This is a genomic window from Janibacter melonis (genome assembly GCF_003721155.3).
GTDB classification, from domain to species: Bacteria; Actinomycetota; Actinomycetes; order Actinomycetales; family Dermatophilaceae; genus Marihabitans; species Marihabitans melonis.
In genome coordinates, this window is sequence record NZ_CP044548.2 from 2,921,925 (window position 1) to 2,977,707 (window position 55,783).

The following is a 55,783-nucleotide window of genomic DNA, read 5'->3' on the forward strand; positions in this document are numbered from 1 at the left end:
GAGACGGCGACCGCCATGGGTGTCCCCGCGGGGGTCCACGTGCACGCGCGCGGCGAGGCGGCCCCCGGCACCGTCGTCCTCGAGGCGATCCGTGGCGAGCACGCCCGCGACACCCTCGACCTCGACTACGCCTGGCTGTGCGGCGAGTCGGGTCTCGTCACCTGCCTGCGTCGCCACCTCGTCAAGGAGCTCGGCGCCGAGCGACGCCGCGTCCTCTTCAGCGGCTACTGGAAGCTCGGAGCCGCCCGCCCCTGACCCCGGGCCGGCTCGGCCCCCCTTCGTGCCTCCTCTACCGCGAGCTACGGCGCAGTAGTGGTCGTGATCGCGACCAGTACTGCGCCGTAGGCGGAGGCGTAGCGGGGTGGGGGCGCGAAGGGGGATCAGCGCGCGGCGAGCGTGACGGCCGTCGCGAGCGCGGCGGTCACCGCCTCGTAGCCCTTGTCCTCGCTCGACCCCGGCAGGCCCGCGCGGTCGAGCGCCTGCTCGTCGGTGTCGCACGTGAGCACGCCGAAGCCGACGGGCACCCCGGTGCGCACGCTCACCTCGGTGAGCCCGACCGTCGCGGCCTGGCACACGTACTCGAAGTGGGGCGTGCCACCGCGCACGACGACCCCGAGCGCCACGACCGCGTCGTGGTCCTGCGCCAGCCGCGCCGTGGCGACCGGCAGCTCGAAGGTCCCCGGCACCCGGACGACCTCGATCTCGGGCAGACCGCAGTCGGCGGCGCCCCGGCGAGCCCCGTCGATCAGCCCGTCCATGACCTCCTCGTGCCAGCTCGCGGCGACGACGACGGCACGCAGGCCGCTCGCGTCGCAGGTGGTGCTGCTCGGTGCTCCGTGGCCGCTCATGCGGGTCTCCTGCTCGTCGTCGTGGGGGTGCTCGGTGCGGTGGGGGTGGTGGGGTCGGCCGACGCAGCCGCGACGGGCGCCGCGCCCGTGGGCGGCCCGGTGTGCCCGAGCCGGTCCCGCTTCGTCGCGAGGTACCCGGCGTTGTCCGGGCCCTCGCCGACGTGGATCGGCACGCGCCGCACGGCGATCTCGCCGCGCTGGAGCGCCTCGACCTTCGCCGGGTTGTTCGTCATGAGCTCGACGTCGGTGAGCCCGAGGTCGTGGAGCACCGCGACGGCGGCGCCGTACTCACGCGCGTCGACGGGCAGCCCGAGCGCGATCTGCGCCTCGACGGTGTCGGCCCCGGCGTCCTGCTCGGCGTAGGCGCGCAGCTTGTCGAGCAGGCCGACGCCGCGTCCCTCGTGCCCGCGCAGGTAGACGACGGCACCGCCGTGCTCGGCGACCTCGGCGAGCGCGGCGTCGAGCTGGGGCCCGCAGTCGCAGCGCCGTGAGCCGAAGGCGTCGCCGGTGAGGCACTCGGAGTGCACCCGGACCCGCGACCCGCCCGGCCGCGTGAGCGCGACGTGCTCGGCGCCGGTGACGAGGTCGCGGTAGCCGTGGGCGACGAGCCGGCCGTGCCGGGTGGGCAGGGTCGTCGTCGTCACCCGCTCGACCCGGTCGTGCAGGCGGCGCCACGCGACGAGGTCGGCGATGGTGACGACCGGCAGGTCGTGTGCCGCCCCGAGCGTGAGCACGTCAGGGGTGCGCAGCATCGTCCCGTCGTCGGCCGTGAGCTCGCCGATGGCGCCGACCGGCTCGAGACCGGCGAGCCGGCACAGGTCGACCGTCGCCTCGGTGTGGCCACGGCGCACGAGGACGCCTCCGTCACGGGCGCGAAGGGGGACGACGTGCCCCGGGCGCACGAGGTCGCCGGGGGTGGCCGTGGGGTCGGCGAGCACGTGGAGGGTGCGGGTGCGGTCGGCGGCGCTGATGCCGGTCGTCACCTGGGCCGCGGCGTCGACGGTGATCGTGTAGGCCGTGCGCAGCGAGTCCTCGTTGCGCGTCACCATGAGCGGCAGCTCGAGCCGGTCGGCGCGCTCCTCGGTCATCGGCGCGCAGATGTAGCCCGACGTGTACCGGATGGTCCACGCGAGCCACTCGGCGGTCGCCGTCTGCGCGGCGAGGACGACGTCGCCCTCGTCCTCGCGGTCGGCGTCGTCGAGCACGAGCACCGGGCGCCCGGCGCGCAGGGCCTCGAGGGCGTCGGGGATCGTCGCGAAGCCGCTCATGACGCGGCCTGGCGGTCGCCGAGCAGCCCGGCGACGTACTTCGCGAGCACGTCGGTCTCGAGGTTGACCCGGTCGCCGACCGCCCGCCGGCCCAGCGTCGTCTCCGCGAGCGTCGTCGGGATGAGCGAGACCTCGAAGCCCGCGTCGGTCAGCCCGCTCACGGTGAGCGAGGTGCCGTCGACGGCGACCGAGCCCTTGCGCACGAGGTGGGGGCGCAGCTCCTCGGGCACGCTCACCTCGAGCACCTCCCAGCGCTCGTGCACGGTGCGCGCGACGACCTCGCCGACGCCGTCGACGTGGCCCTGGACGACGTGCCCGTCGAGCCGGCCGTCGGCGCGCAGCGCGCGCTCGAGGTTGACCGGGTCGCCCGGGGCGAGCCCGCCGAGGGTGGTCCAGCGCAGGGTCTCGCCCATGACGTCGGCGGTGAAGCGCTCGCCGTCGTGCTCGACGACGGTGAGGCACACCCCGCCGACGGCGATGGAGCACCCGGGACGGGCGTCGAGGAGCACGCCCGGGCCCTCGATCGTCATCCGGGCGCTGCCGACGTCGGCCTCGCCCCCGTCACCGGGCTGCTCGTGCTCGACGGCGAGCACGGTCCCGACCTCCTCGATGATGCCGGTGAACATCAGTCCTCCTCGTGGTGCTGGTCCGGGTCGGCGGTGCCGACGCTCAGGTCGATGCGCACGTCGTCGCCGACGAGGCGCACGCCCTCGGTGCGCAGACGACGTGCCTGGGTGATGGTCGTGACGCCGAGATCGCCGAGCGCGGACGGGCCGGCGCCGAGCAGCGCGGGGGCGAGGTAGGCGATGACGTCGTCCACGCAGCCCGCGCGCCAGAAGGCCGCGGCGACGGTCGGCCCGCCCTCGAGCCACACCGAGCGCACGCCCCGGGCGTGCAGCTCGGCCAGGGCCGCCCGCACGTCATGGGTCGGCAGGTGCAGGGTCGGGGCGTCGCCGTCGAGCACCCGCGCGCCGCGGGGGACGAGACGGTGCCCGAGCACGACCCGCAGCGGCTGCCGGGGGAGGAGCTCGCCGTCGGCGTCGCGCGCGGTGAGCTGGGGGTCGTCGGCGAGCACGGTGCCGACGCCGACGAGGACGGCGCCGTGCTGCGCCCGGGCCCGGCCGACGTCGACCCGGGCCTCCCGCCCGGTGATCCACCGGCTCGTGCCGTCGGCGGCGGCCACGCGACCGTCGAGGGTCGACGCGTACTTCCACGTGACGCGGGGGCGGCCGTGCACGATCGCGAAGCGCCAGTCGCGCACGAGCGCGTCGGCCTCGTCGGCGAGCACACCGCCGCGGACCTCGACCCCGGCGTCGCGCAGCACCTGCGCCCCGCCGCCGGACCCGGCCCCCGGGTCGCTGCTCGCGTGGACGACCCGCGCGACCCCGGCCGCCAGCAGCGCCTCGGTGCACGGCCCGGTCCGGCCGGTGTGCGCGCACGGCTCGAGGCTCACGTAGGCGGTCGCGCCCCGTGCCCGCTCGCCGGCGGCGTCGAGCGCGACGACCTCGGCGTGCGCGGTGCCCGCGCCGTGGTGCCAGCCCTCGCCGACCACCTGCGGGCCGTCGGGCCCGTCGGCCACGAGGACCGCGCCGACCTGGGGGTTGGGGTCGACGGCGGGGCCGCGCTGCGCCAGCTCGAGGGCGCGCCGCACCCACCGCTCGTCATCATCAGGCCCGGTCACCCTGGGTCCTCCTGCCGTCGCCGTCTCCAGGCTCCGGGGGGTCGCGCGAGGGTGCGCAGGCCACGGGTGCGCACAGCGCACCCGCCACCACGTGCTGCCTCCCATCCGGACTTTCACCGTCGGTCGAGGAATCTCACCTCGTCAACCGCTCGCTGGCTGCGAGCGGGTCGCGGACTGTCACCGCCGGCTCGGAATTGCACCGACCCCGGAGCACGTACGCCTCCACGGTAGCCCCCGCCGGGCGGGCCGGTCGAGACGTGTCCACGCCCGAGGGCGGTGAGCGGCCTCACGGCGGATAGGTTGCGGGCGTGGACGCGCACATGATCTGCCTCGACCTCGACGGCACGACGATCACGCACGAGGGGGTCCTGCGCCCCGCCGTCCGCGAGGCGGTGCAGGCAGTCCTCGCTGCCGGTCACCACGTCGTCGTCGCCACCGGTCGCGGCATCGTCGCGACGACCCCGATCCTCGACGCGCTCGGCCTGACGAAGGGGTGGACGGTCTGCTCCAACGGCGCGGTGACGGTCCGTCTGGACCCCCGCGCACCGCAGGGCTGGACGCTCGACGAGGACGACGTCGTCACCTTCGACCCCGCCCCGGTCCTCACCCGCCTGCGTCCCGTCCTGCCCGATGCGCTCGTCGCGGTCGAGGACCTCGGCGTCGGCTTCCGGCTCAGCGCCCCCTACCCGGCCGACGAGCTCGTCGGCGAGCAGACGGTCGTGCCGTGGGAGGAGCTCATCGCGCACCCGACCACCCGTGTCACCCTGCGGATGCCGGAGGCGACGAGCGAGGAGTTCGCCGAGGCCGTCGACCGCGCCGGTCTGCACGGCGTCGCCTACTCGGTCGGCTTCTCGGCCTGGCTCGACATCAACCCCGAGGGCGTCTCGAAGGGGTCGGCGCTGGAGATCGTGCGCCGCCGCCTCCACGTCGAGCCGGGTCTGACCGTCGCCGTCGGCGACCAGCGCAACGACGTCGAGATGCTGCGCTGGGCCGCCCGGGGCGTCGCGATGGGCAACGCACCCGCCGAGGTGCAGGATGTGGCCGACGAGGTCACCGGAGTCGTCGACGACGACGGGCTCGTCCCCGTCCTGAGGAGCCTGCTGTGAGCCCGTCCGAGCACCGTCCCCGCCGCGCCTCGAGCCGGGCGGCCGACGCCGCCGACGAGGCCGTCGACGACGCGGTCGACGCCGTCGACGACGCGAGCTCGCACCCCGTCGTCATCGCCCTCGCCCGGGTCGGTCACGCCGTCAACGGCGTGCTCCACCTCGTCATCGCAGGCATCGCCCTCCAGCTCGCCTGGGGCGCGGGCGGCGGGGAGCAGGCCGACCAGTCCGGGGCTCTCGCGGCGCTCGCCGGCCAGCCCCTCGGGGCCCTGCTCCTGTGGGTCTTCGTCGTCGGCGGCACGGCGCTCGGCCTGTGGTACCTCGCCGAGGTCGTCGCGCCCTCGCCGGGCGACGGCGGCGCCTCGGAGCGCGCCAAGTCGGGCGCGAAGGGGGTCGTCTACCTCGCCATCGCGTGGTCGGCCTTCCGCTTCGCCACCGGGTCGGGACAGTCCGGCTCGAGCGAGGACCAGACGCAGAGCCTCACCCAGACCCTCATGCGCCAGCCCGCCGGTCAGTGGCTCGTCGCCGCGGTCGGCCTCGTCGTCGTCGCGGTCGGTGCGTACTACGTCCAGAAGGGCGTACGCCAGCGCTTCATGAAGGACCTCACCCGTCACCCGGGGGTGTGGGCGGTGACCGCCGGCACCATCGGCTACCCGGCGAAGGGGGCCGTCCTCGCCCTCGTCGGCATCTTCTTCGTCGTCGCCGCCTGGCAGCACGACGCCGACGAGGCCCAGGGCCTCGACGGGGCGCTCAAGGCGGTCAAGGGCGCCGAGTACGGCCCCTACCTGCTCACCGCGATGGCGCTGGGCATCATCGCCTTCGGCATCTACTGCATCGCCCGCGCGCGCTACGCCCGGTTGGACTGAGGCGGGGCGGTCGGCCCCGGCCGGGGCCGCAGACCGATCGTCAGCGCGGCGGCGGTCATCGCGCTCCCGACGAGCACCCCGGCGACGACGTCTGTCGGGTAGTGGACCCCGAGGTAGACGCGGTCGAGGCAGGTGAGCACGACGAGGGTCGCCGCGGCCACGACGAGCACCGTGCGCGTCCACGTGCGGCGCGCGAGGGGCCACAGCAGGACGACGAGCAGGATCATCGCGATCGTGCTGCCCGTCGCGTGGCCGGAGGGATAGCTGTAGCCGTCGGCGACGGTGATCGCCTCCGGCGGCACCGGGCGCGGGCGCCCGACGATGTACTTGCACGTGATCGACAGCCCCCAGCCGACAAGCCCCACGGGCACGACCCACAGGGCGCGGCGCCGGACGAGACCGCGCCAGTGCAGCACCCCCGCGAGCAGGGCGAGGACGAGGAAGAGCACCCACGGCTCGGTGAGATGGGCCCACAGCAGCAGGGCGTCGACGAGCCCGGGCCGCTCCAGCGCGTACCCGGTCGTCGCGTCGATGACCGAGGCGTCGCTGCGGCGGACCGAGCTCGACGCGAGGACGACCTGACGTCCGACGAAGGCGGTGACGAGCATCGCCGCCGCCATGACGACCAGCGCGAGGAGCAGCCGCCCGGGCTCGGGCCTCGTGGGCTCGAGGTGCTGCGACGTCGACGTGTCCTCCAGCTGGCCGGGCATCGGCCCAGTGTGCGGCATCCTGGGTGGGCCATGGCTGATCTGCACATCACCTCCCCGTCCAACCCGCGCCTCAAGGAGCTCGTCGCGCTGCGCCGTCGGCGGGCTCGCGACGAGAGCGGCACGACCCTGCTCGAGGGCACCGAGGAGCTCCTCCTCGCGCTCGAGGCGGGGGTGACCCCCTTCGCCGTCTACCACTGCCCCGAGCTCATGCACGAGGCCGGACCGGGTGCCGTCGAGGCGGCCCGTGCCGCCGGCGCGGAGGTCGTCGAGCTCTCGCGGACCGCCTTCGACAAGGTCTCCTACCGCGAGGGGCCGGACGGCGTCCTCGCGAAGGTGCCCGCCCCCGGGCTGTCCTGGGACGACGTCGAGCTGGGGGAGTCCCCCTTCGTCCTGCTCGTCGAAGGGGTGGAGAAGCCGGGCAACCTCGGCGCGATGCTGCGCACGGCCGACGCCGCGGGCGTCGACCTCGTCATCGCCGCCGACTGCGTCACGGACTGGGGCAACCCCAACGTCATCCGGGGGAGCAAGGGCACGGTCTTCTCGGTGCCGGTCGTCTCGACGACCCGCGCCCAGGCCTGGGCCCGTCTGACCGGGCACGGCGTGGCCGTCGTCGCGACGACGCCGGACACCGACGTCGTGCACACCGACGTCGACTACACCGGGGGCGTCGCGGTCGCCGTCGGCTCGGAGAAGTACGGGCTCACCGACGAGGCGCTCGCCGCCTCGACCCACCGCGTGCGGATCCCCATGGTCGGCCGGGCGAACTCGCTCAACGTCTCGACCTCCGCCGCGGTCGTCCTCTACGAGGCGGTGCGGCAGCGTACGCGGTGACCGGTCGGTACGCGACCGCTCGTCGGGGGTCGATTACGTCGTGAGACGCACCCCGTGCCACGATGCCCCTATGCGCGTCGACCACGTCTCTTTCGCCGCAGAGCCTGCAGGGCTGCAGGCCACCGCCAAGCGCCTCGCGGAGGCCATCGGGGTGGAACCGCTCGACGGCGGCATCCATCCTCGCTTCGGCACGCGCAACATGATCCTGCCGCTGGCCCACGAGCGCTACATCGAGGTCGTCGAGGTCCTCGACCACCCGAGCGCCGACAAGGCCCCCTTCGGCCAGGCCGTGCGCGCCCGCTCCGAGCAGGGCGGCGGCTGGATGGGCTGGGTCGTCGCGGTCGACGACCTCGGCGTCGTCGAGCAGCGCCTCGAGCGCGAGTCGGTCCCCGGGTCGCGCCGCATGCCCGACGGGCGCGAGTTCAGCTGGCGCCAGATCGGCGTCAAGGGCCTGATGTCGGACCCGCAGCTGCCCTTCTTCATCAAGTGGGACGAGGGCTCGGACCACCCGAGCGCCGACAACCACAGCGACGTCGTCATCGAGTCGCTCATGGTCGCGGGCGACCCCGAGCGGGTCCACGACTGGCTGGGCCTGCCCGCCACCGAGACCTCGTCGGTCATCACCTTCGAGTTCGTCGCCCCCCACGGCCAGCCGGGTCTGCTCTCGGTCACCCTGAGCACCCCCAAGGGCACCGTCACCATCTGAGGCATCACCCGCGACGACCTGCTGCCAGGTCGCACGACGAAGGGGGAGGGACCGGGTCACCCGGTCCCTCCCCCTTCGTCATGCCCGGGGCGAGCGCTACGCCCGGCGCAGCCGCAGGCTGCTGAGGACGACGCACACCGAGCTGAAGGCCATCGCCGCGCCCGCGATCATCGGGTTGAGCAGGCCGGCCATGGCGAGCGGGATCGCGAGCGTGTTGTAGCCGAAGGCCCACACGAGGTTCTGCTTGATGACCTGCAGCGTGCGTGCCGACAGCGCCATCGCCTCGGGCACGGAGGCGAGGTCGTCACGCACGAGGACGATGTCGGCGGACTCCATGGCGACGTCCGTGCCCGCGCCCATCGCCATGCCGAGGTCGGCCTGCACGAGGGCGGCGGCGTCGTTGACGCCGTCGCCGACCATCGCGACGACCCGGCCGGACTCCTGCAGCTCGGCGATGCGGGCGTGCTTCTCGTGCGGCTTGACGCCGGCGACGACGTGCTCGGGCTCGATGCCGACCTTCGCCGCGACCGCTCGCGCGTTGATCTCGGTGTCGCCGCTGAGCAGCCAGGCCTCGAGCCCGGCGGCCCGCAGGTCGCGCACCGCCTGGGCGGAGGTCTCGCGCACGTCGTCGGCGACGGTGAGCGCACCGCGGGCGCGGCCGTCCCACCCGACGAAGACGGTGGTCCCCGGCCGGTCGAGGGTCGCGAGCTCGGCGGGCACCTCGTCGAAGAGCTCGGGCAGGCCGACGGTCACCTCGGTGCCCCCGACGACGGCGCGGGCACCGGAGCCGGGCAGCGCGACGAAGTCGCGGGCGTCGGGGATCTTCAGCCCCTTCTCCTCGGCGCGCGCGACGACCGCCCGGGCGACCGGGTGCTCGCTGCCGCGCTCGACGGCGGCGGCAGCGACGAGAGCGGCGAAGGGGTGCAGCCCGGGCTCGGCGGCCAGACCGGTGAGCCGGGTCCGGCCGGTCGTGATCGTGCCCGTCTTGTCCATGACGACGGTGTCGATGCTGCGGGTGTCCTCGAGGACCTGCGGGCCCTTGATGAGGATGCCCTTCTGCGCACCGCGCGAGGTGCCGACGAGCAGGGCGGTCGGCGTGGCGAGGCCGAGCGCGCAGGGGCAGGCGATGATGAGCACGGTGATGGCGACGCCGATCGCCGTCGTCGCGCTGCCAGACCCGATCCACCAGCCGACGAAGGTGAGCAGCGCGAGGGCGAGCACGACGGGCACGAAGACCGCGGAGACCCGGTCGGCGAGACGCTGGACGTCGGCCTTGCCGGTCTGGGCCTGCTCGACGAGCCGGGTGATCGCGGCGAGCGTCGTGTGCGCGCCGACTGCCGTCGCCTCGACGACGAGCCGGCCCGAGGTGTTGATCGTCCCCGCGTCGACCGTGCTGCCCGCCTCGACGTCGACGGGCACGGACTCGCCGGTGACGACCGAGGTGTCGATGGCCGAGACGCCGTCGACGACGACGCCGTCGGTCGCGACCTTCTCACCGGGTCGCACGACGAAGTGGTCGCCGACGCGCAGGTCGTCGACGGGGATGACGACCTCGGTCGTCGCGCGGGTGGTCGCCGAGATGCGCTGGACGGCGACCTCCTTGGCCCCGAGGTCCATGAGAGCGGTGAGCGCGGAGCGGCCCTGCGCCTTGGCCCGCGACTCGAGCCACCGGCCGAGGAGGAGGAAGGCGGTGACCACCGCTGCCGTCTCGAAGTAGTAGTGCCCCTCCTCGCGGGGGTGGTGGCCGGGGCCGACGACGAGCGCGACGCTCGACCACACGAAGGCGGCGGTGACGCCGAGGCTGACGAGCGTGTCCATCGTCGAGGTGCGGTGCCGGGCGGCCGCGACCGCCGCACGGTGGAAGGGCCAGGCGCACCACACGACGACGGGGGCGGTGAGGACGAGCTGCAGCCACGGGTTGGCGGCGAAGGTCCACGGGCCCATGGCGAGCAGGACGACGACGAGCGCGAGCGGCCCGGCGACGAGCAGGCGTCGGCGCAGGTCGTCCTCGCGCACGTGGGTGTGCTCCGGCGGCGCGAGCCGAGTGCCGGGGTCGAGGACGGTCGCGCCGTAGCCGCTCGCCTCGACGGCCCCGACGATCTCGTCGTGGGTGACGTGCCCCGGGTAGGTGACGTGCGCACGCTCGGTCGCGAGGTTGACGCTCGCGCTCACGCCGTCGAGACGGCCCAGGCGCTTCTCGACGCGGGCGACGCACGACGCGCACGTCATGCCGGTGATGGCCAGGTCGACCTCGTGGACGTCGGCGGCGTCCGCGGTCGAGGGGTCGGCGTCGGTGGGGTGGGTGGTGCTCATCGCGGGGCGACCGTGTACCCGGCCTCGTCGACCGCGGCGGCGATGTCCTGCGGGCTGACGGGCCCCTCGCTCGTGAGCGTGACCGGCGAGGTGCCGCCGGCGACGAGCTCGACGGCCACGGCCGAGACCCCGGAGATCTCGCCGAGCTCCTCGGACACGTGCCGGACGCAGTTCTCGCAAGTCATGCCGTCGACGTAGATGGTGGTCTGCTCGCTCATGGTGGTGCTCCTTCGTCGATGGTGGGTGGTCTGGGGGAGGGGCGTCAGGAGCGCACGAGGCGCGCGATCGCCGCGCTGGCCTCGCGCACCTTCTCCTGGGCGGCCTCGTCGCTCTCGCGGGCGGCGTCGACGACGCAGTGCCCGACGTGGTCCTCGAGCAGGCCGAGGCTCACGGCCTGCAGCGCCTTCGTCGCGGCGCTCACCTGGGTGAGGATGTCGATGCAGTACTCGTCGTCGTCGACCATGCGGGCGATGCCGCGCACCTGCCCCTCGATCCGCTTGAGACGCTTGAGGTAGGCGTCCTTGTCGGCGGCGTATCCGGCCACGGCGGTCTCCCTTCGTCCCCTCGAAGATACCCCCAAGGGGTATGAAGGACAAGCCCCAGGCAGTTACTGGATGAAGCGGAAGAGCGGGCTCGAGGGGCGGATGCGCTCGATGCGCACCGGCGAGGCCTCCATCCGGCGCAGGAGGGGGTCGAGGTCCTCCGGGGCACCGAGCTCGACGCCGACGAGGGCCGGCCCGGTCTCGCGGTTGCTGCGCTTGACGTACTCGAAGAGCGCGATGTCGTCGTCGGGCCCGAGGACCTCGTCGAGGAAGCGGCGCAGCGCGCCGGGCTCCTGCGGGAAGTCGACGAGGAAGTAGTGCTTGCGCCCCTGGTGCACGAGCGCCTTCTCGACGACCTCGGCGTAGCGCGAGACGTCGTTGTTGCCCCCGGAGACGACGGCGACGACCGTGCTGCCCGGTGCGATCCCGAGCTCGTCGAGGTCGATCGCGGCGAGGGCCGCGGTGGCCAGCGACCCCGCGGGCTCGGTGACGATGCCCTCGGTCTGGTAGAGCGCGAGCATCTCGACGGCGACCGCGCCCTCGGCGATGGAGTGCACCGGCGCGTCCGTGGCCGAGACGGCTGCGTAGGTGAGCGCGCCGACCTCGCGCACCGCGGCGCCGTCGACGAAGGGGTCGACGTCACCGATCGCGACCGGGCGGCCCGCCTCGAGCGCGGCCGACATCGACGCCGCCCCGGAGGGCTCGATGCCGACGACCCTCGTCGCGGGGTGGTGCTCGGCGAACCACGTCGCCATCCCGCCGAGCAGCCCGCCCCCGCCGACGGGGACGAGGACGACGTCGGGGGCCCTGCCGAGCTGCTCGACGACCTCGCGGGCGACCGTGCCCTGACCGGCCATCGTGTCGACGTGGTCGAAGGCGGGCACGACCGTCGCCCCGCTCTCGCGGGCATGACGAAGGGCGGAGGCCGCCGCGTCGTCGTAGACGTCGCCGCCGACGACGACCTCGACGTGCTCGCCACCGAGGGCGGCGACGCGGTCGCGCTTCTGGCGGGGGGTGGTGCGCGGCAGGTAGATCCGGGCCTGCACGCCGAGGCGGGCGCAGGCGTACGCGACGCCCTGGGCATGGTTGCCCGCGGAGGCCGCGACGACCCCCTTCGCCCGTTGCTCGGGGGAGAGGCGCGCGATGAGGGTGTAGGCGCCGCGGAGCTTGTAGCTGCGCACCGGCTGGAGGTCCTCGCGCTTGAGGAGCACGTGCGCGCCGGTGGCGGTGCTGTGCCGGGCGGAGGGCTGGAGCGGGGTGGGGTCGAGGAGGTCGTGCAGCAGGACCGCGGCCGCCTCGACGTCCTCCGCGCGGATCGGAGAGCTCACGCTCGCAGGCTAGACCTCGTCGCCGGCGCCGTGCTGCGAGGTCCGCGCTGCGTCGCGTAGTGTCGGCACCGAGTCAGACGCACACCAGTGCAGAGGGAATCCGGTGAGAGTCCGGAGCTGTCGCGCAGCGGTATGGGTGACTGACGGGGTGAGATCCACTGGGCCACGAGGCCTGGGAAGGGACCCCGTCGGGACGACCCCGAGTCCGAAGACCTGCTGACTCGCTGGACCCCGACAGGGCCTCGCGATCCGGGCCCCCGACGCACCTGGAGACCCCCGTGTCCCACGACCGCCCCGGCGGCCGGCGGCTGCCCGTCATGCCGCTGCTGCTCGTCCTGCTCGTCCTCACCGTCGTCAGCGGCGTCGTCTCGCTCGGTCTGGGCTCCGAGCCGCTGCCGCTGCACGGGGTCGTCGACGTCCTGCGCGCCCGGGTCGTCGGCGCGGCGGGCCCGGACCCCGCCCTCGACACCATCGTGTGGGAGCTGCGCGCACCGCGCGCCGTCATGGCGATGGTCGTCGGTGCCGGCCTGGCGGTCGCCGGAGCGTGCATGCAGACGCTCGTGCGCAACCCGCTCGCCGACCCCTACCTCCTCGGGGTCTCGGCCGGGGCCGGTGTCGGTGCCACCCTCGTCATCCTCCTCGGTGCGCTCGCCGGGCTCGGGGTGTGGGCGCTCTCGCTCGGCGCGCTCGGCGGGGCTCTCGTCGCGACCGCCCTCGTCCTCGGCATCTCCCTGGCCCAGGGCGGGATCACCCCCCTTCGCCTCGTGCTCACCGGTGTCGTCATGTCGGCGGCCTTCTCCTCCGTCTCGAGCCTGCTCGTCTTCCTCAGCGCAGACCCGCGGGCGACGCAGTCCGTGCTCTTCTGGCTGCTCGGCAGCCTCTCCGGGTCGGTGTGGCAGCAGGTGCTCCCGCCCCTGCTCGTCGTCGTCGTGTCCGGCGTCGTCCTCCTCGCGCTGCACCGCTGGCTCGACGCGCTGGCTGCCGGACCCGACGTCGCGGGCGGTCTGGGCGTCCCGGTCCGAGAGCTGCGGCTCGCCCTCTTCGTCCTCGTCTCGGTCCTCGTGGGGGTGCTCGTCGCCGTCTCCGGCGGCATCGGCTTCGTCGGGCTCGTCGTCCCGCACATCGCCCGCATCCTCGTCGGCGCGCGGCACCGCTACGTGCTGCCGGTCGCAGCCGCCGGCGGCGCGCTCTTCCTGCTCTGGGTCGACGTCGCGGCGCGGACCGTCGTGCGCCCGCAGGAGATCCCGCTGAGCGTCGTCACCGGTCTCGTCGGGGCGCCGATCTTCCTCGTCCTGCTCGGCAGACGGCACTACTCGTACTCGGGGGGCGCCGGATGACCCACCTGTCCACGACCGGGCTCGCCGTCGAGATCGGTGGGCGCACGATCGTCTCCGGTGTCGACCTCGACGTGCCGCCCGGGTCGATGCTGGCCCTCGTCGGCCGCAACGGCAGCGGCAAGTCCACCCTCATCAGGTCGCTCGTCGGCCTGCGACCCCCGGCCGCCGGCACGGTGCACGTGGACGGGGTCGACCTCGCGCGCCTGTCGTCGCGACGGCGGGCCACCCGGGTGGCCTACGTCGCGCAGGAGGACGGTCCTCCCGAGGACCTCCTCGTCGGCGAGATGGTCGCGATGGGGCGCACACCGCACCGACCGCCGTGGGCCGTCGACGAGCGCTCCGAGCGCGAGCTCGTGCTCGAGGCGCTGCGTCATGTCGGCATGGCCGCGAAGGTCGACCGCCCGTGCCAGCACCTCTCCGGGGGCGAGCGGCGCCGGGTGATGCTCGCCCGCGGCATCGCCCAGGGGTGCGACCTGCTCGTCCTCGACGAGCCGACCAACCACCTCGACGTGCACCACCAGGACCAGCTGCTCCAGACGGTACGTCGCCTGGGGTGCACGGTCGTCGCCGCGGTCCACGACCTCTCGCTCGCGGCCGCCCACTTCGACGCCGTCGCCGTGCTCCACGACGGCGCCGTCCACGCCCTGGGGCGTCCCCGCGACGTCCTCACCCCCGAGCTCGTGCGCGACGTCTTCGACGTCGGCGCCCGCCATCTCACCGACCCGGTCACCGGCCGGGTCCACCTCGTCCTCGGTGCCGGCGCCCCGCCGGTGCCCGCTCCTCGAGAGGCAGTCCTGTGACCCCCCTTCGCCCCGCCCGAGCCGCCCAGGCCCTGTCCGCCGCCGTCCTGCTCGGCTCTCTCCTCGTCGGGTGCGGATCCGCGACGTCGACGGCCCGCAGCAGCGCGGCCGGCGCCGGCGAGGTGACGGTGTCGACGTGCGGTGAGGACGTGCGCTTCCCCTCGCCCGCGCAGCGGATGTACGTCGCCGGCGACGGCAACCTGCTCGCGATGGTGCTCGCCGTCGGGGCACAGGACCAGGTCGCCGGGGCGAGCGGCACGACGGACACGGCGCAGGCCCTCTCGCGGGTCTACGGGTCCGACGTCGTCGACGGCATCCCCGTCGCCACCCGCGACCAGCCGACGATGGAGAACGTCCTCGCCCAGCGGCCCGACGTCATGCTCGCCGGGTGGAGCTACGGCTACACCGAGGAGCGCCGGCTCACGCCCGAGCTGCTGAGCGGCCGGGGGATCGCGCCGTACGTGCTGTCGGAGAGCTGCCGGCAGGAGGACGGCGCGCGCGGCACGATGCCGCCGTGGGAGGCCCTGTCGGCCGACATCGAGGCGGTCGGGGCGATCACCGGGCACGTCGACGAGGCGGCCGAGGTCGACGCCGACATCACGCGCCGCCGTGAGGCGCTGGAGGCGGCGCCCCAGGCGGCCGAGCGCCCCACGGTCTTCCTCTTCGACTCGGGCACGAAGGAGATCTTCACCTCAGGAGCCTTCGGCGGGCCGCAGGCGATCATCGAGGCAGCGGGGGCGAAGAACGCCACGGCCGACGTCGACGACACGTGGACGACGGTGTCGTGGGAGCGGCTCGTGCGCTCGTCGCCGGACTTCATCGCCTTCGTCGACTACGACGGGCAGACCTTCGAGCAGAAGGTCGAGGTGCTGCGGACCAACCCGGCGACGAAGGACCTCCCCGCGGTGCGCGAGGAGCGCTTCCTCAACCTGCCGATCCCGGCGTGGACGAGCAGCCCGCTCAACATCGACGCGGCGGAGGCGCTGCGCGCCGAGCTCGAGGAGCACGACCTCGTGCCGGCGAGCGGGATCACCCCCGAGCACGACCTCGAGCCGTGACGCGACCGACGCCCCGTGACCACGTGGTCCACGGGGCGTCGGCCGCCTGGGGGGAGGTTCTTACAGCAGCCCGTGCTCGACGAGCTCGTCCTGCGACATCAGCCGGGAGCGGATGAGGAAGCGCACCCCCTCGGGGGCCTCGACGGAGAAGCCGGACCCCCGTCCCGGCACGACGTCGACGGTGAGATGGGTGTGCTTCCAGTACTCGTACTGGCTCACGCTCATCCAGAACTCGACCGGTGTCGCCGACCCCACCTCGAGCGTGCCGAGGAGGATGTCGGCCTCGCTGGTGATGAAGTCACCCACGGGGTAGCACATCGGCGAGGACCCGTCGCAGCAGCCGCCGGACTGGTGGAACATCAGCGGCCCATGAATGCGCTCGAGGCGCTCGATCAGCTCGACCGCGGCGGGCGTGATGTCGACCTTGTCCGAGGGCATGGCTTAGAAGAAACCGAGCTTGTCGGGGCTGTAGCTGACGAGGAGGTTCTTCGTCTGCTGGTAGTGGTCGAGCATCATCTTGTGGTTCTCGCGCCCGATGCCGGACTGCTTGTAGCCACCGAAGGCGGCGTGCGCCGGGTACTGGTGGTAGCAGTTGGTCCACACGCGGCCGGCCTTGATCGCGCGGCCCATCTCGAAGGTCGTGTGCGCGCTGCGCGACCACACGCCGGCCCCGAGGCCGTAGAGGGTGTCGTTGGCGATCTGCAGCGCCTCGGCCTGGTCGGCGAAGGAGGTGAGCGAGACGACGGGGCCGAAGATCTCCTCCTGGAAGACGCGCATCGAGTTCTTGCCCTCGAAGACGGTCGGCTGGATGTAGTAGCCGCCCGCGAGGTCGCCCTCGAGCTCGAGCTTGTCGCCACCGGTGAGGACCTTCGCGCCCTCCTGCTTGCCGATGTCGAGATAGCTCATGATCTTCTCGAACTGGTCGTTGCTCGCCTGGGCGCCCATCATCGTGTCGGTGTCGAGCGGGTTGCCCTGCTTGACCGCCTTGACCCGCTCGAGGGCGTCGCCGACGAACTGGTCGTAGATCGAGCCCTGGACGAGCGCGCGCGACGGGCAGGTGCAGACCTCGCCCTGGTTGAGGGCGAACATCGCGAAGCCTTCGAGCGCCTTGTCGTAGAAGGCGTCCTTGCTGCTCGCGACGTCCTCGAAGAAGACGTTGGGGCTCTTGCCGCCGAGCTCGAGGGTCACCGGGATGATGTTCTGGCTCGCGTACTGCATGATCAGGCGGCCGGTCGTCGTCTCGCCGGTGAAGGCGATCTTGGCGATGCGGGGGCTGGAGGCCAGCGGCTTGCCGGCCTCGACGCCGAAGCCGTTGACGATGTTGAGCACGCCCTCGGGCAGCAGGTCGCCGATGAGCTCGGCGAGCTTGAGGATCGACCAGGGGGTCTGCTCGGCCGGCTTGAGGACGACGCAGTTGCCCGCGGCGAGGGCCGGGGCGAGCTTCCACACCGCCATGAGGATGGGGAAGTTCCACGGGATGATCTGCCCGACGACGCCGAGCGGCTCGTGGAAGTGGTAGGCCATCGTCGTCTCGTCGATCTCCGAGATGCCGCCCTCCTGGGCGCGGATCGCGCCGGCGAAGTAGCGGAAGTGGTCGACGGCGAGCGGGAGGTCGGCGGCGAGGGTCTCGCGGACCGCCTTGCCGTTGTCCCACGTCTCGATGACCGCGAGGTCCTCGAGGTTGTCCTCCATGCGCTGGGCGATCTTCAGCAGGATGTTCGAGCGCTCGGTGGTGCTCGTGCGGCCCCACGCGCCGGCGGCGGAGTGCGCGGCGTCGAGGGCGGCGTCGATGTCCTCCGCGGTGCCGCGGGCGATGGACGTGAAGACCTGGCCGGTGACCGGCGTCGGGTTCTCGAAGTACTGACCACCCTTGGGTGCGACCCACGTGCCGCAGATGTAGTGGTCGTACTTCTCCTTGACCTCGATCGCGCTGTCGGCGCTCCCGGGCTGTGCGTAGACGGTCATGCGTGCCTCCGGCAACTCGTCGGCAGTGCCTCGTCGCGCTGCCGTTGCCCGGACCGTAGGTCGCCCCGGGTTGGTCGAAGGTTGGTCGGCCCGGTCCCCCTTCGCCCGGCGATGACCGGTAAACCCGACGCTGACCGGGCAACCCGCCGCTGGCGCAGACATAACCCGGCCCGTCCTGGGTCTCTCGGCCGGCCCGAGGCATCTCGGCCACCCCCCCCGTAGACGCACGGACGCCCCCTTCGCCAGGTGACGAAGGGGGCGTCGGGCGCGCTGCGCAGGTCAGTATCGGATGACCACGCGCCCGTCGATCGCGCCGTCGCGCATCTCGTCGAAGACCGTGTTGATCTCGTCGAGCTCGCGGGCCTGCCACGTGGGCTTGACCAGGCCCCGCGCGTAGAAGTCGATCGCCTCGACCATGTCCTGGCGTGTGCCGACGATGGAGCCGCGCACGGTGAGCGCCTTGAGGACGATGTCGAAGATCGGGGCGGGGAAGTCGCCCGGCGGCAGGCCGTTGAAGACGATGGTGCCGCCGCGGCGCGTCATGCCGATGGCCTGCCCGAAGGCGGAGGGGTGCACGGCGGTGACGAGCACGCCGTGGGCGCCACCGGTGGCCTCCTGGATCGCCTCGACCGGGTCGGTGGTGCTGGCGTCGACGACGACCTCGGCGCCCAGGCGGGTGGCGAGGTCGAGCTTCGCCTGGGAGACGTCGACGGCGGCGACGCGCAGGCCCATCGCCACGGCGTACTGCACGGCGACGTGACCGAGCCCGCCGATGCCGGAGATGACGACCCACTGGCCGGGACGGGTGTCGGTGACCTTGAGGCCCTTGTAGACGGTGACGCCGGCGCACAGGATCGGCGCGACCTCGAGCGGGTCGACACCGGCGGGGATCCGCGCCGCGAAGCGCTCGTCGACGAGCATGTACTGGCCGAAGCTGCCGTCGACGGAGTAGCCGCCGTTGGTCTGCTCCTCGCACAGCGTCTCCCAGCCGGTGCGGCAGTGCTCGCACGTGCCGCAGGCCGACCACAGCCAGGCGTTGCCGACCATGTCGCCGACGGCGAGCGTGGTCACCCCGTCGCCGAGCTCGACGACCTCGCCCACGCCCTCGTGGCCCGGGACGAAGGGGGGCTGCGGCTTGACCGGCCAGTCGCCCTCGGCCGCATGGAGGTCGGTGTGGCACACCCCGCTCGCGACCAGCCGGACGAGCGCCTGGCCCGGCCCGGGCCGGGGGACGTCGATCTGCGACACGTCGAGCTTCTCGCCGAACTCACGGACCACTGCTGCCTGCATCGTGCTCATGCTGCGTCTCCTCATCTGGGTGAGGGGACCTGACGGCTGCGGCCGGTGGCCGGACGCCCCGTCGCGCCCCTGTCGTGGCGCAGACGCTAGGGAGCAGCGGGTAGGTCAGTGGTTGGGCGGTGTGCCGACGGTCGAGGTGGTCTCGGGGCTTCGCTGGTCGAGGTGCGAGCGCCCGCCAGGGCGCGAGCCTTGAGACCACCTCGCTGTCGAACGGGCCTCCAAGGCCGGATGGACTCTCTCGCTGCATCACCCTTAATAATCCTGAAACCCTGCGGGACCTGAACGGTTCGACTTGAATGGCGTCGGAGCAAGTCAATCTCAAAGGCGGATCGAATGAAAAAGTACTTGCGGCGACGCCAGGGCCCTGTCGCGCTCTTCGCCACGATGACGCTTATAGGGCTGGGTGGTTGCGGTCAATCTGAGTCTTCTGACGCCCAACCAGTGACAGTGACCGTCACCGACGGCTCTACCCAGGAGACCTCGTCCTCGCCGACGACGACAAGCGCAAGCACTTCAACGTCGTCAACGCCGTCGGGGGGATCCGAGACATCCACTAGTTCGGCATCCTCGGCCAATTCCGCCCCGAGGGCTTCCAGTTCCGATCCGGGCCAGATTGACGACCCAGACCGACCGGACGACGCTATGAATGTCGGCGAATCCGTCCGCGTGGGTGGGCTAGACGTCACGTTAAAACAGTTTTCGCCCGTCACACCAACAGAGGGGGGTCTAGATGGTTGGAGCTATTACGGCGCTGAGATGTCCTTCGAGAACGTCACGGACGGGCCGCAGGCTGTCATGGCAGATGCACAGGTGCGCATTGAGAACATCTATGTCGCAACGGTCGATCCCCTCGTCATGGAAGACATCGAGGAAGGGGACGGCGCTCCCCTAGCCACGATGCGGCCGGGTGAGACTCAGACGGGATGGGTCGTGTTCGGGGTGCCAGACGGCAGTGAAATCCTTGAGAGCTTTGGCGTCTACTACATCGACGACGAAGGCAACGAGGTCGTTTGGTGGAACAACATCCTCTGAGTACTACCTCCCCTCCGCGTCACCCGCCGAGCACGTCGTCCACGAGCGCCTTCGCGTCTGCCTGCACCTGCGCGAGGTGCTCGGGCCCGCGGAAGCTCTCGGCGTAGATCTTGTAGACGTCCTCGGTGCCGCTCGGGCGGGCGGCGAACCACGCCGACTCCGTCGTCACCTTGAGCCCGCCGACGGCGGCGCCGTTGCCGGGCGCCTCGGTGAGCTTGGCGGTGATCGGCTCGCCGGCGACGGAGTCGGCCGTGACGGCGTCGGGGCTGAGCGAGGACAGGCGCGCCTTCTGCTCGCGGTCGGCGGGGGCGTCGATCCGCGCGTACGCCGGGCCGCCATGTGCCGCAACCAGATCGGCGTAGTGCTCCGACGGCGAGCGCCCCGTCTTCGCCTGGATCTCCGAGGCGAGCAGGGCGAGGATGATGCCGTCCTTGTCGGTCGTCCACACCGTGCCGTCGGTGCGCAGGAAGGACGCCCCGGCCGACTCCTCGCCGCCGAAGCCGACCGACCCGTCGAGCAGCCCGGGGACGAACCACTTGAAGCCGACGGGCACCTCCCACAGCTCCTTGCCGAGGTCGGCGGCGACGCGGTCGATCATCGAGCTCGACACGAGCGTCTTGCCGATCCGCTCGCTGCGCCAGCCCGGTCGGGCCCCGCCGTAGAGGTACTGGATCGCGACGGCGAGGTAGTGGTTGGGGTTCATCAGCCCGCCGTCGGGCGTGACGATGCCGTGCCGGTCGGAGTCGGCGTCGTTGCCCGTCGCGATGTCGTACTCGTCCTTGCGCGCGACGAGCGAGGCCATCGCCGACGGCGAGGAGCAGTCCATCCGGATCTTGCCGTCCCAGTCGAGCGTCATGAAGCGCCACGTCGGGTCGACGACCGGGTTGACGACGGTGAGGTCGAGGCGGTGCCGCTCGGCGATGGCCTCCCAGTAGTGCACAGCAGCGCCACCGAGCGGGTCGGCGCCGATGCGCACCCCCGCGTCACGGATCGCGTCGATGTCGAGCACCGAGGGCAGGTCGTCGACGTAGGTGCCGAGGAAGTCGTAGCGACCCACCTGCGTGATCGCCCGGGCGAAGGGGGTGCGTCCCACCCCGTCGAGACCCCGCCGGAGGTAGTCGTTGGCCGCGGCCGCGATGACCTTCGTCGCGTCCGAGTCGGCCGGCCCGCCGTGCGGAGGGTTGTACTTGAAGCCTCCGTCTCCCGGCGGGTTGTGCGACGGGGTGACGACGATCCCGTCGGCGAGGCCCGCCCCCTTCGCGCCGAGGTCCTTGCCCCTGTTCGCCCGGAGGATCGCGTGCGAGACGGCCGGGGTGGGTACGACCCCGTCCTGGCTGTCGACGAGCACGGTGACCCCGGCGGCGACGAGGACCTCGATCGCCGTCGTCCAGGCCGGCCCGGACAGCGCGTGCGTGTCCGCGCCGAGGAAGAGAGGTCCGTCGACCCCCTGCTCGCGTCGGTAGTCGACGATCGCCTGCGTCGTCGCGAGGATGTGCTGCTCGTTGAAGGAGGTCTTCAGCGAGCTGCCGCGGTGCCCGGAGGTGCCGAAGGCGACCTGCTGGTCGACGTCCTCGGGGTCAGGGGTGAGCACGTAGTACGACGACACCAGCTGCGGCACGTCGACGAGGTCGGAGAGCTGCGCCGGCTGACCGGCCCGATCGGAGGTCATGGCCCGACGCTACCGAAGCTCGCCCCGCCGCGGGCCCGCCCCGGTCGAGGTGATCCACGCCGTCAGGTCGGTCGTGGATCACCTCGACCCGAGCCCAGGCGACCGAGGCCGACGCCGCTCAGTGCGCCATCGGCAGGGGCGCGCTCTCGTCGGTCTCGGGCCGGCGCACGAGCAGGCTCGCCGCGACCCCGACGAGGCTGATGCTCGCGCCGACGAGGAAGGCGAGGTGCACGCCGGCGGCCGTCGTGGCCCGCTCGTCGGCACCGCCCGCCGCGGCGGTGTGCTCCGCCGCCGCCATGACGGTGATGAAGAGCGCCGTGCCCACCGCACCCATGACCTGCTGCACCGTGTTGAGCACCGCGCTGCCGTGCGAGTACAGCGCCGGCTCGAGCGAGCCGAGGCTCGCGCTGAAGAGCGGGGTGAAGGTGAAGGACAGCCCGATGTTGAGCAGCACGTGCACGACGACGATCATCGCGATGCTCGTGTCCTCGTGCAGCAGCAGCGACATCAGCCAGAGGGCCACGCTGATGAGCGTCGCGCCGACGGGCAGCAGAGGTCGCGGGCCGAGGGCGTCGTACAGGCGCCCGACGACGGGGGAGAGCAGACCCATCGCGAGACCGCCCGGCAGGAGCAGCAGCCCGGTCTCCAGGGTGCCGAGACCGAGGACGTTCTGCGTGTAGATGGGCAGCAGGACGAGGCTGCCGAAGAGGACGAGGCTGGCCAGCGCGATGAGCACGATCGAGAAGGTGAAGTTCTTCGTCGCGAAGGTGCGCAGGTCGAGCAGGGGGCTGCCCGTGCGCGCCAGGCGCACCTGGCGCAGGACGAAGAGGACGAGCGCGACGACGCCGACGCCGGCCGGGAGCGCGGGGTCGACGGCCTGACCCTCCGACGCGCCCTCGCCGAGGGCCGACAGCCCGTAGACGAGCCCGCCGAAGCCGAGCGCGGACAGCACCACGGACGGGACGTCGAGGTCGACCTCGCGCGGGGTGGTGACGTCGACCATCTTCTTCGCCCCGACGACCAGCGCCACCACCGCGACGGGCAGGACGACGACGAACATGAAGCGCCAGCTGAGCACGCTGAGCACGAGCCCGGAGATCGTCGGGCCGATGGCGGGCGCGACGGCGATGACGACGGAGATCGTGCCCATCGTGCGGCCGCGGGAGTGCGCCGGCACGAGGCTCATCGCGGTCGTCATGAGCAGCGGGATCATGATCGCGGTCCCGCTGGCCTGCACCACACGGGCGAGCAGCAGCACCCCGAAGCCCGGGGCGAGGGCAGCGAGCAGCGTGCCGGCGGTGAAGAGCGACATCGCGAGCAGGTAGATCGGCCGGGTGTGGAAGCGCTGCATGAGGTAGCCGGTCACCGGGATGACGACCGCCATCGTCAGCAGGAAGCCCGTGGTGAGCCACTGGGCCGTGGCCGCGGTGATGCCGAGGTCGACCATGAGGGTCGGCAGGGCGACGCTCATGACCGTCTCGTTGAGCACGACGACGAAGGTCGACACCACGAGGATGCCGATGACGAGGCGGTTGCGTGCGGTGTCGTCGGCGTCGAGCCGAGGGGGCGCCGCGGGGTCGTGCGGCGAGATCGCCACGGAGTCGGTCACTGGTGCTCCTCGTGAGGTCTGGCGGGGCCAGGGGTGGGGGCCGGGCGGGCTCGGCTCTGAGCGCCGCGGCGGTGTGCGCGCCGGTCGGGGCGATCGGCGAAGGGGTGTCGTGCGGGGGTGGTGCGCGACCGGCCTAGCGCCGGCTGATCGCCGCGGCCGCCGAGGAGACCGCGGCCACCGTGGCCGGGTCCTCCAGGCACGCGCGCAGCGCTGCGTCGTGCACCGGGCGGGCGGCGGCGAGCAGGTCCCGCCCGTCGTCGGTGAGCTCGGTGTAGATGCCCCGGCGGTCGGACGCGCAGATGACCCGTCGCAGCAGACCGCGCGACTCGAGCCGCCCGACGAGACGCGTCGTCGCCCCGGTGGTGAGCGCGGCGACGCAGGCGACGTCCTGCATCCGCAGGTGGGCGTCGACCTGCTCCTCGAGGATGTCGAGGACGGTGAACTCGACGAGCGAGAGCCCGACCTGCGCGACTGCCGTCGACAGCGCGTGGTCGACATGGCAGTGCGCCGACCTCATCGCGCGCCAGTCGGCGACGAGGTCACGGCGCGGGTCGGCCCCGGCGGACCAGCGCAGGGCCGCCGCGGCGTCGTCCACGGGGCGCTGGGTGATCTCGGTCGTCGTCACCGGGCGAGCATACATCTGCAGGCGTCGATAGCCGTCGCGTGCAGATATCCGCTCGCGCAGAGACCCCGGGAGGCGGGCAGGACTGCATTCACTCGCCGCGTGCGGCGCGCAGCGCGAGCAGCTCGGCGCGAAGGGGGTGCCCCCCGGGCGTCGCGTCGACCCGGTCGAGGGCGAGGTCGACGACCTCGGTGTCGTAGGGCGCGGCCTCGGCGTAGCGCACGACGGCGGCCGGGTCGGGGTCGGCGATGAGGCTCTCGCGCACCGCGACCGCGAGGTACTCGGCCGTCTCGGTGAGGCCGGGGGAGTCGGTGCCCGGCACGAGGTCCCCGCCATACGCCTCGACGGCCGCGCGCACGTCACCCCGGCGCACGGCCTCGCGCACCGTCGCGACGTCGGAGGTGACGGGCAGGTCGAGACGGTAGGGCCGCGAGGCGAGGCGACCGCCGAGCGCCGACCGCAGGTGCGAGACCTCCGCCTTGAGGGTGCCGAGCGAGACGGCCCGGTCGCCGTAGAGCTGGGCGTGCAGCTGCTCGAGCGAGAGGCCGTCGGGGTGCAGGACGAGCAGCGCGAGGATCTCGCCCTGCCGCCGGGTGAGGAGCAGGCGGCTGCCGTCGAGCCAGCCCTCGACCCGGCCGAGCAGACGCAGGTGCAGGCCGTCGAGCGGCGTCTCCTGCCGGCAGGCACCCGGCTCGGTGCCGAGCCGCAGCCGGCTCTCGACGAGCCGGGCGAGGGCCTGCGCCGTCGTGCCGCCGAGCGGGTGCGCGCGGTCCCACGTCGTCGACAGGTCGAGCACGCCGAGCTGCGCGCCGGTCACCGGGTCGTGGACCGGGGCGGCCCAGCACACCCACGAGTGCACGATCGGGGCGTAGTGCTCGGCGGAGAAGACCGTCGTCGTGCGGTCGGTGCGCAGCGCGAGGTTGAGCGCGTTGGTGCCGATGCTCTCCTCGTCCCACCGGCCGCCGGCGACGAAGTTCACCGACTCGGCCCGGCGCCGCATGACCCGCCCGCCGTAGGTCCACAGGATGCGGGTCTGCGGGTCTGTCACCGCGACGACGAGGTCGCCGTCGTCGGCGACCGACCGCAGCTCCGCCTCGAGGTCGGACACGGCTCGTCCGAGCGTCGACTGGGTGAGGTAGGCCGAGGTCTCCGCCTCGTCGGACATCGGCGCGCTGCTCGGCGCGCTGCTCAAGGTGGCCTCGCTGCGACGCCACGAGTCGAGGATCTCCGGGCGCACCGGGGCCGGCTCGTCGGGGCGGTCGTCGTCCGTGCGCTCGACCCAGCCCTCCCACGCGCGCTCGACCGCGCGGCGCTGCCCGTGCAGGCCCTCGCCGGTGGATCGGGTCATGGCTCCCCCTTCGCGTCGTCGCGGGGCACCCAACCTATCGCCAACTCCGGGGCGGCGGGAGTGCTTCGGTCAGCGGCGGGAGGGCCGCAGACGCACGCCCTGGCCGGGCACGAGCTGCGCGAGCAGAGGCAACGAGGCCGGCACGACCACGGCGCACACCGGGTAGCCGCCGGTCGTGGGGTGGTCGGCGAGGAAGACGACCGGCTCGCCGGACGGGGGGACCTGCACGGCGCCGGGGACGACCCCTTCGCTCGGCAGCTCCACGTGCACCGCCCGCTCGACGGCCGGTCCGCTGAGGCGCACCCCGACCCGGTCGCTGTGGCTGCTCACCTCGTAGACGGCGCTCGTCAGGGTGCGCCACGCCTCGTCGCTCACCCAGTCGCGCCGCGGGCCGGGGTCGACCTCGAGCACCGGGTCGCCCGACCACGTGCGCACGGGTGCGACGTCGACCGGCACGACGGGCACCTCGTCCACCCTCCCGAGCGGCACCCTCGTGCCCTCGCCGAGCGGCAGCGGGGCGATGCCCGAGAGCACGTCCTGGCTGGCCGAGCCGAGCACCGGCGCGACCGCCAGCCCGCCCCGGACCGCGAGGTAGGAGCGCAGGCCGTGCGCCGGGGACCCCACGCGCAGCCGCGCGCCCGCCCGCAGGACGAAGGGGGAGCCCACCCCGACCGGGGTGCCGTCGACCTCGACGGGGGCGTCGGCGCCCGTGACGACGCACCACCGAGTCGCCGTGAGCCCCACCTCGAGCCCGCCGAGGGTCGCCTCGACGACCGGGGCCCCCTCGGGGTTGCCGAGCAGGCGGTTGGACAGGCGCAGCGAGGTCCGGTCGGCGCCACCGGACCGGGGCACGCCGAGACCCGCCAGACCCGGCCGGCCGAGGTCCTGCACGGTGCTCAGCAGGCCGGTCGCGTGCACGACGAGCTCGGCGGGGCGCTCGCTCACGAGACCTCCACGAAGCGCACCCGGTCGCCGGCCCGCAGCAGCGCGGGCTCCTCCCGGTCGAGGTCCCACAGGACGAGGTCGGTGGAGCCGATGAGCTGCCAGCCGCCGGGCGAGGACCGCGGGTAGACCGCGGTGAGCCCTCCGGCCAGCGCCACCGCGCCCGGCGGCACGGCCGTGCGGGCCTCGTCCCGGCGGGGCACGTGGAGGCGCTCGTCGACGCCGCGCAGGTAGGCGAAGCCGGGCGCGAAGCCGACGAAGCCGACCGTGCACTCGACGCCGGTGTGGGCCTCGACGACCTCTTCGCGGCTCAGCCCGGTGAGCCGCGCGACGTCGTCGAGGTCGGGGCCGTCGTAGCGGGTCGGCACCTCGACGAGCCGACCGACGACCTCGTCCCCGTCGACGGGGGCGAGGGTGCGCAGCCGCTCCTGGGCGCCCGCGCGGCTCGCCTCGTCGACGAAGGTCACGAGCACCGTCCGAGCTGCAGGGACGGCTTCGAGGACTCCCGGCAGCGAGGCGGCGACCACGGCGCGGTGCAGCGCGAGGGTCTGGGCGTCGTCGGCCGCCTCGAGCAGGGTCGCGCGGCGGCCGTAGGGCAGGAGGGTCGTCATCGCGTCAGGCGAAGGGGGCGACGCGCACGCCGGCGTCGACGAGGGCGTCGCGGACCCGGCGCGCGATGTCGACGGCGCCGGGGGTGTCGCCGTGCACGCACACCGAAGCGGCGTCGACGGCGACGCTCGAGCCGTCGACCGCGACGACGCTGCCCTCGAGCACCATCCGCAGCGCCCGACGGACGACCTCGTCGGTGTCGTGGACGACGGCGCCGGGCTCGCCGCGGGGGACGAGCGTGCCGTGGGCCGTGTACGCGCGGTCGGCGAAGACCTCGTGCACCGGGCGCAGCCCGGCCGCCGCGGCCTGCTCCAGCCAGACCGCCCCGGGCAGCCCGAGGACGGCGGTGCCGGGGGCGCCCGCGACGACGGCGGCGACGACGGCGGCCGCCTGCGCCTCGTGGGTGACGACGGCGTTGTAGAGCGCCCCGTGCGGCTTGACGTAGCGCACCTGCGTCCCCTCCGCCCGGGCGACGCCCTGCAGCGCGGAGAGCTGGTAGAGGACGCTGTCCTCGAGCTCCGCGGGGTCGATGTCGACGAATCGCCGCCCGAAGCCCAGCAGGTCCGGGTAGGAGACCTGGGCGCCGACCGCGACCCCCCGCTCCGCGGCGCGGCGGCACACCCGCCGCATGTGCGTGGGGTCGCCGGCGTGGGCCCCGCACGCGACGTTCGCGCTGCTCACGACCTCGAGCAGGCCGTCGTCGTCGGTGAGCCGCCAGACGCCGAGCCCCTCGCCGAGGTCGGCGTTGAGGTCGACCGTGCGGCCGGCGGGCTGCGCCGGGGTCGCGGTGCTCATCGCCCGAGGTGCTCTCGCACGAGCCGGGCCGGTGCCCGGCTGGCCCAGGCGTCGGTGAGGACCTCCTCGAGCTCGGCGCGGGTCAGCCGGGGCAGGTCACGCTCGCGGAGCAGGACGGTGCGCGGGCTGCGGTCGAAGTGGGGCGTGGTGAAGAAGGGGGAGTCGTCGGCGACGAGCGCCTCCTTGTCCTCCGGCCCGGGCACCGAGATGGCCATGACGTCGTCCATGAGCGCGCCGGTGTCGGGGTCGACGGCGTCGCGCTGCTCACCGCGCCAGATGACGAAGCCCTTGTCGCGCACCTTGTACGTCGGCTTGTCGCCCCACGACGTGCCGAGGGTGACCTCGGGCAGCGCGCTCGCGATGTCGTGCACGTCCTGCACGCCGGCCGGCTCGTCCCCGCTCATGCGCTCGACGCTACCGCTGCGGACCGACGCCCTCACCGCGGCAGACGGACCCGCACGAAGTGCGGGCGGTAGCGCAGGGGGTCGGCGAGCACGCGCTCGCTGTCGGTGTCGTTCGTGCTGTACGACGCGACGACGCTGCCCGTCGCGGGGAAGAGCGTCGGGTGGGCCAGCGGCATGTAGCGCACCTGACCGGTCTCGCCCTGCGCGACCGGGGCGACCGCGGTGCCCGACGACCACGGGCCCGTGGGCGCGTCGGCGGTCCACACGGTGATGTCGCTGCCGAGCAGGTCGTTGCGCTTGCTCAGCGCGTACCAGCGCTCGTCCTGGGTGAAGACGCTCAGCGTCTGCGAGACGCCGTCGCGCGCCGGGATCATCTCGCGGGCGTCGTCCTCGCGTGCCGACCACCCCGAGCCGTCCCAGTAGCGCCAGCGCGCCTGGTGGAGCAGGTCGTCGGGTCGGACCCGGGCGACGCGGAGGGAGTACCCCCAGGCCTGCTCGGCGCCCGGGTTCGCCGTGCCGAAGACGTAGAGCCACCGGTCGTCACCGCTGCCCACGAGCGTCGTGGCGGCGCCCCACGTCGGGTGCTCGCGGCCGGCGCGGTCCGGCCCGATGTCGCGCTGCTCGAGCAGCTGCGGGGTCCCGCCGAGCGGCACGACGAAGACGGCGACGGACAGGCCGAGGTTCTCGAAGTCGAAGGCGTCCGACCCGGTCGTGCGCACCCGCTGGGTCGTCACGTAGAGCAGGTCGTACCCGGTGCGGTGGTCCACGACCGTCGACATCGGCCAGTAGCCGACCGGGCTCTCGCCGGGTCGCGCCCGATCGGGGACGAGCGCTCCGCCGGCCTCTGGCACGACCGCCCGGATGCAGCGCTCGTCGGTGACGAGCATCGAGTTGCGCACGTACCTCGGCCCCGCCGGACCCTCGCGCAGCGTGTCGCCGAAGAGCCACGCCCGCCGGCCGTCCTGGAGCAGCGCGTCGGCCCCGACGTCCCCGCCGCGGAAGTCGTCGGTGCCCCGCAGCCCGGCGATCCGGTTGAGGTCGGCCACCGACGTCACCGGTCCCGAGCGCACGCAGTCCGCGCTCGCGGCGAGCGAGGCGAGGCGGGGTGCGGCGGCGACCTCGGAGCGCGGCACGACGACGGCGAGCGCGAGCATCGCGGCGGTGAGCGGCACGACGACGCCGAGGACGCGCACCCGCCACCCTCGGACCCCGCCGACCTGGCGCAGCCCCTCACCGCCGACCGGCGCCGGCACGTCATGACGTCGCCGGACCGCCCGGGCGAGGGTGATGACGAGCAGCGACGCGACGAGCCAGACGAGCACGACCGTCACGGGGACGACCGCGAGCTCGCGGTGCAGGCTCACCGCGGTCGCCGCCTCGACCCCGGCCCCGGGCACGCCGAGGGCGGCGAGGTCCGACCAGGGCGGGCTGACGAGCGCCGGGTCGACGCGGGCGAGCACCGGGGCGCCGGTGGCGAAGAAGGCGACGACGGCCAGCCCGAGCCCCGCCCACCCGAAGAGCGCCTCGAGCGCGAAGGTGAAGGCCGCGCCCGTCCCGGCCACCGTGGCCGGCACGAGGACCTCCGCCCACGTCCCTCCGCGCAGCGCGAGCAGGCCGATGACCGCGCCGCCGACGACGGAGAGCGCCCCGACGACGAGCGTGCGCCGCAGCCCGTGCCGCAGGTCGCGGGCGACGGGCCCGTCACGCAGGCTCGTGCCGACGGCGAGGACGAAGCCGAGGAGCAGGGCGAGCGCCACGGCGAGGCGCGCGGCCCCCTGCCGTTCGTCGGCGTCGGCCGGTCCGACGACCTCGACGGCGACGAGCCGGTCGATGCGTCGCTCGACCTCCTCGACCCGGTCGAGGACCGCCGCGTCGAGGAGGTCGTCGTTGCTCGACGCGAGCAGCAGCCGGTCGGTCGAGCCTTCGAGGTCGACGACGAGGGCCGCGCGCGCGGACCCGTCGGCCAGGGCCGCACGGGCGCTCTCCTCGTCGGCGACGGCGCGCAGGTCGAAGGGGTCGCCCGGCAGGTCGTCGTACTGGCGGGCGACGCTCTCGGCGACGACCGGGTCGCCGACGACGACGGCGGGCACGGCGTGGGGGACGAGGTCGTCGGACCCGGCGAGGACGAGCGCGGCCCAGGCCACCTCGGCGACGACGACGAGCGCGAGGAGCGCGGAGACGACGGGCGGCGAGATCTGCCGCCAGCGCGGGCGGTCAGGTGCCGTGCTCGCGATCGTCGTCACCCCCTTCGCCCTCGTCCGGTCCCGTGAAGCCTAGGCGGGACACGGCTTTGACCAGGCCCCCGCTGCTGGGGGAGGCTCGCGCCATGACGCAGACCCCCCTGGCAGCATCGAGCGACCCCACCCCGATGATCGCCAGGGTCGGTGCGAAGTTCGCCTACGCGACGACGTCCGTCGACGCCGCGCTCATGTCCTTCGCCGTCTCCGACGCCCACGTCGTGCTCGACGAGACGATCCTCGTCCACGCGGCCGGCGAGCAGGTCGAGCCGGTCGAGCTGCGCGGTGACCACGGCACGCGCCTGCACCTCGTCGAGGGCGTGGGCACCGGCTGGCTCGAGGTCACCTACGAGGCGACCGTCGACATCACCCGGCCGACCGACGCGCCGACGGGCCTCGGTGTCGAGCAGGACCGCTGGCTCTACACGCGGCCCAGCCGGTACGCCGAGTCCGACCGTCTCGGGGCGGTCGCCGCCCGCAGCTTCACCGGTGCGCGGGGTCGTGACCTCGTCGACGCCGTCGCGGCGTACGTCTACGACAACTTCGCCTACGTCTCCGGCAGCTCCCGGGGCACCGACGGCGCGGTCGACACCCTCCTCGCCGGCCGCGGCGTGTGCCGCGACTTCGCCCACGTCGTCGTCGCCCTGCTGCGAGCCCGCGGCGTGCCCGCCCGCCTCGTCTCGGTCTATGCACCGGGACTGGAGCCGATGGACTTCCACGCGGTGGCCGAGGCCTGGGTCGAGGATGCGTGGCACGTCGTCGACGCGACCCGCCTCGCCCCCCGTCAGTCGCTCGTGCGCATCGCGACCGGTCGCGACGCCGCGGACACGGCCTTCCTCACGACGAGCAACGGCGCGATGCGCTTCAACCGCCAGGAGGTCACCGCCGCGCTCGTCGAGGGTGAGCTGCCCACGGACGACCACACCACGGGCGTGCGCCTGGCCTGAGCCGCGCCCGCCGGGAGCGCCCGGTGGCTCGGTCAGACCCAGATCGCCGCGGCGATCCCGTCGCTCGCCGTCTCCGGCGGCTCCGGCAGGCTGTGCGCCGCGCCGGTCGCGTACCGGTGCGCGGTCCAGGCGACGGCGACGGCGTCCAGGACGTCGTCGGTGCCGTACCCGTTGCCCGAGAGCACGCTCGGGGGGAGCAGACCGACCTGGCGGAGCACGTCGAGCCGGGCGGCGACGCCCTCCTCGGTGCGCTTGCCCGGCAGCACGGGCGCGCCCGCCATCGCCGCGAAGCTCACCTCGGGGTGCACCTCGAGCACGCGCACGGTGGGGCGCGAGCGCACGTAGCGGTCGGCCTCGAGCACCTTCGGCGCGAGGGCGAAGGACTGGGCCGAGACGCCCTGACCGGTGAGCGGGCGGTTGATCGCGTCGGCGGCGGCCCGGTCCGGCGCCGACCAGGCAGGCCGGGTCATCGTCGTGAAGACGCTCGACGCCTTGCCCGGCAGCGCCTGGCGCGCGAGGCGGTCGGCGGCGCGCAGCCCGGAGTCCGGCAGCCCGATGGGGATGTCGACACCGACGACCGCGAGCTCGGGGTGCTGCTCGCGGACGGTCTCGACGAGCGCCTCGAGCGAGCTGGCGACGACGACGGAGGGTCGGGGACGGCCCGGTGCCAGGACGGCGCCGACCCACCCGGAGCGGCAGCCGTCGACGCCGAGGACGGCGGTCGTCACCTCGAGCGGGGCGAAGGGGGGCTCGACGTCGGCGTCCTCGAGGGCCGCGACGGCCCCGGCGTCGCCCCCGTCGTCCGGTGCGTCCACGAAGACCGGGCGCAGGTCGACGCCCAGGGCGTCGGCGAGCCGGCGCAGGGCGCGGGCGGCCTCGAGGACCTCGGCCGCCGGGTCGCCCGCCGCCATCAGCGCAGGTGGTCGACGAGCTCGGGGGCGAGGCCGACGTAGGTCGCCGGGGTCATCGCCGCGATCCGCTCCTCGACCTCGGGCGGCAGGCCGAGCCCGCGCACGAAGGTCACGAGGTCCTCCTGGCCGATCCGACGGCCGCGGGTGAGCTCCTTGAGGCGCTCGTACGGCTCGTCCATGCCGGGCACGCCCTGGGCGCCGAGGGCCCGCATCGCCGACTGGACCGGCTCGCCGAGCACCTCCCAGTTCGCGTCGAGGTCGGCGGCCATCGCCTCGGGCACGGCGTCGAGACCGGCGAGCCCGCGGGCGACGTTGTCGAGCGCGAGGATGGAGTGGCCGAGCGCGGTGCCGATGTTTCGCTGCATCGAGGAGTCGGTGAGGTCACGCTGGAGGCGGCTCTGCACGAGCGTCGTCGCGAGGACGTCGAGCAGGGCGTTGCTCACCTCGAGGTTGGCCTCGGCGTTCTCGAAGCGGATGGGGTTGACCTTGTGCGGCATCGTCGACGAGCCGACCGTGCCCTGGCCGCGCACCTGGGCGAAGTAGCCCATGGAGATGTAGGTCCAGACGTCGGTGCACAGGTTGTGCAGGATGCGGTTGAAGCGGGCGATGTCGGCGTAGAGCTCGGCCTGCCAGTCGTGGCTCTCGATCTGCGTCGTCAGCGGGTTCCACGTCAGGCCCAGACCCTCGACGAAGGTCCGGCTGATGTCCTGCCAGTCGGCCTCGGGCACGGCTGCGAGGTGCGCGCCGTAGGTGCCCGTCGCGCCGTTGATCTTGCCGAGGTGCTCGGCGCCGGCGACCCGGGTGACCTGACGGCGCAGGCGGTGGGCGAGGACGGCGAGCTCCTTGCCCATCGTCGTCGGGGTCGCGGGCTGGCCGTGGGTGTGCGCGAGCAGCGGCACGTCGCGCAGGTCCTGGGCCATCGTCGTCAGCGCGGCGAGGAGCGACTCGGCGCGGGGGAGCCAGACCTGCTCGACGGCGCCCTTGACCATGAGGGCGTAGGAGAGGTTGTTGACGTCCTCGCTCGTGCAGCAGAAGTGGATGAGCTCGGCGAGGCCGCGGTCGGCCTCGGCGGGCGTGATCTGGCGCAGCCGCGCCTTGAGGAAGTACTCGACGGCCTTGACGTCGTGCTGCGTGACCTTCTCGGTCGCGGCCATCTCGTCGATCTCGTCGGGCCCGAAGGTCTGCACGACCTCGCGCAGCGCCGTGACCTCGTCGTCGGTCAGGCGGCGCACGCCGGGCACGACCTGGCGCTCGGTGAGATGGATGAGCCACTCGACCTCGACGTGCGTGCGCATCCGGTTCAGCGCGGGCTCCGAGAGGTGGTCGACGAGGGGGGCGACGACGGGGCGGTAGCGCCCGTCGAGGGCTCCGAGGGCGATCGGCGGGGTCGCTGCGGCGAGGCTCTGCATGGGGTCATCCTCCCAGGACGTCGCGGTGCGGGCGACGCGGTGTCCGCGCTAGCGGTCGAGCTCGCGGCGCACGTGCTCGACGACGCCGCGCGCGGCTGGGACGACCTCGGCGTACGTCCGCTCGAAGTCGGCGTCGTCGCCGTACCAGGGATCGGCCATCTCCTGCTCGGCCTCGGCGAGCCCGGCGGCGTCGAAGGAGCGCAGCATCCGCACCTTCGCCTTGTCCTGGGGCGTCGGCGCGAGGCGGCGCAGCGTCGAGTAGTGGCCGTGGTCGGCGGCGAGGACGAGGTCGAGCTCGGCGAACCACCGCCGCTCGAAGGCCCGGGCGCGGTGCAGCGCGTGGCTCGGGTGGTCGTGGCCGTTGCGGCGCAGCACCTCCAGGGTGCGCGGGTCGGCGGGGTTGCCGACCTCCCAGGCGGTGGTGCCGGCGGAGTCGACGACGACCTCCTCGCCCAGGCCCTCGGCCTCGAGCAGCTCGCGCAGCACGAGCTCGGCCATGGGGGAGCGGCAGATGTTGCCGGTGCACACGACGCAGATGCGGTAGGCCCGGCTCACAGCCCGACCGCCGCGCGCAGCTCGCCACCGGTGTACGTGCGGTGCTCGCCGTCGGAGATCGACTGGCCCTCGGCGGCGACGACGAGCTCGACGAGCCGCTCGCTCACGGGGGTGGCGATCCCGTAGCGCTCGCCGAGCGCGACGACCATGCCCTGCAGCTCGTCGATCTCCGTGCGCCGGTGGCGGCCGAGGTCGTCGGCCATCGAGCTGCGCGCCTGCGGCGTCACCGCGAGCGAGGTGCGGGCCAGCCCGGCGAAGACGGGGGTCGGGCTGCGCAGCACCGCGGGCATGAGGGCTGCGGGCAGGGGCCCCATCCGCGAGGGGGTCACCCCGGCGGCCTTGCTCACGGCGAGCGCCTCGGTCTGGCAGGCGGCGAGCACGCGGCGGTAGTCGGGGTCGCGCAGCTCGTCGCGCAGGGGCCGTCCGGACAGGGCGTTGACCGCGTTGTTGAGGTTGAGCAGCAGCTTGTTCATGAGCACCGGGCGCATGTCCGGCTCGACGGCGACTGACAGCCCGCCGCGTCGCGCGGTCCGCACGAAGGGGTCGACCCTCGGGTGGTCCTTGACGGTGATGCCGCCGCTCGTCGTCGCGAGGTAGACGGCATCGTCCGTCGCGACGACGTTGTGGTGCACGACCGCCGAGAGCACGAGCGGACGGCTGGCCCGCGAGGGGAAGGCGCGCTGCAGGCCCTCGTCGAGGACCTGGGCGTTGCGCACGCCGTTCTGCAGCGAGATGACGACCGTGTCGGTCGTGAGGTACGGCCCGATCTGGGCCGCGATGTCGTGGTTGGTCACCGTCTTCGTCGTCACGAGGACGACCTCGGCGCCGGAGACGGCGCTCACCTCGGTGTCGAGGTGCAGCCGGTCGGCGGGCACGTGCCAGGCGGTGCCGCGCATCGTCGTCGCCGTGAGCCCCTGCTCGCAGATCGCGTCGACGACCCGGGCCCGGCCGACGAGGGTGACGTCGGCGACCGAGGCGAGGTGGGCCCCGATGTAGCAGCCGATGCTGCCGGCGCCGACGACCGCGATGCGCACCCGCGCTCACCCCCTGCCGTCGGCGTCACGACGCCGTGCGGCGCCGCGGCCGATCCTAGCCGCGGCGCCGCACCGCACCGGTGAGGCGGGGTGTCAGCGCGTGCGCTGCAGCCCGCGCTGCCCGTCGTGCAGCTCGAAGGACGCCTGCGTGTACGCGGCGGCGTCCGTCGTCGTCACGCTCGGCAGCGAGCGGTAGTCGACGCTCATCTTCTCCTTGGTGATCGCGGTGCGCACGTACCCGCGCTGGTCGGCGGAGAAACGCAGGTGCGGGTTGAGCGCCATGTTCGGGCTCTGCCACGTCGGGCTGCCGTTGCCCGTCGAGGTGATCGAGCTGCACACGAGCTCGGAGCCGACGACCGGCGAGTCGGTGTCCTGGTAGTCCAGGCGCAGGTCGTTGGCCCAGTGCTTGTGCACGTCACCGGTGAGCACGACGGGGTTGCGCACCCCGGCGTCGACCCAGCCCTGGGTGATCCGCCGGCGCGAGGGCACGTAGCCGTCCCACCCGTCCATCGAGGTGCGGTACGACGGGCCGGCGAGCGCGTCCTGCTCGGCGAAGAAGACCTGCTGGCCGAGCACGTCCCAGCGGGCCCGCGAGCGCTCGAAGCCGTCGAGCAGCCAGCGCTCCTGCGCCATGCCGGGCAGCGACCGGGTCTCGTCGAGGCGCTCGTCGCAGTCGATCGTCCAGCCGTCGCCGCAGGCCTGGTCGTCGCGGTACTGGCGCGTGTCCATCATGTGGAAGGTCGCCAGACGGCCCCAGTGCAGCCGGCGGTAGATCTTCATGTCCGCGCCGCGCGGCACGGAGGCCCGGCGCAGCGGCATGTTCTCGTAGTACGCCTGGAAGGCCTGGGCGCGGCGCCGCACGAAGCGGGCGGTCGTGTCGTTCCACTGCGCGGCGTCGGAGTTCTCCGGCACGTCGTCGGCCCAGTTGTTGTCGACCTCGTGGTCGTCCCACACGACGAGCCACGGCGCGGTGGCGTGGGCGAGCTGCAGGTCGGGGTCGGACTTGTACTGGGCGTGGCGCTGGCGGTAGCTCGCGAGGTCGACTGTCTCGGGGCCGTCGTGGTCACGGACGTTGCCCGTGGGGGAGAGGTAGGACTGCTTCGTGTACTCGTACTGGTAGTCGCCGAGGTGGAGCACGAGGTCGGGCTGGTCCTGCGCCAGACGGCGGTACGCGGTGAAGTACCCGTGCTCGTACTGGCTGCAGCTGGCGAAGGACATCGCGAGCACGGCCGGCATCTCGTGCCGGGCGGGCGCGGTCATGGTGCGCCCGACGGGGCTGAGGTGGCCGCCGACCCGGAAGCGGTACCAGTACTCGCGACCGGCCTGCAGCCCCCGCGGCTCGACGTGCACCGCGTAGCCGCTCTCGGCGCGCGCCTCGACGACGCCGCGCTCGACGACGCGGCGCATCTGCGGGTCGCGGGCGATCTCCCACCGCACCGCGTACGGGCGGCGGGCCATCCCGCCCAGCCCGTCCTCGGCGGTGGGGTCGACGGCGAGCCGGGTCCACAGGACGACGCTGTCGGGGAGGGGGTCGCCGGAGGCGACGCCGAGCTCGAAGGGGGACACCCGCGGGCTCGCCGAGCGGGCGAGGGGGCGGGTGCCGGGGGCGCCGGTGGCGCTGCCGGGGGCGGCGAGGACGGTGAGGGCTCCGGCGGCGGCGCCACCGGACAGGACGGTGCGGCGGGTGATCTCCATGACCGCGATGCTCGTGCGCCGGGGTGCACCCCCGGCGCCCTGCTGATGACCACCGCGTGAGCGGCTGGTCAGGGTTTCGTCAACCGCGGCTCAGGCCGCGACGCTCCCGCTGCTCTCTCCGTGCTTCTTGCACGTGGCGGTCCACTGCTGCCCCTCGCTGGTCACCGTGAGCTCGCGGCGGCAGGTCGTGCAGTACGTGGGCGGGGTGGTGGCCAGGGCCTGGGTGCAGGCGGCGTGGCCGGACTTGTTCGCGCTGCGGCCGCAGTGGGCGCAGTACGTGGCGGCGACGACCGGGGGGATGGCCCCGAGGGTGTCGGGGTCGGAGTAACCGGAGTCGGCCGCGTACGGGATGTCAGACATCTCGTCCTCTCGTGTGTCGGTAGGGCCCGGCCAGCGTACGTCCCCCTCGGGCGACGCCTACCCGCGTGCTGCGGGGGCGCCGCCCGGGGCGGGCCGACCGGGTCAGCCGCCGAGGATGTCCCCGAGCGAGCTGCTGCTGCTCTTGTGCCCGCCGTCGACGACGGACTCGGCCGGCTGCACGAGGACGTAGCCCTGGCCGCCGAAGGCCATCTGGAAGGTCTCCCCGGTGCCGCCGCGCACCATCGACTTGAAGCCGCCGGTGTCGACGCGGATGTCCATCGACACCCCGGCCGTCCACAGCACGACCGCCTGGGCATCGCCGAAGGTCGGCGCCGTCGCGACGTCGAGGGCGACGGGCTCCCCCTTCGTCGTGATCGCGACGTACCCGGTGCCGCGCAGGGTGACGTTGTACAGACCGCCCGTCATCGCCGCGCCGCGGGCCTGGATGCGGTGGATGTCCCACTGGATCGAGTCGGAGAAGGCGAGGATGTTCGAGCCGTTGACGGAGATCATGTCGTTCTCGAGGTACATGACCTGGACCTCGGAGGCGGTGTCGGCGACGAAGAGCTCGCCGGCGCCGGTGGCCCGCATCATCTTCACGCCCTCGCCGGTGGCGGCGGCCTTGAACATCTTGCCCAGCCCGCCGGAACCGGTGTTCTCGAAGCGGATGTCGCCCTGGTAGGCGACCATCGAGCCGGTCTTGGCCCAGACCGGCCCGTAGCCCATCTGGATCTTCAGCAGCTTCTTGTTCTGCAGCGAGAACTGGTCCTGCGTCTTCTGCTCTTCGAAGTCCGTGAAGAGCGAGCCGTGGATGGGCATGAGGGCGACCCCTTGTGTGCGTGCGAGAGGCGGCCCCTGCGGCCGCCGGAGGTCAGCCTAGGACCCCCTTCGGTCCCCCGGTAGGGGGAGCGCTGCCCGGTCGAAGGGGTGGCTGCCCCCACCCCTTCGACCGGTCGGCTCAGTCGCCGTGGCGGGGGGTGTAGCCCGCGCCCGCGGTCTCCAGCTCGCTCTCGTCCTCGTCGGCCACCGGGCCGGCGTGCCGACCGCCCTCACGGGCGAGTGACTCGCCCTCGACGTCGACGTTCGGCAGGACCTTGTCGAGCCAGCGCGGCAGCCACCACGCCTTGTCGCCGAGGATGAACATCGTCGCGGGGATGAGGACCTGGCGCACGAGGAAGGCGTCGAGCAGGACCGCGACTGCGAGCGCGAAGCCGATGGACTTCACGAGGGTGTCGTCCTGCAGGACGAAGGCCGCGAAGACCGAGATCATGATCGCCGCCGCGGCGGTGACCACCCGGGCGCCGAAGCGGAAGCCCTCGACGACCGCGGCCGGGGCCGTCTCGCCGTGCACATAGGCCTCGCGCATCCGGGTGACGAGGAAGACCTGGTAGTCCATCGCCAGCCCGAAGACGATGCCGACGACGAGCATCGGCAAGAAGCTCATGAGCGGCGCCGGGTCGACCAGCCCGAAGAGACCCTCCTGGAAGACGAGGACGGTCGCGCCGAGGGTGCCGAGCACCGAGAGCAGGAAGCCCAGCGTCGCGGTGAGCGGCACGAGGACGGAGCGGAAGACCATCATGAGCAGGACGAAGGCGAGGCCGACGACGACCGCGAGGTAGGGCACGAGCGCGTCGAGCAGGCGCTCGGAGACGTCGACCTGGATCGCGGTGAGGCCGGTGACGCCGACGGTCGCGCCGGTCTGGTCCTCGATGCCGCCCTGGCCGTCGCGCAGCGAGTGCAGCAGGTCCTCGGTGGCGACGTCGTCGCCGCTCGTCGTCGGGGTGACGAGCACCATCGCGCCGGTGCCGTCCTCGTTGACCTGGGCGACCTGGGCGTTCTCGACGCCCTCCTGCCCGGCGGCCCACTGGGTGACGGCGCCGAAGGAATCCTGCGCCGCCTTCGGGTCGGCGACGTCACGGGCGTCGACGACGACGAGCAGCGGCGACTGGCGGCCGGCGCCGAAGCCCTCGGTGACGAGGTCGGCGGCCTTGCGCTGGGTCGTGTCCGTCGGGGCGGTCGAGTCGGTCGGCAGACCGAGGTGGATGTCCTTCATCGGCACCGCGAGGGCGACGAGGAGGGCGACGACGGCCAGCGCCATGACGACTGGCTTGCGCTGGACGACGTGCGCCCAGCGGGTGCCGTTGTTGATGATCTCGCCCTCGGTGACCATGTGGTCCTGGCGGACGCGGCCGGCGAAGGCCTTGCCCTTGAGGGCGCCCATGAGGGCGGGGATGAAGGTCAGCGAGACGAGCACGGCGACGAGCACGGTCCCGGCCGCGGCCAGACCCATCGAGGTGAGGAAGGGGATGCCGACGACGGAGAAGGCGGCCAGCGCGATGATCACCGTGAGACCGGCGAAGACGACGGCGGAGCCGGCGCGGCCGACGGCCAGGCCGATGGCCTCCTCGCGGTCGGCGTGCCGCAGCTCGGCGCGGTAGCGCGAGAGGATGAAGAGCGAGTAGTCGATGCCGACGGCCAGGCCGAGCATCGTGGCCAGGATCGGGGTCGTCGTGCCGATCTCGGTGAAGACCGTGGCGATCGAGACGCCGAGGACGCCGATGCCGACGCCGACGAGGGCCGAGAGGATCGGCATGCCCGCGGCGACGATCGAGCCGAAGGTCAGCACGAGGACGACGAGCGCGAAGGCGATGCCGATGAGCTCGCTCGTGCCGCCGGTCTCGGGGATGCCCTGCATCGCCGAGCCGTTGACCTCGGCCTGCAGGCCCGCGTCGCGGGCGGTCTGCAGGTCGGCCTCGATGGCGTCGCGGGTGGACTGCTCGACGTCACCGACGGAGTCGACGTCGAGGTCCCACGACAGGGTGCCGATCCGGCCGTCCTCGCTGAGCGGCGAGACCGCCCTGAGGTTGGCGTCGGTGACGGCCTGCGGGGTGCGGTTCTGCTTGCCCGCGTCGGTGAGCTGCTTCTCGACGCCCGCGGCGGCGTCGACGGGGGAGACGATCGCCTCCTTCGCGGTCTGCGCGTCGGTCTGCGGGGTCTCGCGCAGGTCGGCGAGGAGGGCGTCGAGCGCCTTCGCGTTCGCCGGGTCGGTGAGCTTCTCGCCCTCCGGGGCCGCGACGACGACGGTGACCGTGGCCTCGTCGAGGGCGTCGCCGGAGCCGGGGAAGAGCTCGTTCTGCAGGTCCATGGCCTGCTCGGAGGGGATGCCGGGGATCGAGAAGGTGTCGACCATCGGCTTGCTCTGGGTCGCGGCGACGGCGCCGAGGGCGACGACGAGCGCGATCCAGATCGCGAAGACGGCGGGCCAGCGGCGATAGGCCGCCTTGCCGAGCCGGTAGAGGGCGTGGGCCATGGGTGGGTCTCCTGATGTCGGGCGGTGGACTGCGGTCCGTGGCGGCGACGTCGGCGCTACGGCGGGGGACGAAGGGGGGTTACGAGCCCGCGGTCTGCGGGTGCGGGGCGACGATCTCGTCGACGAGGGGGAGCAGCTCGCGCAGGCGGGTGTTGAGCGTCGTCGTCGAGCTCTCGCCCGTCGTCTCCTCACCGGCGTGCCGGACGAGGCCGAGGGTGAGGTCGAAGGCGAGGCGGGCGGTCTCGGGGGTGATCCCCGGACGGTCGGCGCTGCGCAGGACGAGGTCTTCGAGGACCTCGACGAGGCCGCGCATGGCGGCCTCGGCGAGAGCCGGGTCCGAGAGCAGGACGCGCTGGAAGCGACGCAGGTCTGCCGGGCCGGGCTCGTTGGCGGAGATGAGCGACATGGCGAGGTGCACCGCGTCGTGGAGGAGGCGGCCGGTGGGACCGCCCTGGCGGAAGAGGACGAGCGCGTCCTCGTCGACGACCGGGCGCGGGCCGAGGACGGCCTGCTCCTTGGACTCGACGTGGTTGAAGAGGGTGCGTCGCGAGACGCCGACCCGCTCGGCGAGATCGGCGAGCGTCCACCCGTGGTACCCGTGCTCGAGGGTCAGCTCCTGCGCCACGTCGTGGATCTGACGGGCCCGGGCCGACCGCCGACTGCTTGCACTCTCACTCACAAGGTGCAATTTTGCACCCTCACCCCCGAAGTGCAAAATCTTGTCCACCCTCCCGCCCTGTGCTGGTCGAGGTGCGAAGGGCGCCCCGCGCCCGAGCCTCGAGACCACCCCCTGTCGCTGGTCGAGGTGCGAAGGGCGCCCCGCGCCCGAGCCTCGAGACCACCACCCCGAGACGTTGGCAGCAGCCCTGGTTGCAACCCGCGCGCCCGTCAAGATCTCGGGCGAAGGGGGAGCCCCGCGTCGTTGGTCGAGGTGCGAAGGGGGAAGCCTTCTCTTGCTGGTCGAGGTGCGACGGGCGCCCTGCGCCCGAGCCTCGAGACCACCGACCGGACGCTCAGAGCGTCGTGACGAGCACCGCGAGCGGCAGCAGGTACACGAGCGTGACCAGCGCGTAGACCCCGGCGGCGTGCCACTGCGGGGCCGGGTCGTCAGCGAGCAGCTCCATCCGGGCCTGCACGAGCCCGTGCTCGGCGACCCCGAGCATCGCCTCGGGGGTGCGCGACCCGGCGAGGCGCACGAGCGCCCGGGCGAGCGGCACGTCCCCGACGTGCTGCCGGGCGGCGCGGTCGGCGAGCACCTCGACGAGCAGCCGCACCTCGGTGAGCGCCCGGCTCGAGCGCAGCCACCGAGGGGCCGTGCTGTGGGTGACGGTGAAGTACTCCAGCAGAAGGTCGTGCCGCTCGGCGAGGTGCGCCCGCTCGTGCGCGAGCACCGCCTCGAGCTCGTCCTGCGGCAGCTCGCGCAGGGTCGCGCTCGACAGCACGACGCGGCGGTGCCGGCCGGGCACGCAGTAGGCCGTCGGCGTGTGGTGCTCGACGACCGTCACCCTGCGGTCGAGCTCGTCGCCGACGAGGTCGAGCAGGTCCTCGTGCCGGCGGCGCGCGGCCCGCAGCGTGGTCCCGACGACGTGCCCGTTGACGAGCAGCATGCTCAGGGTCAGCGCGCTCGCGACGAGCGCCAGCAGGGCGGCCGCCGTGTCGAGCCCGTGCCGGGTGAGCGGCCACAGCGTCACCGCCGCGATCGGCCCGGCGGCGACGACGCAGATGACACCGGCGAGCGCGGTGGCCTGCCACAGCATGAGAGCCGGTCGGGGCGAGCGGCGCAGCCCGGGGTGGGCGCTGAGCACCCGGGGGGCGGCGGTGACGAGCAGCACCCCCAGCGCGACGAGCAGGATCGCGGTCATCGCCCTCGTCGAGGCCCCTTCGTCGCCCGCTCCTCGACGGCGTCGAGCGCGGCCCGCAGGCTCGCGAGCTCGCCCGGCGAGGCCTCCTCGATGAAGTGCAGGATCGCGGTCGTTCGCTCCTCGTGGGGCAGCCCGTCGAGCGGGCCGCGCATCGCGTCGGCGGTCATCTGCTCGCGGCTCGACGCCGCGCGGTAGCGCCAGGCGCGGCCGTCCTGCTCGCGCTCGAGCGCCCCCTTCTCGGTGAGCCGGGTGAGCACGGTCATCACGGTCGTGTACGCGAGGGTCTTGCCGGTCTCGACCCGGTCGAGGACCTCTCGCACGGTGAGCCCGTGCTCGCCGTCGTGCGCCCAGAGGACGTCCATGACCGATCGCTCCAGCGATCCCAACGAGCTGCGCGAGCTAGGCATGTGCAGCCACCTTCTCTCTCGTCGTGGGGCGGTCGAGCTCGACCACCCGGCCGGCGAGGTCGACGCCGGTCCCGTGGTGCGAGACGAGCACCACGGTACGTCCTGCGGCTGCGCTCATGAGATCGGCCAGGACCGCTCGGGCCGTGGGGTGGTCGAGGTGCGCTCCGGGCTCGTCGAGGAGCAGCACGGGCCGCTCGGAGAGCAGGGCCCGCGCGATCGCCAGGCGGGTGCGCTCGCCGCCGGAGATCCCGTGCCCGGAGGTGCCGAGGCGGGTGTCGAGCCCGTCGGTCAGGTCGGCGACCCAGTCGCCGAGACCGGCGGAGCGAAGGGCGAGGAGCAGCTGCTCGTCCTCGGGAGCGGGCTCGTCGGGGCGGCGGGCCAGCCGCAGGTTCTCGCGCAGCGTCGTCGCGAAGACGTGGGGCTCGTCGTCGACGACCGCGACGAGCGAGCGCACGGCGGCCGCCGGCAGCTCGGCGACGTCGCGGCCGTCGACGAGGTAGCGCCCTCGCACCGGGTCGAGGTGCCGGGCGAGGACGGCGAGGAGCGTGGACTTGCCGCTGCCGTTGGCGCCGACGAGGGCGACGTGCTCGCCGGGCTCGATGACGAGGTCGACCGGTCCGAGGTGGGTCTGACCCGCTGTCCACGACGCGGTGACGCCGCGCAGCTCGAGACGGGGTGCACGTCGTGCGCCGGCGAGGACGTCGCCCGCGGCGGCATCGGCGGCATCGGCGTCGCGCACGGCGGGGGCCTGGTCGAGCACCGCGTCGAGCCGGCGCTCGGCGGCGCGCGAGCGGGCCAGTGCGCGGACGGCGTCCGCGAGCACGCCGAGCGCCTCGCCCGTCGCGACGGGGGTGAGCACGAGCAGCGCCTGCACGGGCGGGGGGACGTCGCTCGCCGCGGCGACGAGCGCGCAGCCCACGGTCCCCGCGGCCGTGACGAGCAGGACGGCTCCCGTGACGAGACCGCGCCCTCGCGCCTGGCGCACGACGACCCGTCGCAGGGTGTCGTGCGCGTCGCGCAGCCACTGCGCGGCGGTCCGCTCCCCACCGACGGCGCGCAGCTCGTCCGCGTGCCGGGTCGCGAGGTGCGCGACCCGGGCCACCTCGGCGCGGGCCTGCAGCACCTCGTCCTGCGAGGCGGCCTCGAGGCGGTGCCCGAGGGGCACGAGGGCGGCGCACGCGAGCAGCATGGCGACGAGGACGAGCCCTGCGGCCGGCTCCAGCGCGGCGGTGAGCACGCTGGCGAGCCCGCCCGCGGCCAGTGCCCCGAGCAGCGGCACGGTGACCCGGACCGGGGCCTCGGTGACATCGGTGAGGTCGTCGACGACCCCGGTGAGCAGGTCGGCCCGCCCTCGGCGACCGAGCCGGGCGGGGGTGAGCGGCACGAGCCGCGCGTACGTCTCGGCGCGTCGGCGGGCGAGGTCCGCGAGGGCGGCGTCGTGGCTGCGCAGCCGCTCGAGGTAGCGGAAGACCGGCCGCCCCAGCCCGAAGGTGCGCACTGCGACCACAGCGGTGAGCAGGAGCATGATCTGCGGCCGCTCGTCCGCCCGGACGACGAGCCAGCCCGACGTCGCGGTGAGGGCGACCCCGCAGGCGGAGGCCGCGCCGCCGAGCAGGCCCGCGACGACGAGTCGCCGGTCGACACGGACGATGCGGTTGATGCGGTTGATGCCGCTCACGTGAGCGCACCCCCCTTCGCCGAGGTATGGGCATCTGTCTCCCGGGCCCCCTCCTGGGGCACCGATTGCCATACCTCGGCGGGAGGGCGAAGGGGGGAGAGCTCGACGTGGTGGTCGGCGAGGGTCAGCAGCTCGGGTCGGTGGGTCACGGCGACGACGGTGCGCTCCTGCGCGAGGACGGTGATCGCGGCGTGCACCGCGGCGGTCGCCTCGTCGTCGAGGTGGGCGGTCGGCTCGTCGAGCAGGACGACGCCGGCGGGAGAGAGCAGCGCCCGGGCGAGGACGAGCCGGGCCCGCTGGCCCGCCGACAGCCCGAAGCCGTCGTCGCCCACGGGGGTGTCGAGCCCGTCGGGCAGCCCGGCGACGACACCCTCCATCCCGACGGCCCGCAGCGCCGCCCACGCCTCGGCGTCGCTCGCGTCGCTGCCGAGCACGAGGTTGCCGCGCACCGTCGGGGCCGCGAAGAACGGCCGCTGGGTGACGAGGTGGCTCGAGAGCGCGTCCACGGAGCCCGAGGTCGGGGTGCGCAGCCCGGCGAGCAGCTCGAGCAGGGTCGTCTTGCCCGTGCCCGACGCGCCGGTGACCACCGTGAGCCCGCGGGCCGCGTCGAGATCCAGGCCCCGCAGCACGTCGCGCTCGCTGCCGGGGTACCGGTAGCCGAGACCTCGGGCCCGCACCTCGTCCCCGGTCGTGGGGGCGGGCATGGTGGTGGCCGACCCGCCCTCGAGCTGGTCGACGACGTCGCGCAGCGCCTCGGCCCCGTCGGCCGCGCTGTGGTACTCCGTGCCGACGCGGCGCACCGGCCAGTACGCCTCGGGCGCGAGGAGGATCGCGAGCAGGCCGGCGGAGAGCTCGATGCTGCCGTGGGTGAGCCTCAGCCCGACGAGGACGGCGACGATCGCCACGGAGATCGTCGCGAGGAGCTCGAGCGCGGCGGAGGAGAGGAAGGCGAGCCGCAGGGTCTGCATCGTCGCCAGGCGGTGGCGCCGGCTCACCTGCTCGATGCTCGCGACCTGGCGCTCGCCGCGTCCGTACCCCACGAGGGTCGGAAGGCCCGACATGACGTCGAGGAAGTGGCCCGACAGGTCGCTCAGGGCCCGCCACCGGCGCTGCGTGTCCTCGGCGGTCGTCATCCCGATGAGGGCGGCGAAGAGAGGGAGCAGCGGGAGCGTGAGCACGACGACGAGGGCGCTCGGCCAGTCGGTGAGGACGAGCGCGACGAGCGCCATCGGCGGCACGACCGCGGCGCTCACCAGCGTCGGCAGGTACCTCGCGACGTACGGCTCGATGCTCGCCGTCCCCTGCGCGGCGAGCGTGAGCGCGGTGCCCGAGGCCGGGCGCTGCTCGGCCGGGCGGGTCAGCCAGACCCCGACGAGCTGCTCGCGCAGCGCGGTGCTCACCGTGGCCCCGGCCCGGGCGGCGACCTGCTCGCCGACGGCGGCCAGCCCCGCGCGTGCCGCCAGGGTCATCCCCACGGCGAGGGCCGGCGCGCCGAGCGGCTGGTCGCGCACGACGGCGACGACGAGCGCGGTGACCGCCCAGGCCGTCCCGATCGTCGCGAGCCCGGTGAGCACGCCGATGCCCGCGAGCAGGGCGACCGGGCCGCGTGCCCGGGGCACGAGACGCAGGAGACGGGGGTCGAAGGGGGCCATCGTCGCCTCAGTGCACCGACGCCGCGGCGGCCGGGATGTGGTGGGTGCTGATCCGCTTGCGGAAGACCCAGTACGTCCATGCCGTGTACGCGAGGACGACGGGGGTGAAGATCAGTGCCGCCCACGTCATGATCTGCAGCGTCAGCGGCGAGCTGGCGGCTGCGTCGAGCGTCAGGGCCGGGTCGTCGCCGCGGCCGTTGATGGCGTTTGGGAAGAGCATGAGGAAGTACGTCGCGACCGTGAGCACGATCGTCGTGGCGGTCCCGACGAAGGCCCAGCCCTCGCGGCCGCGGGCGTTGGCGGCCAGGGCCGCGAGCAGCGCGACCGCGGCGACCACGGTCGTCACCCATGAGACGGTCGAGCCGCGCTCGGCGCCGAGCCAGCCGAGCAGCACGACCGCGAGCACCGCGGCGAGGACCCCGGCGCGAGCGGCGACGGCGCGGGCGCCCTCGCGCACCTCTCCCTGCGTCTTCAGCGCGAGGAAGTGCGCGCCGTGGGTGAGGCAGAGGACGGTGATGGTGATGCCGCCGAGGAGGCTGACGGGGTTGAGCAGGCTGAGGAGGGTGCCCGAGAACTCGGTGTAGGTCGTCGAGCCTGCCAGGTGGGCGGTCATCGGCAGGCCGTGGACGAGGTTCGTCAGGCCGGTGCCCAGGAGCAGCGGCGCGGCCACCGAGCCGCCGACGATGCAGGCGTCCCACCCCCTTCGCCAGGCCTCCGAGTCCCGCTTGTGCCGGTACTCGAAGCCCATGTTGCGCACGATGAGGCCGACGAGGACGAGGAGGAGGGCGAGGTACATGCCCGAGAACATCGTCGCGTACCAGTGGGGGAAGGCGGCGAAGGTGGCGCCGCCGGCGGTGAGCAGCCACACCTCGTTGCCGTCCCAGAAGGGGCCGATCGAGGTGAGCAGGACGCGGCGGCGCTTCTCCTGCTCGGGGGCGCCCGGCGCGTCGCCGCGCGCGGTCCCGCCGAGGACGGGCACGAGCATGCCGACGCCGAAGTCGAAGCCCTCGAGGACGAAGTAGCCCGTCCACAGGATGCCGAGAAGGATGAACCAGAAGGTCGTGAGTTCCATGGTGAGAGTCCCTGGGTGCGATCAGTAGGCGAAGGCGAGCTCGTCGTCGTCCTCGAGCTGTCGTGGCTCCTCGAAGGGCTCGGCGCCCTTCGCGATGTAGGCGAGGAGGAGCTTGACCTCGATGACGGCGAGGGCGCCGTAGAGGAGGGTGAAGACGGTCATCGAGATCCACACGTCCGCGGTCCCGACGGAGGGCGAGACGCCCTGGGCGGTCGTCATCTCGCCGTGGACGACCCACGGCTGCCGGCCGACCTCGGTGAAGATCCAGCCGAAGCTGTGCCCGACGACGGTGGCGACCGGGGCGAGCACGAGGAGCGGCTTCCACCAGCGCTGCATCGGCACGCCGGGCGCGCGCCGACGGGTCGCGACGAGGACGAGCGCGGCGACCCCGGCGGCGAAGAGCCCGGCGCCGATCATGAGGCGGAAGTTCCAGTAGGACATGGCGATCGGCGGGATGTAGGTGTCGGCCTGGGTGAGCTCGCCGTCGGCGAAACGGGCCCGGTACTCCTGCTCGAGCTCGGTCATGCCCTGCACCTGGCCGTCCCAGCTGCCCGTGCCGAGGTAGGACAGCAGGCAGGGGATCTCGATGACGTGCTTCGGGTTCTCACCGCCGAGCCCGGCGATCGTCAGCACCGAGAAGGGCGCGCACTGCCCGTCCGGCGGGGTCTCGTAGAGCGCCTCCGCGGCGGCCATCTTCATCGGCTGCACCTCGGTCATCACCTTGCCCTGGAGGTCGCCGGACACGGCGACGCCGAGACCGGCGACGAGGGTGACGACCGCGCCGAGACGGGTGGCGCGGCGCCACATCGGGATCTCGCCGGGGCCGCCGACGCCGGGCAGGGTCGAGGCCTCGCCGCGGTGCGCCTGGCGCATCTTGTGCAGCGCGACGGCCATGACGACGGCGCCGCCGACCATGTAGCTGGCCGCGATGACGTGGGGGAAGGTGACGAGCTGCACCTCGTTGGTGAGCACCGCGACGAAGTCGGCCATCTCGGCCCGCCCGGTCTCGGGGTTGTAGCGGTAGCCCACGGGGTTCTGCATGAAGGAGTTCGCCGCGAGGATGAAGTACGCGGAGAGCAGCGTGCCGATGTGCACGAGCCAGATGCACGCGACGTGGAGGCGCTCGGGGATCTTGCCCCAGCCGAAGATCCACAGCCCGAGGAAGGTCGACTCGAGGAAGAAGGCGAGCAGCGCCTCGAGTGCGAGCGGGGCCCCGAAGATGTCGCCGACGAAGCGGCTGTAGCTGCTCCAGTTCATCCCGAACTGGAACTCCTGGACGATGCCGGTGACGAGACCGAGTGCGAAGTTGATCGTGAAGAGCTTGCCGAAGAACTTCGCCAGCCTCATGTCGTCCTCGTCGCGCTTCCTCAACCATCGGCTGTGGAACCACGCGACGAGCGCGGAGAGACCGATGGTGATCGGCACGAAGAAGAAGTGGTAGACGGTCGTGATGGCGAACTGCCACCGCGCGAGGTCCACGGTGTCCACGGGCTCCCCTTGTCCTACGACGGAGTAGTACTACATGTCGTCGTACACACTACGACATGACGTAGTAGTCGCCCAACCGACCCGGCTACCACGCCGTACGTGGGGTGATCACGACCCGTACGGCGTGGTAGCCCGCGGCGACGGGGGAGGGGTAGCCGGGTCGGCCGGGTCGAGGTGCGAAGGGGGCTGTGGTGGTCGAGGTGCGAAGGGGGCTGTGGTGGTCGAGGTGCGACGCGCCCTCAGGGCGCGAGCCTCGAGGCCACCACCCCCCACGCCCCCACGCACCTACGCCCGAGGCGCGACGTACCGCACGAAGGGCGAGCCCGGCCGCGCCAGCACCAGCGTGAGCACGACGACGAGCCCACCGCCGAGCGCTGTCGTCGCACCCGCCCCCAGCGCCGGCGACGCCGCCCCGTGCAGCACGTCGGCGACCCGGGGCCCGCCCGCGACGACGACGAGGAAGACCCCCTGGATCCGCCCGCGCATCGCGTCCGTCGCCGCGCTCTGCATCATCGCGGTCCGGAAAGCCGCCGAGACGACATCGGCAGCCCCGCCGAGCGCGAAGAACCCCGCGGCGACCCACAGCATCGGCCCCAGGCTCCCGCCGGCGGCCATGACCGCCAGCCCCATCCCGACCATCGCGCCGCCCCACACGACGACCGCGCCCGCGACCGCCACGCCGTGCCGCTCGACCCGCGAGACCCACCCGGAGAAGACCCCGCCGAGGAAGGCCCCGACCGGCATCGCGGCGAAGAGGACGGCGAAGGCGAGCCCCCCTTCGCTCGGCCCGCCGAAGTCGAGGTGCGCCATCTCGGGCACGAGCGCGCGGGGCATCCCGAAGACCATCGCGACGAGGTCGAGGACGAAGGACATGAGCAGCACCGGGTGCCCGCGCAGGTAGACCAGGCCCTCCCACACCGAGCGCAGCCCGGGGCTCGACGGCAGCGCGTCGGCCTCGCGCTCGACCGGCAGCGGCGGCAGCCCGACGACTGCCCACAGCGTCGCGAAGAGGGTGATCGTGTCGAGCAGGTAGAGCCAGGCGTAGCCGATGAGGGGGATGAGCGCACCCCCCATGAGTGGCCCGGCGATGGCCCCTGCCATGAAGACCGTCATCGACAGCGAGCTGGCGGCCGGGCGAAGGGGGGCCGGCACGAGCCGCGCGATCGCGGCCCCGCGGGTGGGCTGGTTGACGGCGAAGAAGGACTGCTGGAGCGCGTAGATCACCAGGAGCAGCCACACGTCGGTGCTCCCGGCGAGGGCCTGGAGCCACAGCGCGGCGGAGGTGAGGATGAGCCCCCACGTCGTGATCGTCAGCAGCAGCCGGCGGTCCATGTGGTCGGCGAGCGAGCCGCCCCACAGCCCGAAGACGAGCAGCGGGACTAGCCCGAAGAGGCCGGTGAGCCCGACGTAGGCCGAGCTGCCGGTCATCCCGTAGATCTGCGCCGGCACCGCGACGACGGTCAGCTGGGCCCCGACGACGGTGACTGCCTGCCCGACGAAGAGCCGCCGGTACTCCGGGATCTGCAACGGCCGCGTGTCCGCCAGCAGCCCCCTCACCCGTCGCACCGCAGCACCCTACGTGTCACCTCGAGGCCCCCGGCCCTTCGAGGCTCGCTGGCGCTCGCACCTCAGGGACCGAGCTGTCGCTGGTCGAGGTGCGACGCGCCCTCTGGGCGCGAGCCTCGAGACCACCGGCGCGAAGGGGGGGCTCGCCCTTCGTCGCGCCCCGGGACCGAGACGCCGGCCCGGCAGACGCGAGTCGCCGCCACCCACGGCGGGGTGACGGCGACTCGGGTCGGTCGGTGACCGGTCAGACGACGAGGTCGCGGGCGGCTGCCGCCACCTGCTCGTGCTCGCTGCGCAGCCGGGACAAGAAGGCCTTGGTCCGGTTGTGCTGGGGGTCGTTGATGACCGTCTTCGGGTCGCCCTGCTCGACGACGACGCCACCGTCCATGAAGACGACGCGGTCGGCGACGTCGCGCGCGAAGGCCATCTCGTGGGTGACGACGATCATCGTCATGCCCTGGGCGGCGAGGTCGCGCATGACCTGCAGCACCTCACCGACGAGCTCGGGGTCGAGCGCCGAGGTCGGCTCGTCGAAGAGCATGAGCTTGGGCTTCATCGCGAGCGCCCGGGCGATGGCGACGCGCTGCTGCTGGCCGCCGGAGAGCTGGGCGGGGTAGGCCGACTCCTTGTCGGAGAGGCCGACCTTGGCGAGCAGCTCGATCGCCTCGGCCCGCACCTCGGCCTTCTTGCGGCCCTGCACCTTGATCGGCGCCTCCATGACGTTCTGGAGAGCCGTCATGTGCGGGAAGAGGTTGAAGCGCTGGAAGACCATGCCGATCTCCCGGCGCTGCGCCGCGATCTGCTTGTCCTTGAGCCGGTGGAGCTTCTCGCCCTTCTGCACGTATCCCGCGAGGTCCCCGTCGACCCAGATGCGACCGGCCTGGATGTCCTCGAGCTGGTTGATGCACCGCAGGAAGGTCGTCTTGCCCGAGCCGGACGGTCCGAGCAGGCAGACGACCTCGCCCTCGTCGACGTCGATGTCGATGCCCTTGAGCACCTCGTTGCGACCGAAGGCCTTGTGCACGTTCACCGCGTGGACGAGAGGCATGGTGCGTGCGCTGCTGGTCATCAGGCGCCCTTCCCGAGGATCCGGTTCTTCTTCGTGTGGGCCGTGGACTGCTCGCGCGTCGCGCCGTAGCCGCGGCCGAAGTGCCGCTCGAGGTAGTACTGGCCGATCATGAGCACGGTCGTGATGACGAGGTACCACATGGTCGCGGCCATGAGCGAGGGCATGATCTTGTACGTCCGGTTGCTCACCGCCTGAGCCTGGAAGAACAGCTCGGTGCCCAGTGGCAGGTAGGCGAGCAGCGAGGTGTCCTTGACCATGGCGATCGTCTCGTTGCCGGTCGGGGGGATGATGACGCGCATCGCCTGCGGGAGGACGACGCGACGCATCGACAGGCTCGGGCTCATGCCGAGCGCGGCCGCGGCCTCGCGCTGGCCGTCGTCGACGGAGAGGATGCCCGCGCGGGCGATCTCGGCCATGTAGGCCGCCTCGGACAGGCCCATCGCGATGATGCCCCAGATGAGGGTCGAGGAGATCTCGTTGACGTTGAGCGTGAGGATCGTCAGGTCGCTCGACAGCCCGAGCCAGCCCGCGAGCTGCTGGCTGAAGGGGAAGGGCCCGATGTCGAAGCGCGGGTAGAGGTAGCCGATGCCCGCGCCGAAGAGGAAGACGAGCACCAGGCGTGGGACGCCGCGGAAGAACCACGTGTACGCGAGGCCGACGACGCGCAGGACCGGGTTGCTCGACAGCCGCATGATGCCGACGACGACGCCGAGCGAGATGCCGATGATCATCGAGCCGACCGTCGCGATGATCGTGCCCTTCAGCAGACCCTCGAGGATCGGGTTGAAGTTCATCACCTGGAAGGCGAAGGGCCAGTCCCAGCGTGCGTTGGTGACGAAGCTCGAGACGATCATCGCCGCGACGACCGCGAGCAGGACGATGGCGACCCAGCGGCCCGGGTGCCGCACGGGCACCGCGTCGATCGTGCCCGGCCGACCGTCGTCGCTCGCGGCGACGCCGCCCCCCTCGGACGAAGGGGGCGGCGTGCTGCTCGAGGTCGCGGTCATCAGGGGTTGACGGCGAAGTCGTCGATGGCGCCGGACTCGTTGCCCCAGTTCTTGAGGATCGTCTCGTAGGTGCCGTCCTCGTCGATGGCCTTGAGCGCCTCGGCGATGGCGTCGGCGAGCTCGGTCTGGTCCTTCGGGACGACGATGCCGTAGGGGGCGGAGTCGTAGACGTCGCCGAGCGCCTCGAAGGTGTCGCCCTGCTGCTTGACCGCGTAGAGCGCGATCGGCGAGTCGGCGAGCATGGCCTCGACCTTGCCCGAGGCCAGGCTCGTCGTGACCTTGCTCTGCTCCTGCTCGACGACGGCCTTGATCGCGTCCTTGCCGTCGGCCTCGCACTTCTTGCTGCGCGCCTCGAGGTCGTCGACCTGCACGGTGCCCTTCTGGACGCCGATGCTCTTGCCGCAGGCGTCCTCGGGGTCGATGCCGTTGGGGTTGCCCTTGGTCGTCACCCACTGGGTGCCGGCGTCGAAGTAGCTGATCATGTTGACCTCCTTCTTGCGCTCGTCGTTGATCGTGAAGGAGCTCACCGAGACGTCGTACTTGCCCGACCCGATGCCGGCGATGAGGCCGTCGAAGCCGCCGTTGGTCCACTTCGTCTTCAGGCCGAGCTTGGCGGCGACGGCGTCGAAGAGGTCGACGTCCATGCCCTCGATCGTCTTGCCGTCGTCGGCGAGGAACTCGTTGGGCGCGTAGGACGCGTCGGAGCCGACGGAGATCGTGCCCTTCTCCTTGATCTCGGCGGGGACCATGGCGGCGAGCTCGTCGTCGGTCTTGACGTCGACGGACTCGGTGGCCGAGCTCGACGACCCGCTGGCGCCCGGGTCCTCGAGGGAGTCCGACCCGCACGCGGCGAGCGAGGTGGTCAGGGCGAAGCAGGCCGCCAGGGCGAGGGGGGCACGACGCATGAGGGTTCCTCCGTGTATCCGAGGGCGCGGGTGGCGCCCGGTGGGGTCATGGTGCCACCAGCGGGCACGGGGGGTCAGGCATGCTCCCGCGGTCGAGACCCATCCGCAACCTGTGGCGCGCTGCCCATGAGGACCGCCGCCGACGCACGCGCTCGCACGACGTCGGCGTGTCGACGACCCACGACCGGGTGATCCCCCCTTCGCTCACTGCCACACTGACCCCATGGCCAACTTCCTCATCAAGGTCGTCGTCAACGGCATCGCGCTGTGGGTCGCGGCGTTCCTCGTCGACGGCATCACGCTCGGCGAGGACGGCTCGACCTTCGCCTCGAAGTTCACGACGGTCCTGCTCGTCGCCCTCCTCTTCGGCGTGATCAACGCCGTCGTCAAGCCGATCGCGAAGGTCCTGTCCTTCCCGGCGATCGTCCTCACGCTCGGGCTCTTCACCTTCGTCGTCAACGCCTTCATGCTGCAGATCACCGAGTGGATCAGCGAGCCGCTCGGGCTGTCCTTCGCCATCCGCGACTTCTGGTGGGACGCCGTGCTCGGGGCGGTCATCATCACGGTCGTCTCGATGGTGCTCGGCTGGGTCCTGCCCGACGGGGACGACGACTGATGACCGACACCCCGGTGCGCCTGCGCGGCGCGCTCGACGCCGTGCCCGCCTACGTCGCCGGCAAGCCCCCGGTGGCCCGCGAGGGCCTCACCGTCTACAAGGTCTCCTCGAACGAGAACCCCTACCCGCCGCTGCCGTCGGTCCTCGACGTCGTGCGCGACGCCGCCGCGACGATGAACCGCTACCCGGACATGGGTGTCAGCGCGCTCACCGACGCCCTTGCCGCCCACCTCGACGTGCCCCGCGAGCGCATCGCGACCGGCACCGGGTCGGTCGGCGTGCTCGGCCAGATCATGCAGGCGACGTGCGACGCCGGCGACGAGGTCGTCTACGCGTGGCGCTCCTTCGAGGCCTACCCGATCGTCGTCGCGCTCTCCGGCGCCACCTCGGTGCAGGTGCCGCTCACCGCCGAGCACCGCCACGACCTCCCGGCGATGCTGGCCGCGATCACCGAGCGCACCAAGGTCGTCATGGTGTGCACGCCCAACAACCCGACCGGCCCGAGCGTCGGGCACGACGAGCTCGTCGGCTTCGTCGACGCCGTGCCCACCGACGTCCTCGTCGTCATCGACGAGGCCTACCTGGAGTTCGTGCAGGACGACGACCCTGTGCGGGCGCTGGAGATCCTGCGCGACCGGCCCAACGTCGTCGTGCTGCGCACCTTCTCCAAGGCGTACGGCCTCGCCGGGCTGCGGGTCGGCTACGCCGTGGCCCACGAGCCGGTCGCCGAGGCGCTGCGCAAGACCGCGACCCCCTTCGGCGTCAACACCCTCGCCCAGGTCGCCGCCGTCGCCTCCCTCCAGGCCGCCGACGAGCTCGAGATCCGCGTCAAGGAGCTCGTCGCCGAGCGCTCGCGCGTCGTCGCCGGTCTCGCCGAGGCCGGCTGGGACGTGCCGCAGAGCGGGGCGAACTTCGTGTGGTTCCCGGTGGGGGAGCGCACGCCCGAGCTCGTCGCGGCGTGCACCGAGGCCGGGCTGTCGGTGCGCCCCTACGGGAGCGACGGCGTGCGGGTGACGATCGGCGAGACCGAGGCCAACGACCGTCTGCTGCAGGTGGCCCGGGACTTCCGGGCCTGACCCGCACGGCGGCGTTGGGCCCCCTGCCGGGGAGGCGCTAGCGTGTGGCCCGCACCTACGTGCGCCACCGCTCACCCCGCGGTGGCCACGCCCGTCGCGCGCCATGGCGGCGCGTCAGCAGCCCCGGTGGGTCACCCCCAGCGCCAGGGCCGAAGGAGTAGCAGATGAGCGACAACGACGTCGTGCCGGAGCGCAGCGCCGGCGCCGACATGGCCGGGGCCTTCGAGCCCTCGCCGGAGCACGGGCCGACCCCGCCGTCGATGATCACCGGGCACTTCTCGGACGACAACCCCGAGATGGTCCAGTTCGTCGACGCGAACGGCACCCGGCTGGGCATCACCCCCGCCAACGAGCCGTACGCCTCGATCGTCGAGGAGATGACGAGCGAGGACGCGCGGATGATCTACCGCGACCTCGTCCTCGTGCGCCGCATCGACGCCGAGGGCCACGCGCTCCAGCGTCAGGGCGAGCTCGGGCTGTGGCCCTCGCTCCTCGGCCAGGAGGCCGCGCAGGTCGGCGCCGGGCGCGCGCTGCGCGACCAGGACTACGCCTTCCCCGGCTACCGCGAGCACGGTGTCGCCTGGTGCCGCGGGGTCCCGCCGGAGAACCTCCTCGGCATGTTCCGCGGGGTCAACAACGGCGGCTGGGACTCCAACGCCAACAACTTCCACCTCTACACGATCGTCATCGGCAACCAGATGCTCCACGCGGCGGGCTACGCCATGGGCGTCAAGGCCGACGGCGCGGTCGGCACCGGTGACCCGGAGCGCGACACCGCGGTCATGGCCTTCACCGGCGACGGCGGCACCGCCCAGGGCGACTACAACGAGGCGCTCGTCTTCGCCTCGGTGACCTCCGCCCCCCTCGTGTTCTTCATCCAGAACAACCAGTGGGCGATCTCGGAGCCGAACGACAAGCAGTTCACCATCCCGCCCTACCAGCGCTCGCGCGGCTTCGGCATCCCCGGTGTGCTCGTCGACGGCAACGACCCGCTCGCGACCTACGCCGTGTGCCGCAAGGCGCTCGACGACGCCCGCTCGGGCCAGGGCCCGACGCTCATCGAGGCCTACACCTACCGGATGGGCGCGCACACGACGTCGGACGACCCGACGAAGTACCGCAGCTCGGCCGAGGTCGAGATCTGGCGCGACAAGGACCCGATCAAGCGCATGCGCGGCTTCATGGAGGAGCACGGGCACGGCGACGACGAGTTCTTCGCGGCCGTCGACGCGGAGGCCGACG

The 55,783-nt window shown here is 73.1% G+C and carries 53 protein-coding genes and 2 riboswitches (2 of these 55 only partly in view); of the genes, 13 read left to right on the top strand and 40 right to left on the bottom strand.

Going from position 1 to position 55,783, the window contains the following annotated elements:
- Window positions 1–255 carry the 3' portion of a siderophore-interacting protein gene (locus EEW87_RS14010; RefSeq protein WP_123092460.1) on the top strand. The gene continues 624 nt to the left of window position 1, outside the view, so 255 of the gene's 879 nt are visible here — the last part of the coding sequence; the start codon falls outside the window, past its left edge; its stop codon occupies window positions 253–255.
- Window positions 256–380: 125 nt separating this feature from the next.
- Here EEW87_RS14010 and ribH read toward each other — a convergent pair whose 3' ends face one another.
- From ribH to ribD, 4 genes are read right to left on the bottom strand one after another with little or no spacing between them, the layout of a single operon-like run.
- Complete coding sequence (gene ribH, locus EEW87_RS14015) at window positions 381–848, bottom strand: 6,7-dimethyl-8-ribityllumazine synthase (RefSeq protein WP_123092459.1); 468 nt, start codon at window positions 846–848, stop codon at window positions 381–383.
- Entirely contained in the window at window positions 845–2,116 is a 1,272-nt protein-coding gene (gene ribB, locus EEW87_RS14020; protein WP_123092458.1) for a 3,4-dihydroxy-2-butanone-4-phosphate synthase, read from the bottom strand. The genes ribH and ribB overlap by 4 nt, the downstream gene beginning before the upstream one ends.
- On the bottom strand, window positions 2,113–2,742 hold the full coding sequence (locus EEW87_RS14025; protein ID WP_123092457.1) for a riboflavin synthase: 630 nt from the start codon (window positions 2,740–2,742) through the stop codon (window positions 2,113–2,115). Before EEW87_RS14025 ends, ribB begins: the two co-directional genes overlap by 4 nt.
- The gene (gene ribD / locus EEW87_RS14030; RefSeq protein ID WP_123092456.1) at window positions 2,742–3,797 is read right to left on the bottom strand and encodes a bifunctional diaminohydroxyphosphoribosylaminopyrimidine deaminase/5-amino-6-(5-phosphoribosylamino)uracil reductase RibD; all 1,056 of its coding nucleotides are present in this window, start codon (window positions 3,795–3,797) and stop codon (window positions 2,742–2,744) included. The genes EEW87_RS14025 and ribD overlap by 1 nt, the downstream gene beginning before the upstream one ends.
- Before the next feature lie 87 nt (window positions 3,798–3,884).
- Window positions 3,885–4,015: riboswitch (FMN riboswitch) on the bottom strand.
- Between the two features lie 102 nt (window positions 4,016–4,117).
- Here ribD and EEW87_RS14035 point away from each other — a divergent pair.
- Together EEW87_RS14035 and EEW87_RS14040 are read left to right on the top strand one after the other, a co-directional pair.
- Window positions 4,118–4,903: an HAD family hydrolase gene (locus EEW87_RS14035; RefSeq protein WP_123092586.1), complete on the top strand. Its 786-nt coding sequence runs from the start codon at window positions 4,118–4,120 to the stop codon at window positions 4,901–4,903.
- The gene (locus EEW87_RS14040; RefSeq protein WP_240341610.1) at window positions 4,900–5,766 is read left to right on the top strand and encodes a DUF1206 domain-containing protein; all 867 of its coding nucleotides are present in this window, start codon (window positions 4,900–4,902) and stop codon (window positions 5,764–5,766) included. Before EEW87_RS14035 ends, EEW87_RS14040 begins: the two co-directional genes overlap by 4 nt.
- On the opposite strand, the gene EEW87_RS14045 is transcribed toward EEW87_RS14040, so the two are convergent.
- Window positions 5,748–6,476, bottom strand: coding sequence for a phosphatase PAP2 family protein (locus EEW87_RS14045; RefSeq protein WP_163562463.1), 729 nt, complete (start codon window positions 6,474–6,476; stop codon window positions 5,748–5,750). The genes EEW87_RS14040 and EEW87_RS14045 overlap by 19 nt on opposite strands.
- A 30-nt stretch (window positions 6,477–6,506) precedes the next feature.
- On the opposite strand from EEW87_RS14045, the gene EEW87_RS14050 reads away from it, so the two are divergent.
- Both EEW87_RS14050 and EEW87_RS14055 read left to right on the top strand, forming a co-directional pair.
- On the top strand, window positions 6,507–7,307 hold the full coding sequence (locus EEW87_RS14050) for an RNA methyltransferase (RefSeq protein WP_123092454.1): 801 nt from the start codon (window positions 6,507–6,509) through the stop codon (window positions 7,305–7,307).
- 70 nt (window positions 7,308–7,377) lie between these two features.
- Window positions 7,378–8,013: a VOC family protein gene (locus tag EEW87_RS14055; protein ID WP_068271975.1), complete on the top strand. Its 636-nt coding sequence runs from the start codon at window positions 7,378–7,380 to the stop codon at window positions 8,011–8,013.
- A 96-nt stretch (window positions 8,014–8,109) separates the two neighbouring features.
- On the opposite strand, the gene EEW87_RS14060 is transcribed toward EEW87_RS14055, so the two are convergent.
- The 4 genes from EEW87_RS14060 to ilvA all read right to left on the bottom strand — a co-directional run bounded on the left by EEW87_RS14060 (window position 8,110) and on the right by ilvA (window position 12,196).
- Window positions 8,110–10,326, bottom strand: a complete 2,217-nt coding sequence (locus EEW87_RS14060; protein ID WP_123092453.1) for a heavy metal translocating P-type ATPase — start codon at window positions 10,324–10,326, stop codon at window positions 8,110–8,112.
- The gene (locus EEW87_RS14065; protein WP_123092452.1) at window positions 10,323–10,544 is read right to left on the bottom strand and encodes a heavy-metal-associated domain-containing protein; all 222 of its coding nucleotides are present in this window, start codon (window positions 10,542–10,544) and stop codon (window positions 10,323–10,325) included. Before EEW87_RS14065 ends, EEW87_RS14060 begins: the two co-directional genes overlap by 4 nt.
- A 44-nt stretch (window positions 10,545–10,588) precedes the next feature.
- Window positions 10,589–10,870 carry a metal-sensitive transcriptional regulator gene (locus tag EEW87_RS14070; RefSeq protein ID WP_068271984.1) on the bottom strand — a complete coding sequence of 94 codons (282 nt, stop codon included), beginning with the start codon at window positions 10,868–10,870 and terminating at the stop codon, window positions 10,589–10,591.
- Window positions 10,871–10,933: 63 nt separating this feature from the next.
- Window positions 10,934–12,196, bottom strand: coding sequence for a threonine ammonia-lyase IlvA (gene ilvA / locus EEW87_RS14075; RefSeq protein WP_123092451.1), 1,263 nt, complete (start codon window positions 12,194–12,196; stop codon window positions 10,934–10,936).
- A gap of 57 nt (window positions 12,197–12,253) precedes the next feature.
- Window positions 12,254–12,431: riboswitch (cobalamin riboswitch) on the top strand.
- A 43-nt stretch (window positions 12,432–12,474) separates the two neighbouring features.
- Here ilvA and EEW87_RS14080 point away from each other — a divergent pair.
- The 3 genes from EEW87_RS14080 to EEW87_RS14090 are packed head-to-tail and all read left to right on the top strand — an operon-like array spanning window position 12,475 to window position 15,391.
- Window positions 12,475–13,533, top strand: a complete 1,059-nt coding sequence (locus tag EEW87_RS14080; RefSeq protein WP_240341611.1) for a FecCD family ABC transporter permease — start codon at window positions 12,475–12,477, stop codon at window positions 13,531–13,533.
- Complete coding sequence (locus EEW87_RS14085) at window positions 13,530–14,333, top strand: ABC transporter ATP-binding protein (protein ID WP_123092450.1); 804 nt, start codon at window positions 13,530–13,532, stop codon at window positions 14,331–14,333. Before EEW87_RS14080 ends, EEW87_RS14085 begins: the two co-directional genes overlap by 4 nt.
- Window positions 14,330–15,391, top strand: coding sequence for an ABC transporter substrate-binding protein (locus EEW87_RS14090; RefSeq protein ID WP_123092449.1), 1,062 nt, complete (start codon window positions 14,330–14,332; stop codon window positions 15,389–15,391). The genes EEW87_RS14085 and EEW87_RS14090 overlap by 4 nt, the downstream gene beginning before the upstream one ends.
- A gap of 60 nt (window positions 15,392–15,451) precedes the next feature.
- On the opposite strand, the gene EEW87_RS14095 is transcribed toward EEW87_RS14090, so the two are convergent.
- The 3 genes from EEW87_RS14095 to adhP all read right to left on the bottom strand — a co-directional run bounded on the left by EEW87_RS14095 (window position 15,452) and on the right by adhP (window position 18,655).
- Window positions 15,452–15,829, bottom strand: a complete 378-nt coding sequence (locus tag EEW87_RS14095; RefSeq protein ID WP_068271993.1) for a DUF779 domain-containing protein — start codon at window positions 15,827–15,829, stop codon at window positions 15,452–15,454.
- A gap of 3 nt (window positions 15,830–15,832) precedes the next feature.
- The gene (gene adh, locus EEW87_RS14100; protein ID WP_123092448.1) at window positions 15,833–17,356 is read right to left on the bottom strand and encodes an aldehyde dehydrogenase; all 1,524 of its coding nucleotides are present in this window, start codon (window positions 17,354–17,356) and stop codon (window positions 15,833–15,835) included.
- 279 nt (window positions 17,357–17,635) lie between these two features.
- A complete protein-coding gene (adhP, locus tag EEW87_RS14105) occupies window positions 17,636–18,655 on the bottom strand; it encodes an alcohol dehydrogenase AdhP (protein ID WP_192826141.1) in 1,020 nt (339 codons plus the stop codon).
- A gap of 756 nt (window positions 18,656–19,411) precedes the next feature.
- Here adhP and EEW87_RS14110 point away from each other — a divergent pair.
- Window positions 19,412–19,687, top strand: coding sequence for a hypothetical protein (locus EEW87_RS14110; RefSeq protein ID WP_163562464.1), 276 nt, complete (start codon window positions 19,412–19,414; stop codon window positions 19,685–19,687).
- Window positions 19,688–19,706: 19 nt separating this feature from the next.
- Here EEW87_RS14110 and pgm read toward each other — a convergent pair whose 3' ends face one another.
- From pgm to EEW87_RS14155, 9 genes are all read right to left on the bottom strand, one after another.
- On the bottom strand, window positions 19,707–21,356 hold the full coding sequence (gene pgm / locus EEW87_RS14115) for a phosphoglucomutase (alpha-D-glucose-1,6-bisphosphate-dependent) (RefSeq protein WP_123092446.1): 1,650 nt from the start codon (window positions 21,354–21,356) through the stop codon (window positions 19,707–19,709).
- Window positions 21,357–21,474: 118 nt separating this feature from the next.
- Complete coding sequence (locus EEW87_RS14120) at window positions 21,475–22,965, bottom strand: MDR family MFS transporter (protein ID WP_205473735.1); 1,491 nt, start codon at window positions 22,963–22,965, stop codon at window positions 21,475–21,477.
- A 133-nt stretch (window positions 22,966–23,098) separates the two neighbouring features.
- Window positions 23,099–23,590, bottom strand: a complete 492-nt coding sequence (locus tag EEW87_RS14125) for a MarR family winged helix-turn-helix transcriptional regulator (RefSeq protein WP_318825919.1) — start codon at window positions 23,588–23,590, stop codon at window positions 23,099–23,101.
- Between the two features lie 88 nt (window positions 23,591–23,678).
- On the bottom strand, window positions 23,679–24,935 hold the full coding sequence (locus EEW87_RS14130; RefSeq protein WP_123092445.1) for a sigma-54-dependent transcriptional regulator family protein: 1,257 nt from the start codon (window positions 24,933–24,935) through the stop codon (window positions 23,679–23,681).
- Window positions 24,936–25,004: 69 nt separating this feature from the next.
- Window positions 25,005–25,880: a 5-oxoprolinase subunit C family protein gene (locus tag EEW87_RS17065; RefSeq protein ID WP_123092444.1), complete on the bottom strand. Its 876-nt coding sequence runs from the start codon at window positions 25,878–25,880 to the stop codon at window positions 25,005–25,007.
- Window positions 25,877–26,488 (bottom strand): 5-oxoprolinase subunit PxpB, encoded by a 612-nt coding sequence (pxpB, locus tag EEW87_RS17070; RefSeq protein WP_123092443.1) that lies wholly within the window; start codon window positions 26,486–26,488, stop codon window positions 25,877–25,879. The genes EEW87_RS17065 and pxpB overlap by 4 nt, the downstream gene beginning before the upstream one ends.
- 4 nt (window positions 26,489–26,492) lie before the next feature.
- The gene (locus tag EEW87_RS14145) at window positions 26,493–27,281 is read right to left on the bottom strand and encodes a LamB/YcsF family protein (protein ID WP_123092442.1); all 789 of its coding nucleotides are present in this window, start codon (window positions 27,279–27,281) and stop codon (window positions 26,493–26,495) included.
- Complete coding sequence (locus EEW87_RS14150; RefSeq protein WP_123092441.1) at window positions 27,278–27,685, bottom strand: MmcQ/YjbR family DNA-binding protein; 408 nt, start codon at window positions 27,683–27,685, stop codon at window positions 27,278–27,280. Before EEW87_RS14150 ends, EEW87_RS14145 begins: the two co-directional genes overlap by 4 nt.
- 32 nt (window positions 27,686–27,717) lie before the next feature.
- Window positions 27,718–29,928: a DUF4185 domain-containing protein gene (locus EEW87_RS14155; protein ID WP_123092440.1), complete on the bottom strand. Its 2,211-nt coding sequence runs from the start codon at window positions 29,926–29,928 to the stop codon at window positions 27,718–27,720.
- Window positions 29,929–30,011: 83 nt separating this feature from the next.
- Here EEW87_RS14155 and EEW87_RS14160 point away from each other — a divergent pair, with 83 nt between their 5' ends.
- Entirely contained in the window at window positions 30,012–30,869 is an 858-nt protein-coding gene (locus EEW87_RS14160; RefSeq protein ID WP_225985072.1) for a transglutaminase-like domain-containing protein, read from the top strand.
- Window positions 30,870–30,901: 32 nt separating this feature from the next.
- Here the strand turns inward: EEW87_RS14160 and EEW87_RS14165 are convergent, their stop codons facing one another.
- The 19 genes from EEW87_RS14165 to EEW87_RS14255 form a co-directional block, all read right to left on the bottom strand.
- Window positions 30,902–31,780, bottom strand: a complete 879-nt coding sequence (locus EEW87_RS14165) for a DUF429 domain-containing protein (RefSeq protein WP_123092439.1) — start codon at window positions 31,778–31,780, stop codon at window positions 30,902–30,904.
- A complete protein-coding gene (gene purB / locus EEW87_RS14170; protein ID WP_123092438.1) occupies window positions 31,780–33,189 on the bottom strand; it encodes an adenylosuccinate lyase in 1,410 nt (469 codons plus the stop codon). The genes EEW87_RS14165 and purB overlap by 1 nt, the downstream gene beginning before the upstream one ends.
- Before the next feature lie 48 nt (window positions 33,190–33,237).
- Window positions 33,238–33,744 (bottom strand): low molecular weight protein-tyrosine-phosphatase, encoded by a 507-nt coding sequence (locus EEW87_RS14175; RefSeq protein WP_240341612.1) that lies wholly within the window; start codon window positions 33,742–33,744, stop codon window positions 33,238–33,240.
- Entirely contained in the window at window positions 33,741–34,778 is a 1,038-nt protein-coding gene (locus tag EEW87_RS14180) for a 2-dehydropantoate 2-reductase (RefSeq protein ID WP_123092437.1), read from the bottom strand. The genes EEW87_RS14175 and EEW87_RS14180 overlap by 4 nt, the downstream gene beginning before the upstream one ends.
- 93 nt (window positions 34,779–34,871) lie before the next feature.
- Entirely contained in the window at window positions 34,872–36,473 is a 1,602-nt protein-coding gene (locus tag EEW87_RS14185; protein WP_123092436.1) for an alkaline phosphatase D family protein, read from the bottom strand.
- A gap of 90 nt (window positions 36,474–36,563) precedes the next feature.
- Window positions 36,564–36,833, bottom strand: a complete 270-nt coding sequence (gene bsaP, locus EEW87_RS14190; protein WP_123092435.1) for a biotin synthase auxiliary protein BsaP — start codon at window positions 36,831–36,833, stop codon at window positions 36,564–36,566.
- 102 nt (window positions 36,834–36,935) lie between these two features.
- Window positions 36,936–37,652, bottom strand: a complete 717-nt coding sequence (locus tag EEW87_RS14195) for an AIM24 family protein (RefSeq protein ID WP_123092434.1) — start codon at window positions 37,650–37,652, stop codon at window positions 36,936–36,938.
- Between the two features lie 139 nt (window positions 37,653–37,791).
- Window positions 37,792–40,143 (bottom strand): MMPL family transporter, encoded by a 2,352-nt coding sequence (locus EEW87_RS14200; RefSeq protein WP_123092433.1) that lies wholly within the window; start codon window positions 40,141–40,143, stop codon window positions 37,792–37,794.
- A 79-nt stretch (window positions 40,144–40,222) separates the two neighbouring features.
- Window positions 40,223–40,768: a TetR/AcrR family transcriptional regulator gene (locus EEW87_RS14205; RefSeq protein WP_163562465.1), complete on the bottom strand. Its 546-nt coding sequence runs from the start codon at window positions 40,766–40,768 to the stop codon at window positions 40,223–40,225.
- 388 nt (window positions 40,769–41,156) lie between these two features.
- Complete coding sequence (locus EEW87_RS14210) at window positions 41,157–42,005, bottom strand: M56 family metallopeptidase (RefSeq protein WP_123092431.1); 849 nt, start codon at window positions 42,003–42,005, stop codon at window positions 41,157–41,159.
- Window positions 42,002–42,412: a BlaI/MecI/CopY family transcriptional regulator gene (locus EEW87_RS14215; protein ID WP_068272040.1), complete on the bottom strand. Its 411-nt coding sequence runs from the start codon at window positions 42,410–42,412 to the stop codon at window positions 42,002–42,004. The genes EEW87_RS14210 and EEW87_RS14215 overlap by 4 nt, the downstream gene beginning before the upstream one ends.
- Window positions 42,405–44,090, bottom strand: a complete 1,686-nt coding sequence (gene cydC, locus EEW87_RS14220; RefSeq protein WP_240341613.1) for a thiol reductant ABC exporter subunit CydC — start codon at window positions 44,088–44,090, stop codon at window positions 42,405–42,407. The genes EEW87_RS14215 and cydC overlap by 8 nt, the downstream gene beginning before the upstream one ends.
- Window positions 44,087–45,742: a thiol reductant ABC exporter subunit CydD gene (gene cydD / locus EEW87_RS14225; protein WP_123092429.1), complete on the bottom strand. Its 1,656-nt coding sequence runs from the start codon at window positions 45,740–45,742 to the stop codon at window positions 44,087–44,089. The genes cydC and cydD overlap by 4 nt, the downstream gene beginning before the upstream one ends.
- A gap of 7 nt (window positions 45,743–45,749) precedes the next feature.
- A complete protein-coding gene (gene cydB, locus EEW87_RS14230) occupies window positions 45,750–46,814 on the bottom strand; it encodes a cytochrome d ubiquinol oxidase subunit II (protein WP_123092428.1) in 1,065 nt (354 codons plus the stop codon).
- Between the two features lie 21 nt (window positions 46,815–46,835).
- A complete protein-coding gene (locus EEW87_RS14235; protein WP_123092427.1) occupies window positions 46,836–48,302 on the bottom strand; it encodes a cytochrome ubiquinol oxidase subunit I in 1,467 nt (488 codons plus the stop codon).
- Window positions 48,303–48,587: 285 nt separating this feature from the next.
- A complete protein-coding gene (locus EEW87_RS14240) occupies window positions 48,588–49,868 on the bottom strand; it encodes an MFS transporter (RefSeq protein ID WP_205473737.1) in 1,281 nt (426 codons plus the stop codon).
- 244 nt (window positions 49,869–50,112) lie between these two features.
- Complete coding sequence (locus EEW87_RS14245) at window positions 50,113–50,937, bottom strand: amino acid ABC transporter ATP-binding protein (RefSeq protein WP_123092425.1); 825 nt, start codon at window positions 50,935–50,937, stop codon at window positions 50,113–50,115.
- Window positions 50,937–51,944: an amino acid ABC transporter permease gene (locus EEW87_RS14250; protein ID WP_123092424.1), complete on the bottom strand. Its 1,008-nt coding sequence runs from the start codon at window positions 51,942–51,944 to the stop codon at window positions 50,937–50,939. Before EEW87_RS14250 ends, EEW87_RS14245 begins: the two co-directional genes overlap by 1 nt.
- Complete coding sequence (locus EEW87_RS14255; protein ID WP_123092423.1) at window positions 51,944–52,849, bottom strand: ABC transporter substrate-binding protein; 906 nt, start codon at window positions 52,847–52,849, stop codon at window positions 51,944–51,946. Before EEW87_RS14255 ends, EEW87_RS14250 begins: the two co-directional genes overlap by 1 nt.
- Before the next feature lie 223 nt (window positions 52,850–53,072).
- On the opposite strand from EEW87_RS14255, the gene EEW87_RS14260 reads away from it, so the two are divergent.
- From EEW87_RS14260 to EEW87_RS14270, 3 genes are all read left to right on the top strand, one after another.
- Window positions 53,073–53,465 (top strand): phage holin family protein, encoded by a 393-nt coding sequence (locus EEW87_RS14260; RefSeq protein WP_068272060.1) that lies wholly within the window; start codon window positions 53,073–53,075, stop codon window positions 53,463–53,465.
- On the top strand, window positions 53,465–54,541 hold the full coding sequence (gene hisC / locus EEW87_RS14265) for a histidinol-phosphate transaminase (protein ID WP_123092422.1): 1,077 nt from the start codon (window positions 53,465–53,467) through the stop codon (window positions 54,539–54,541). The genes EEW87_RS14260 and hisC overlap by 1 nt, the downstream gene beginning before the upstream one ends.
- Before the next feature lie 164 nt (window positions 54,542–54,705).
- Window positions 54,706–55,783 carry the 5' portion of a thiamine pyrophosphate-dependent dehydrogenase E1 component subunit alpha gene (locus EEW87_RS14270; RefSeq protein ID WP_224767056.1) on the top strand. It continues 161 nt past the right edge of the window, so 1,078 of the gene's 1,239 nt are visible here — the first part of the coding sequence; the start codon lies at window positions 54,706–54,708; its stop codon lies off the right edge, out of view.

Bases quoted from the DNA above. Each gene is read 5' to 3' on its own strand.
- ribH (WP_123092459.1), bottom strand. From the start codon at position 848: ATGAGCGGCCACGGAGCACCGAGCAGCACCACCTGCGACGCGAGCGGC.
- ribB (WP_123092458.1), bottom strand. From the start codon at position 2,116: ATGAGCGGCTTCGCGACGATCCCCGACGCCCTCGAGGCCCTGCGCGCC.
- EEW87_RS14025 (WP_123092457.1), bottom strand. From the start codon at position 2,742: ATGTTCACCGGCATCATCGAGGAGGTCGGGACCGTGCTCGCCGTCGAG.
- EEW87_RS14035 (WP_123092586.1), top strand. From the start codon at position 4,118: ATGATCTGCCTCGACCTCGACGGCACGACGATCACGCACGAGGGGGTC.
- EEW87_RS14045 (WP_163562463.1), bottom strand. From the start codon at position 6,476: ATGCCCGGCCAGCTGGAGGACACGTCGACGTCGCAGCACCTCGAGCCC.
- EEW87_RS14050 (WP_123092454.1), top strand. From the start codon at position 6,507: ATGGCTGATCTGCACATCACCTCCCCGTCCAACCCGCGCCTCAAGGAG.
- EEW87_RS14055 (WP_068271975.1), top strand. From the start codon at position 7,378: ATGCGCGTCGACCACGTCTCTTTCGCCGCAGAGCCTGCAGGGCTGCAG.
- EEW87_RS14060 (WP_123092453.1), bottom strand. From the start codon at position 10,326: ATGAGCACCACCCACCCCACCGACGCCGACCCCTCGACCGCGGACGCC.
- EEW87_RS14065 (WP_123092452.1), bottom strand. From the start codon at position 10,544: ATGAGCGAGCAGACCACCATCTACGTCGACGGCATGACTTGCGAGAAC.
- EEW87_RS14085 (WP_123092450.1), top strand. From the start codon at position 13,530: ATGACCCACCTGTCCACGACCGGGCTCGCCGTCGAGATCGGTGGGCGC.
- EEW87_RS14095 (WP_068271993.1), bottom strand. From the start codon at position 15,829: ATGCCCTCGGACAAGGTCGACATCACGCCCGCCGCGGTCGAGCTGATC.
- adh (WP_123092448.1), bottom strand. From the start codon at position 17,356: ATGACCGTCTACGCACAGCCCGGGAGCGCCGACAGCGCGATCGAGGTC.
- adhP (WP_192826141.1), bottom strand. From the start codon at position 18,655: ATGAGCACGATGCAGGCAGCAGTGGTCCGTGAGTTCGGCGAGAAGCTC.
- EEW87_RS14110 (WP_163562464.1), top strand. From the start codon at position 19,412: ATGTCCTTCGAGAACGTCACGGACGGGCCGCAGGCTGTCATGGCAGAT.
- pgm (WP_123092446.1), bottom strand. From the start codon at position 21,356: ATGACCTCCGATCGGGCCGGTCAGCCGGCGCAGCTCTCCGACCTCGTC.
- EEW87_RS14130 (WP_123092445.1), bottom strand. From the start codon at position 24,935: ATGACCCGATCCACCGGCGAGGGCCTGCACGGGCAGCGCCGCGCGGTC.
- pxpB (WP_123092443.1), bottom strand. From the start codon at position 26,488: ATGACGACCCTCCTGCCCTACGGCCGCCGCGCGACCCTGCTCGAGGCG.
- EEW87_RS14145 (WP_123092442.1), bottom strand. From the start codon at position 27,281: ATGAGCACCGCGACCCCGGCGCAGCCCGCCGGCCGCACGGTCGACCTC.
- EEW87_RS14150 (WP_123092441.1), bottom strand. From the start codon at position 27,685: ATGAGCGGGGACGAGCCGGCCGGCGTGCAGGACGTGCACGACATCGCG.
- EEW87_RS14160 (WP_225985072.1), top strand. From the start codon at position 30,012: ATGACGCAGACCCCCCTGGCAGCATCGAGCGACCCCACCCCGATGATC.
- EEW87_RS14165 (WP_123092439.1), bottom strand. From the start codon at position 31,780: ATGGCGGCGGGCGACCCGGCGGCCGAGGTCCTCGAGGCCGCCCGCGCC.
- purB (WP_123092438.1), bottom strand. From the start codon at position 33,189: ATGCAGAGCCTCGCCGCAGCGACCCCGCCGATCGCCCTCGGAGCCCTC.
- EEW87_RS14185 (WP_123092436.1), bottom strand. From the start codon at position 36,473: ATGGAGATCACCCGCCGCACCGTCCTGTCCGGTGGCGCCGCCGCCGGA.
- bsaP (WP_123092435.1), bottom strand. From the start codon at position 36,833: ATGTCTGACATCCCGTACGCGGCCGACTCCGGTTACTCCGACCCCGAC.
- EEW87_RS14195 (WP_123092434.1), bottom strand. From the start codon at position 37,652: ATGCCCATCCACGGCTCGCTCTTCACGGACTTCGAAGAGCAGAAGACG.
- EEW87_RS14200 (WP_123092433.1), bottom strand. From the start codon at position 40,143: ATGGCCCACGCCCTCTACCGGCTCGGCAAGGCGGCCTATCGCCGCTGG.
- EEW87_RS14210 (WP_123092431.1), bottom strand. From the start codon at position 42,005: ATGACCGCGATCCTGCTCGTCGCGCTGGGGGTGCTGCTCGTCACCGCC.
- EEW87_RS14215 (WP_068272040.1), bottom strand. From the start codon at position 42,412: ATGCCTAGCTCGCGCAGCTCGTTGGGATCGCTGGAGCGATCGGTCATG.
- cydD (WP_123092429.1), bottom strand. From the start codon at position 45,742: ATGGCCCCCTTCGACCCCCGTCTCCTGCGTCTCGTGCCCCGGGCACGC.
- cydB (WP_123092428.1), bottom strand. From the start codon at position 46,814: ATGGAACTCACGACCTTCTGGTTCATCCTTCTCGGCATCCTGTGGACG.
- EEW87_RS14245 (WP_123092425.1), bottom strand. From the start codon at position 50,937: ATGACCAGCAGCGCACGCACCATGCCTCTCGTCCACGCGGTGAACGTG.
- EEW87_RS14250 (WP_123092424.1), bottom strand. From the start codon at position 51,944: ATGACCGCGACCTCGAGCAGCACGCCGCCCCCTTCGTCCGAGGGGGGC.
- EEW87_RS14255 (WP_123092423.1), bottom strand. From the start codon at position 52,849: ATGCGTCGTGCCCCCCTCGCCCTGGCGGCCTGCTTCGCCCTGACCACC.
- EEW87_RS14260 (WP_068272060.1), top strand. From the start codon at position 53,073: ATGGCCAACTTCCTCATCAAGGTCGTCGTCAACGGCATCGCGCTGTGG.
- hisC (WP_123092422.1), top strand. From the start codon at position 53,465: ATGACCGACACCCCGGTGCGCCTGCGCGGCGCGCTCGACGCCGTGCCC.